This window comes from Neptunomonas japonica DSM 18939, from assembly GCF_000422765.1.
In the GTDB taxonomy this organism is placed as follows: domain Bacteria; phylum Pseudomonadota; class Gammaproteobacteria; order Pseudomonadales; family Balneatricaceae; genus Neptunomonas; species Neptunomonas japonica.
In genome coordinates this window covers 115,343-167,930 of sequence record NZ_AUGR01000015.1, presented here as the reverse complement: position 1 = coordinate 167,930, position 52,588 = coordinate 115,343, and the positions used below count along the sequence as shown (strand labels likewise).

The window sequence follows — 52,588 nt, the reverse complement described above, 5'->3', positions numbered from 1 at the left end:
GTGATATTTTGAGACGGGTCTTTAATATCACAAGTTTTACAGTGCACGCAGTTCTGAGAGTTGATCTGGAAACTGGTTTCACCGGCCTCATCTTCAACCACTTCATAAACGCCGGCTGGGCAATAACGCTGCGCAGGCTCGCCATACAAGGGCAGGTTCTTCGCTAGCGGTACGCTGCTGTCTTTGAGTGCTAAGTGACACGTCTGATTCTCTTCATGGTTGGTATTGGAGAGAAACACTGACGTTAGTTTATCAAAGCTCAACACACCATCGGGTTTAGGGTAATCGATAGATGAGAACTCTTTGGCTGGACGCATTTGTGCATAATCTTCATGATTATCACGCAGTGTAATCGGCAACTTACCACCGAAAATATTTTGATCAATAAAGTTGAACGCACCACCTAGGTAAGGGCCAAACTTATGCATAGCGGGGCCAAAGTTGCGTGAGCGATATAACTCATCGTGCAACCACGAGGCTTTAAACGCGGTATTGAAGCTTTCGAGCTGTTTACCACCCGTGCAGCCTGCTTTGAGGGCTTCAAAGACGCTTTCGGCGGCAATCATGCCGGACTTCATGGCCGTATGGGTACCCTTAATCTTGGCAAAGTTCAAAGTGCCAGCATTACAGCCAATCACAAGACCACCGGGAAAGGTCATCTCGGGTAACGCATTGAAACCGCCTTTGGCAATTGCTCGCGCACCGTAAGAAACGCGCTTACCACCTTCTAAATACTGTTTTAGTACGGGGTGGTGCTTAAGGCGCTGGAATTCATCAAACGGACTCACATAGGGGTTCGCATAGTTAAGATCAACAATTAACCCAGCAACCACTTGGTTGTTTTCAGCATGGTAAAGGAAGAAACCACCGCTGGTGCCGCCTTCTAGCGGCCAGCCTGAGCCATGAAGCACCAGACCGGGTTTATGCTTCGCAGGGTCGATATCCCACAGCTCCTTAATACCGATACCATAATGCTGTGCATCCGCGTCTTTATCCAGACCAAACGTTTGGTACAGCTGTTTGCCCAGATGACCACGACAGCCTTCAGCAAATAAAGTGTATTTAGCATGCAGCTCCATACCGGGCATATAGCCATCTTTCTCAGAGCCGTCTTCAGCAACACCCATATCGCCGGTGGCAATCCCTTTCACGCTGCCATCGTCATTAAACAAGACTTCCGATGCGGCAAACCCTGGGAAGATCTCTACACCTAACTGTTCTGCTTGCTCACCTAACCAGCGTGTCAGATTACCCAAGCTCACAATGTAGTTGCCGTGGTTATGCATGGTTTTGGGAATAAAAGCATTCGGCAGTTTGGTGGCTTTTTCGTTGTCTTTTAACAGATACAGCTCATCGTCTGTAACGGCTGTATTGAGTGGGGCGCCACGCTCTTTCCAATCAGGGAAAAGTTCGTCCAGAGCGCGTGATTCAACGACGGCACCTGACAGGATATGGGCGCCAACTTCAGAGCCTTTTTCAACTACACATACAGTGAGTTCTTGTTCTTGCTCATTTGCCATCTGCATAAAACGACAGGCTGCGGATAATCCAGCGGGCCCAGCGCCTACGATGACAACATCAAATTCCATCGACTCACGTTCTGACATCTTCGCGTTCTCCTCAGAACTGTTCTATATCAAGTGCCATCATAGAAGCACTTCCGGCTTTCATCGTTAACAGGTGCATTGTCACACGCGGTAAAAAGTGTTCACAATAAAAACGTGCGCTCACCTGCTTACTTTCCAAAAATACTTGATCTACATCTGTATCATCGCTTAGTGTCTGTACTTTTCCAACACTACGCAACATGAGCCAAGCAGCACACAGATACCCAAGCGACATCATCAAGTTCACCCCTATCGCTGGGGCCTCCTCTTTATGAGATAGCAGCCAGTCTACCGCATCTCGTACTGACTGTTCAGCTTCAATAGCATTACTAAGATCCTGAGCGAATATTTCCCCAAGCTCTAGCGAAGCTAGCTCACTGCCAATCTCATCCAGCAACGCGAATAATGATTGTCCGTTGTCTGCTAAAATTTTACGACCAACGAGATCCAACCCCTGAATACCGGTAGTGCCTTCATAGATGGGTAAAATACGAGCATCTCTAAAATGCTGAGCAGCGCCGGTTTCTTCAATAAAGCCCATACCACCATGAATCTGCACTCCCAGAGAAGTTAGCTCCTGGGCGAGCTCCGTTATCCAACCTTTTACAATAGGTGTATATAAGTCTAATCGTGCCTGACATATAGCCGCATCACTAACCGAGTTAGCCGCTTTTAATATCTCGAGATTGTCAGCTTGGGATGCAGCAACATAAGTAAGTGCGCGCATGGCTTGCGTACCTGATTTCATTAACATCAGCATACGGCGCACATCAGGATGATTGATAATCGCAAGGCGGCTACCGTCGCGTAACGTTCCTTGTAGGCGTTCTTTCGCATATGCCAGAGCATGCTGGTAAGCCCGCTCTGAAACAGCCAACCCCTGAAGCCCAACACCTTGACGTGCATCATTCATCATAGTGAACATACAGGCTAATCCGGTATGTGGCTCACCTACCAAGTACCCAACCGCACCATCATTATCGCCAAAGCTCATTACGCACGTAGGGCTCGCATGGATACCCAACTTGTGCTCTAGGGAAACCGCTTTAACATCGTTACGCTTACCTAATGAGCCATCAGTGTTAACTAAAAACTTGGGAACAATAAACAAAGAGATACCACGTACCCCTGCAGGAGCATCTGGTAACCTCGCTAATACCAAATGCACCACATTATCGGTCATTTGATGGTCACCCCAGGTAATAAAGATCTTCTGCCCAAAAATCCTATAGTTTCCAGCTTGCGGTACTGCTTTTGCTTTAATTGCTGCCAAATCAGACCCCGCATCAGGCTCGGTCAAATTCATGGTGGCAGTCCACTCACCGCTTATCATTTTTTCGAGATAAGTCTTTTTAAGGGCATCACTTGCATGCTCGCTAACCGCCTCAACTGCCCCCTGTGTCAGCAAAGGACACAAGGAGAACGCCATATTAGATGACTGCCAAACCTCCATCACGGTTGTAGATAATGTTTTAGGTAGTCCCTGACCACCATATGCAGGATCCCCCGCCAATGATGGCCAACCATTATCAACGAACTGCCGATAAGCTGCTTTAAACCCTGCAGCCTCCTGCACGCCGTACTCAGTCATTTGAGCACCTGTTTGGTCCCCTATTTTATTTAATGGTGCCAACACTTCACTAGCTAAACGCGCCGCCTCTTCAAGAATAGCGTCGTTCAAACCCGAATTTAACTCTTCTTGCCCGAGGCGATCACATATCAGAGGAAACTCAACAATATGGTCCAATACAAACTGGGCATCCTGACGGGGAAAGTGGTATTCGCTCATAATGATCACTCCTGCACCCTGCTTAATTTAACCAGAGCTATTATTGTTCTATTAGATTGCAGAAATGATCACGTAGATCAGGGGAAGCGGCAATGACAATTACCGCCTATTACTTTGACAAAATTGGTCATGATAAATATGGGTAATATAAACAAACCTATAGTAGCTAACAAAAACTCTTAGCTATACGTTATTTACAACCTTGTTTACTTCTTATCAAATTGATGACAATAAACGGCACTCTTTCGGTATTCACCCGGAGTCATATGTGTCCACTTCTTAAAAGAGCGAAAAAAAGCAGAAGGTTCATCAAACCCCATTAAGCTCGCCACATCATTGATAGATAACTGTGGTGAGTTCATATAGTTGATAGCGCCCTCTTTACGACAGTCATCCTTAATTCTTTGATAAGAGGTACCTTCCTCTAGTAGTCGCCTGCGTAATGTAGATACAGACATGTGTAATACATGAGCTACCTCATCAGCACTGGGTAAATCCCGACTAAAATCTTTACCAATGATAGCCATTACTTGAGACTTCAAACTCTTATCATCATCCACCATGACATGTAACTGAAACGGTGCCGTTTTCAAAAAACCCTTTAAGGTATCTTCAGTTTGAACAATCGGGTAATCCAGAAAGCGAGCAGGAAAAACCAACGCGTTATCATGTTGATTAAAACGAATCTCTGAACGAAATAAGGTTCGGTAATAATCAGCATCTTCTGGTTCAGGGAAAGTAAAATAGGCGGCCTTTATCTCTAAGCGCGTTCCAATAAGCCAGCTAGTGAAATGCTGCCAAACAGATAATGAGGTGCGAATACTATGCGGAGGCTCTTTTTCTAATAATGTCTGGAACTCCGTATCGTCCAATTCTTGCGTGGGTGCGAATGAAATTTTTGCATACCGCCCTCTACGTAACAAAACCGGCTTAATTCGAGAGCCTCGACATATTTCATAAAAATCACTGCAGCGCCACATAACACGCTCCAATGTTTTGCAATGTAAAATCGCATGACACATCATTCGAAATGTTCCGTTTGGCACTTTACCACCGCTAATCATGCCAAAGGATTCGTCTTGAGTAATCCAGATAATACGTTGATAAAGTTGCCAAAATTTTTGTGCGGGAAACTCAGTCTGATCTTCAATTTCATCAGGGCTAATACCCACATGTTCAAGCAAGCTACTGACTTGATATCCCTGTGATTCAGCATGACCAAGCAGGTGCTTCACATACCCATTTGGCACCGTTATTTTACGCTCCATGATAGCTCCCTGAAAAATATGTCTCTTATTGTTATCGTTTTTGTCACTCTTTTAAGATATTAGAAGCACTGCTACTTTAAGTCATGCCTTCTTTTGTCAGTTAATCTGGCGTGAATTGTTATTGTCGTACTGAGTTACAGTGTAGATGATTCTAGTACAAGCAACACTTGCAAAAATGTCGCTTAAGCTCAATAAGTAAAAGATGTAAAAAAATGGCTATCTCAAATTACTTAGTATTAGCATTTACAGAAAATGCATCCATACTAATATATAAGATTTAGCATATATAAGCCGCTGCTAAAAAAATAACAATGCAAGGTGAACGAAATGGCAATGATTACCACCAGAGTGACAAAAGACCCTCTGCTGAACTCCCGACTACTAAACCGTAAAATACTACCCGCTTTATTAGCAGCTACCCTTGCAGGTCAGGCTTATGGAGTTGAATTCCAACTGGGCGAAGTAGAGGGGCGTTTTGACTCCCAACTTTCGGTTGGTGCTAGCTGGCGTGTCAATGACCCGGATACCGACTTAATATCAGAACCTAACGGTGGTAGAGGTTTGGGTTCGGGAAGTTTTGATGATGGTAATCAAAACTTTAAGCAAGGAGAGACGTTCTCAAAAACCCTCAAAGGTTCACACGAACTTTCATTAAGCTATAAGAATGTAGGGGCTTTTGTACGAGGTAAATATTGGTCAGACTTTGAGCTAGAAGATGGAAGACGCGGTCACGGTCATACTGAAAACGGCTATGCAGCTAATGAGCAGCTTGACGATAATGGTTTCAATGATTTTGCTAAGTTCTCTGGTGCCGAAATTTTAGATGCCTACGTTTACGGATACTTCGACATAGGCAATATGCCACTTGATGTACGCTTAGGGCGCCAAGTAGTTAACTGGGGCGAAAGCACCTTTATTCAAGGTGGTATTAACGTCATCAACCCATTTGATGTAAGCGCATTTCGCCGCCCAGGGTCTGAAATAAAAGAAGGCTTATTACCCGTTAATATGGCATTTGCATCTTTAGGTGTAACCGACAACCTAAGCCTAGAGGCGTTCTACCAAATTAGCTGGGAGCCTACGGTTGAAGATGGCTGCGGTACTTATTTCTCTGCAAACGACTTTGCAGCAGAGGGTTGTAACGGTATTCGTGTAGATCAAGGAGCACTCAATGGCATTGCCGATAGCACATATTACAACGCCCTCACCACAAGGGTTGTAAACCGTAATGCTGATGGTAAACGTGATGCTAAAGATTCAGGGCAGTTCGGGTTTGCATTACGTTATTTAGCTGAAGATCTAAATGATACTGAATTTGGCTTATTCTTTGCCAGATACCACAGCCGCTTGCCCGTTATTAGTGGTGTAAAAACCCCTAATCCTGCTAACCCCTTCGCATCTGAATATTTTGTCGAATACCCAGAAGATATAAAAATGCTGGGCGTAAGTTGGAATACTAACGTTGGTGAACTAGCTTGGTCAGGCGAAATAAGCCACAAGCGTGACGTGCCTATTCAGCTGAATGGCCCCATGCTAGTAGCCTCCATGCTGACCCTAGGCACCCAAGCAGGAAACCCGGCTAATGGTGCCGTTGTACCTGTTTTAGGTGCAGGATTAGGTACTGACATCCAAGGTTACACCGCTTTTGATGTTACACAAGCGCAAACAACCCTCATTAAAACTGTCAACAACGTCATGGGCGCTAGCCGTTTAGCACTGGTTGGGGAACTTGGCTGGACACATATTCATGATTTTGACGAAAGTGCGTCCGCTCTAAAATATGGACGTAGTGGTGTATTTGGTTATACGCCAAGTGATGATGATGGCTTTGTCACACAAGACTCAGTCGGCTATGTAGCCCGTGCATCGTTAAGTTACCCGAATGCCATTTCAGGTGTTAGCCTAACGCCACAAGTAAGTTTTAAGCACGGAATTAGTGGCTACGGCCCGCAACCTGGAGCCGCGTTTAATGAAGGACAGAAGTCTATAAACCTGAGCTTACAAGCCGACTACTTGGAGCGTTACAGAGCGCAGATCTCTTACACTAACTTCTTTGGTGGTGATTACAACGAATTAGCAGATCGCGACTTTATCTCACTAAGCACTTCTGTATCCTTTTAATAAATCAGCGTGACTACGGAGTAACCACATGATATCGCATCCAAAAGCACTGCTGATCACATCAGCACTGGCGCTTTCTATCAGCAGCATTGCGCAAGCTGGCGTTTCTTCTCAAGAAGCGGCACGTCTCGGCCAAGATTTAACACCCATAGGTGCAGAAAAAGCAGGTAATGCTGCTGGCACTATCCCGGCCTGGACAGGCGGACTAAGCACTTCGACTGACCGCTACACCAACCCATACGCTGATGAGAAACCGTTATTTACCATCACAGCAAGCAACGCAAACAAGTATAAAGACTCACTATCACCTGGGCAGCTAGCCATGCTGGCAAAATATCCTAATACATTCAAAATGAATGTGTACCCGACTCACCGCTCAGCAGCACTACCTCAGAGCATTTATAGCAACATCACAAAAAATGCCACCGATGCCGAACTAACTCAGCAAGGTAATGGTATTTCAGGTGCTACTGAAGCGATCCCTTTTCCCATCCCTAGTAACGGTTTGGAGGTAATCTGGAACCACATGACACGCTTTCGTGGAGGTTCTTTAGAACGCACCTTCGTACAGGTTCCTGTCCAGGCAAATGGCGCGTTTACAGCTGTGAAGATCAATGAAAAAATGGCCTGGCCAACATATCTTTCAGAGCCATACGACCCTAAAAGCGATGACAACATCCTCTTTTATTTTGTGCAAAAAGTAGAAGCACCATCACGCTTAACCGGGAATGTATTATTGGTCCATGAGACTATGAACCAAATCACCCAGCCGCGCCAAGCATGGACTTATAATGCAGGACAACGGCGTGTAAGACGTGCGCCGCAAATTGCTTATGATGCACCAGGTACAGCAACGGATGGACAGCGCACCACCGATAACCTAGATATGTTTAACGGTGCACCTGACCGATATGATTGGAATCTAGTGGGTAAGCAAGAGCTGTATATTCCATACAACAGCTTCAAGCTGGCTGATAGAGGTCTGAAATATAACCAGATATTACAGGCCGGACATCTAAACTCTGAATTAACCCGTTATGAGTTACATCGAGTATGGAAAGTTGAAGCTACCTTAAAAGAAGGTGCTCGCCATGTTTACGCAAAACGCACGTTCTACATTGATGAAGATACTTGGCAAGCAGCCATTGTTGATCATTACGATGGCCGCGGTGAACTTTGGCGTGTCGGTGAAGAGCACGAATTCCAATACCGAGATGCTAACGTGCCTTGGACAGTCGCTGAAATGTTGTATGACTTACAATCTGGACGCTACCTTGCAGGAAGCTTAACTAATGAAGAAGGCATTGGTTTTGACTTCACAAAGCGCTTCAAGCACAAAGACTTTACTCCACAAGCTATACGCCGACTCGGTAAATAAGTAACACCTGAGCCCCGATAATATCGGGGCTTTTTATATCTAAATTTTTCTAATTAGTTAAAGCTCATCATGACTTTTGCAGGATAAAGTACGAATGTAGTTCTGGATATTGGTCATATTCAAAATGCCTACAAGTACATCCCAAGCTAACAAACAGTTTTAGAAAGCCATTAATACCTAGTGATGAGTAATAGACTTCTGGCCCCATGAAATCATCTTTGTGATCTCCTTTATCATCTGTACCCCCACAAGAAAATATTAATACTCCGTTTGTGTTAAGACCGGAAATAAGCTTTGTTAGTACCTTTTCTTGTTGCTCAAGCGGTATGTGCCAAATACTATCCCAAGCACTGATAAAATCATATTTGTGAGGCAACTCCCATTGACAAATATCTTCATGATAAAACGTTATTTCAGCGTGTCGTTTGCGGGCCAAATTAATCATTTCTTCAGAAACATCAACACCTTCAGGACTGAAACCCTTACCTATAAGAAGATTAATAAAACGCCCCGTACAACCACAGCCAACATCTAGCGCTTTGCCCATGTTTTTAACAAATGCAATGGCTCGTTCATGTTGTTCAATACCGTTGTTTCTATTGAAACTACTCTCTTCCCACAGGTGAGTGATTTGATTATAAGCTTTACCAATATCTGCTGGTTTCATATTTGACTCTCGAGCCTATTATTTACATCAACTCCGAAATGAGACAGACCACTACCTACCTCTAATAAATTAACTGTAACCATGAACATGAAAGCATCCTTTTCATTAAAGCTTCGGTCCAAAGTATCAGCTAGCCAATTACTCTGACAAACTTGCAGCCAGAACATCTGCCCGAATAATGCTTACCTTTCCTCGCCCAGTAGATATCCAGCCTAATGTACTCATCTCAGCTAAAACTCTGGCAACGACCTCTCTTGTTGATCCCAATCTAGCGGCAATCTCTTGCTGCGTCATCGACACAAGGTTTTCATTTGAAGCTTCATTTAACAGTAAATTTGCTAAGCGCTGCGATAAATTCCAGCCTTGGAGTTGCTCAACTTCTATCATCAATTTAAACACTGCAGTAGAAAGTGCATCAATGGTTAAATTCTGAATAGCAGCTTCTGTTTGAAATAGCTGTTTAAACAACGCGCCATGAACAATGCTGATTTCAGTATCTTCTTCAGCACTTACCCATGCAGGGTACAATAACTGGTTAAAGAGGCAATTAATCGCAAATACACAAGCTTCCCCCGGTTTAATCAGATAAAACGTAGACTCCTTGCCACTTGGTGTATAAGTAAACACTCGCAAGCAACCTTTAGTGACAACATAAGCGCCCGATACCTTATCGCCTTTACAAATAGGTGTAGTATTTTTTTTAACCTTAAGCGTATGAGAAGCTTTATCCAAACGCTCTCGGTTTGCTGGTGATATACCCAAAACATCAGATAAAAGAGGCTGCTCGCTGGGAGAGATCATGAGTTTCAAAACACCGTTCTTATTTAAAATTAAGGCCCACTAAAAATTAAATACGATAATAGACTTTATAGCTCAACCTATATTAAAACGATAGCGTGAGCTTACTCTCCACGTATTTGAGACAATTTTTTACTACTCAGTGATTCTAAGAAAGCAACTATATCACCTATTTGCGCATCACTAAGGTCTGGGTTTTCAAGCACATCTAACGTAGTTCCCGACCAAATAAAAGCACGAGAATGGGACCGCCCAAGCTGCGCCTGAGCCATAATTCTAACAACCTCACTCAGCTCTTTAATCAAGCCATTGTGCAACCAAGGACCGGTCAATGCGACATTGCGAAGTGAAGGCACCCGCCATACTGTATTTTGGTCTTTCGAGGGAGATAATCCATATTTTTTAACCAAACGACTAGAATTAGCCGGAAATATTCTAAACGCTAGTCCTGAATCAAACACACTCGCAGCGCTGAAATTGGGACCAAAATGACAGTGTACACAGCCTGTTTTTGCAAACAATGCCATACCATTGAGTTGTTGTTGGGACAAAGCCGTCTTTTTTCCTCTAACAAAATCATCATAAGGCGAGTCATTTGTTATCAATGTGCGCTCAAAACTCGCAATGGCCTGAGCTATTTTTTCTATTGTAATATCATGCTCTTCAGCAAATGCTCTCTTAAATGCCGCTAAATATTTAGGTTGCTCTTGAACCCTTAAAACAACCTGCTCAAGAGAAGCCATGCCCATCTCTACTGGATTAGTGAAAGGCTGTAATGACTGCTCCTCCAATGACTGAGCTCTACCATCCCAAAACAAACGTCGTTGAAAGGCCGTATTCCAAACGGTTGGCGAGTTCCTGCTGCCCTGCTGCTTATTGATGCCCGTTGCAACAGGCTTCCCATCCGCCCCTGCAAACTCATAAAGTTTATGGCAAGACTCACATGCTAAAGAGCGGTCAGCGGATAAATTTTTATCAAAGAACAGCATTTTTCCTAATCGAACTTTTTCAGCCGTTGTAGGGTTATCAACAGGAGCGGGAGCAACAGAAGGCAATGCAAGCCAGTGATAGTTTTTGTTTTCAACAACCTTTGGCGATAGCGTTAACTCAGGTGTATTACTGTTTGTTCTAACGGGTGCTATAGACGCTTTCAGTGAAAAAAAACCTTCAGGAACCGCATTCAGAAAAGCCGCAACCAAAACTTTAATGCCTAAAAAAAGAACCAAAAAGATTAAACAAATAGTAATAATCCACTTTTTTTCTTTCTCTGGACCTTGCTCAGGTTCTTTTAGGTTTCTTACCTGAAGGTTATTTCTCATTTTAGTAACCTTTAAGCGAGGTTAGCGAAGAACAGATCACCGGGTGTAACCGACTTTACCTCCGTAATATCGTCAAAAGGTAAACCGAGACGATTGTGAGCTCGCTCAACGGCCTCACTATTCTCTGCAAGCGTCAGACAAAATGCTCTTCCTAATTTGAATCCAGCAAAGATCTGTAGCGGTACGACCGCTTCCTCAGCACACACCTCTTTATATTTAGTATAAAAATCAGCAAACTCTTGTGTTGAAATTCCTTCTGGAAAAGTGTTGTTTTTAACATCATGAGTATCCACAAAAAGCTTCATTTTTTTCATCTGAGTTTCCCCTGTAATAATTGGTATTTGAATGCTATTACAGGCGAGCCACCCTCTCTGTAACAAATGCTACAGATAGAAAAATAACCACCTAACTTTTTATTATCAGCTAACATATTAAAGAGCTGATATAGATAATTTTGCATCAATGCAGTAATAGGAAGCTCTCACTTCTTTAGCCTAATCACAGGCTAGAGGTTCAACTAATTCAACTGAGGTTCATTTAGCTTAGATTTTAATGTTTCTGCGGAAGGAACTCGCAAACACATCACTTTAATAGGAAAAACAACATGCCTACACTCACTCTCCAGTACTTCATTCGCACACTCATCGTCACTTTTGCCCTTTTGACAGGATCTCAGGCATTTGCGGCATCAGCCTGTAAGGGACAACCAAACACAGCCTGTAATCAGAATAGTTCGTGTTACTGGGTATCTGGATATAAACGCTCTGATGGAGCTAATGTAAAAAGTCACTGCCGTGCCAAACCAAAATCTTCTTTGAAAGACTCAGCACAAAAAACGACTAAGAAAGCATCATCAAGTGTCGTTAAAAAATCTAAGTCTGATTCGGTAAAAAACAAGGCCGCTTTGCCGAGTAAGAAAGAATCTAAAAACGCAGCAAAAAAGAAGATTAAAAAGTCTGAGAAAAAAGTAGTGAAGAAGTCACCTAAGAAAGATAAGAAAAGCACGACTAAAAAAGACACTAAGAAATCATCTAGCAGCTAATAATCAGCTTCTTTTCTGTATATTCCGAGGGTCAAGCATTAACGACCCTCTTAGCTTTACACTTATCGACATTTTCTATGCATAAACGTTACAAGAAACTGTGGATAACCTCTGAGTATGTTCATCAAGGCGAGGCATTACACCTTCGCAAAAATCTGGTTATTTTTTACACAACTATTAGTTTCGTAATAAATTTGATGGCCTAACTGTTTTCCAATATTTAGCATTCCAATATGGATTATCCAACCTTGATTGGATCACACCTTTACTGGCAGAGGCATGCATAAAGTACTGATTACCTAGGTATATGCCAACATGCCTATCAAAAAGGCCCGTTTTAAATAACACTAAATCGCCGGGACGAGCTGAACTCTGTGGAATCGTCTCCCCAACAACAGCCTGCGCTCTGGTTGTACGAGGCAAATAAAGATCAAATACATCTTTATACGTCATTGCAACAAAAGCGGAACAATCAATACCCCTTCTAGAATTCCCGCCATATTTATAAGGTGTTCCATTCCACCTGGAGTAATGCGCTTGCAACTGGCTTTTAATAGGTGCATATGCTGTTTCTGCCTGCTGGTAACGTTGCCCTGCACACCCTGAAAGAATAGCGAGCACCACTAAGTAACTAAGAGCGGTGCCCTTTCTAAGTAAAGGCTGAATATTTAATTTTAAGAATTGCATCATTTATCACTAACCACTGTGTAATTAATTCAATTACTCTTAAATCTATCTAATACGATTAATATGGAAATTGGCATTCTTGAATACTTCACCCGTTCAGTATAGCTCTACATTAACAGAAGAAACGCTAGATCTCATCGCGATAGCGCTTTCTCAACATGGCTATATCATATTAGAAAATGCCTTACCCTCTAAATTAGTGAATAATTTATTAATTGCTGCTACCGAACAGGCCGCACAATTTAAGCCAGCGGGTGTGGGGCGAGATGACCAGCATCAACTAAATAACATCATAAGAACCGATAGTATTCTCTGGCTCACAACATCAAATCCTGTCGAATCTGCTTATTTGATAGAGATGGAAGCACTTCGTGAAGCCATGAATAAAAGGCTCTTCATGGGGCTCTTTGACTATGAAGCAAGTTTTGCACACTACCCCAGTGGGGCATTTTATAAAAAGCATCTCGATGCCTTTAAAGGACAAACTAATCGAGTATTAACAACTGTTTTTTACCTCAATGAAAACTGGAAAAAAGAGCAAGGTGGCGACTTAGTTATTTATGATACTAAGAATGATCTTTCACTCCAGGTTAAACCTGAAGCCGGCACGTTAGTCGTATTTTTAAGTGATGAATTCCCGCATGAAGTCAAACCAGCAAACAAAGATCGTTATAGTATCGCTGGGTGGTTCAGGGTTAATAACTCTTCGCTAAGCCGAGTTGATCCTGCACACTAAATTAACTGGCACATTTCAATTTGCAGCCTTATTATTAAGTAATAGGTTAATTACTCTTGAGGGTAGCAATATTTCGCTACTGTTCAGGTGGCACACTTACAATGACTCAATTACTGCTGAATAAAACACTGAGGAAATTAAGGCATGGCTAAACTGACTGATATCAAAGGCATTGACGAAGCTTCTGCAGAAAAACTAAAAGCAGCCGGAGCGACTACGCAGGAAAGCTTCCTGACAGCGTGCGGTGAAAAAAAAGGACGTAAAGAAGTAGCCAATACTACTGGAATCGATGAAAAAGAGATTCTTGGTTGGTTAAACCGTGCTGACTTGGCCCGTGTTAAAGGTGTAAGCACCGTATATGCTGACCTTCTAGAGCTTGCTGGTGTTGACACTGTTCCTGAGCTTGCTCAACGTAATGCTGCAAACTTGCATGCAAAAATGGAAGAGTGCAACACTGAGCAAAACTTGGCTGAAAAAATGCCAACCAACGCTCAAGTAGAAGAATGGGTTGCTCAAGCCAAAGAGCTACCACGCGCTATTCACTACTAAGCTAGTATTTAAAGACTACCCTTAAACGACAAGCAAACCTGCTTGTCGTTTTGCTTTTCCTCTCTCCTAGATAACGCATTTCTGCTAAGATGCACTCTGACTATGAATTTTCAGAGAGTAGCACACGGTGTTCACAGACTTTTCCCTTGATACTCGTTTGCTAAAAGCACTCGACGCACTATCTTTTACAAAGCCAACTGACGTCCAAAATGCGACCATGCCAGCAGCCAGCGCTGGTAAAGATGTATTGGTAACAGCTGAAACAGGTAGTGGTAAAACAGCCGCTTTTGCTTTACCCGTGTTACATGCATTACTGGACTCTCCAGCACCGCAAAGCGGTGCGCGCGTACTGATCCTTACACCTACGCGAGAACTAGCTCAGCAGCTAGCTAAACACATCAACGCTTTGGCTCAATTTACTTTTATCAAAACAGATACTGTCTGCGGTGGTGAAACATTTAAGCCTCAAGCTGCCAGACTTAGAAGAAACCCTGAAATATTAGTTGCCACACCTGGGCGTCTAATTGATCACCTCGATAAAAGAACAATCTCTCTGGATGACATCGAGCACTTGATACTTGATGAAGCCGATCGAATGTTAGATATGGGTTTTCAAGAAGATGTTGAGCGTATTTGTAACACGTGCCCTGACACTCGTCAGACAATGCTATTTTCAGCTACGTTAGCACATGCAGGTATGCGTTCAGTTATCACCGCATCCATGAAAGAGCCGGTGTCTATTAAGTTAAATAGTCACCGTGAAGCACACACCAACATTCGCCAACAAATTATTCTTGCCAACGATGTGGCTCTTAAAGATAAACAACTCGTTTGGTTGTTGAAAAACGATTCGTTTGAAAAAGCGATTGTATTTACAAATACAAAAGTTAACGCGACCCGCTTAAATGGATACCTTAGATATAACGATATCCGTGCCGGCGTGATCCATGGTGACTTAACTCAAGAACAACGTACACATGCGATGGGGTTGCTTGCCAGTGGGAAAATCAATGTATTAGTAGCAACAGATGTTGTGGCTAGGGGGATCGATGTTAAAGGGATAGATCTAGTCATCAATGTAGAGATGTCACGTAGTGGTGACGACCACACTCACCGTGTTGGCAGAACAGGACGCGCAGGCGAACAAGGCGTGGCTATTTCTTTGATAGGCCCAACTGAGTGGAACTTGATGTCTAGTATTGAGCGGTACTTAAAGACACAGTTTGAGCGACGAGTAATTAAAGGCCTAGAAGGTAGTTATGCTGGTCCTAAAAAACTAAAAGCATCAGGGAAAGCTGCTGGTAGCAAAAAGAAAAAGCTGGATAAGAAAATAACTAACGGAAAAACAAAAGCAGCGAAAAAGAAATCGACTGCTCGCACAAGCGAACCCAAAAACCGCGTTATTGTGGATGGCTTTGCGCCACTCAAACGAAAATAAGTAGCGCTAGTTTCTAATGATGCACCTATTACCCTACTAGGTAATAGGTGCATCATCTTGGCCATCCATATGCTCATGGCACAACGCAATAATATGATGCAGCGACTGTGGCTTCGACAACCAAAAACCTTGAATATAATCGCACTCGAACTGCTTCAGCACTTCTAGCTGAGCAAGTTCTTCAACACCTTCAGCAATGACGACAATACCTAACGCCCTTCCCATTTTAATAATAACTTCAACGAGTGTTTTATCCTGCTCGTCTATCAATAAATCCTGAATAAAACTCTTATCAATCTTCAAATAATCGACAGGATAGTTACGCAAATAATTAATAGCAGAATATCCCGTACCAAAATCATCAATCGCAAACTGGACACCAATGTCACGCAATGAAGTAATAACGCTCATGCGAGCAGAGTTTTGTTCCATAAACAGTGACTCAGTAATTTCAAATACAAACCGACGACTATCCACTCCATTTTCTTTGAAAATTGCCTTCCACGTGTCATACGCTTTTGTAGAATAAAACTCACTGACAGAACGATTAACAGAAATTTTAATATCAATATCAGCATCTAAAAAGGCTCGCATATCCTTGCAAGCTTGCTGTAAAACCCAATTTCCAATATTTACAATAGACCCTGTTCTCTCTGCAACAGGTATAAAAGAATCAGGCATTACTCTGCCTTTATCGGGATGGTTCCAACGAATAAGCGCTTCACATTTTTCTATTTTATTTGTACTGACATTCAATACCGGCTGGTAGTAAAGCTCAAACTCGTTAGCATTGAGCCCACGTAAAATATCAGCATGCACTAACAAATGCTGCTCTGCCTCTTCGCGCATTCCCTCATTAAAGAAAAAGTGCGCATTTCGTCCCGCACGTTTTGCCGTGTACATAGCTTGGTCAGAGTGCAGTAATAAACCCGTAACATCCTTCCCATCAATAGGGTACATCGCAATACCAATGCTCGCTGTTACCAAAAACGGCCGCCCTCCTATCATAAAGGGCTGTTGAATCTTCTTTTGTAACTTCTCAGCAAGTAAGTCAGCCTGTATCACATCTCTGACATTACGCAATACAAGTACAAATTCATCCCCACCAAGGCGAGCAATAATGTCAGAGTCACGAGCGGAATGCTGTAAACGCATAGCAAAATCAGTCAATAAATGATCACCAGCGCTATGCCCAACACTGTCATTTACTTGCTTGAAGTGGTCTATATCAATAAAAAAGACTGCAAAATCTAGTTTTTCACGACGCATCTCTTTAATCAGGCTCTCCAACCTCTGACTAAAGAAATACCGATTAGGCAAGCCAGTTAATGCATCAAAGTTAGCTCTGTAGTTTGCCGTTGTTATCGCTTGTGCTTTTTGCTGATAAATAAGCACTAACAAAAAGCCAGCCACACCCATCAAGACCGCAAGGAAGCTTGCCCCACCCCACAAAAAATACATTCTTTGCGACGGTGCAGACCAACCATTCTCTGGCAATATAGCCAGTTGCCACTCACCATGTGGCAAGGTTATATTTGTCATTACAGCATCAAGACCAAAAGCACCCTCAGAGCCAAAAAATAATTCTCCTTCCGAACCTGTGCCATCTTTTCCGCGAATGCCCAACATTAATCCGTAATAGTCTTTTCTAATATCAGCTGCATCAAGCAACTTCTGATAATCCAAAACGGCAGAGATGATTCCCCACAAGGTGGGTTCTGTATGCTTATGAAGATAAACAGGCAAGCGTGCTATTAATGCTTCTCCTCCTTGCACCAGTTCAAGAGGGCCAGATAACACCATTTTATTCAACTGGATAGCATCAAGCACAGAACGAACTTGATCTTTATTAGCGGTATAATTTAACCCAATGGCCTGCTCATTACCTTCCAGAGGATAGATAAGTTGAACGGTCAGATCAGGAGCCATCGCAACATGACGAATATGCAAATCATCAGATAAAAGCGCTTCCATTAATTGGTCAAATCTCGACTGACCCATCTCAGGGTTAATCGTGATTTCTGCTTGTAAAGCTTTCAACACGGAAAGATTCGCATTGATTTCGCCTTCCAAGCGAGCACGTATAATTCCTACTTGGCTTGCCGCCCTGAACAACGCTTCACTCTTAAGTCTTTCAGCTTCGCTCTGAATAAATAAAGAGGATACCAACAATACAATCATACTTATCGCAACAGCTGGCCACACAGGACTGCGCACTAGCAGTTGTTTAAGGAAAGCGACGAAATCCATTATTCCTAATCCCTGAAATAATACATAGATACAGTCAAATGAAAATAGCTTTTATTTTTAGGTTTCATTCTATCGTTTCTTTCTTATCAGTCTATAGGTTAGACGGTTGATTAAGTATAGACCACACCGCCCAAACATGACTAAAGTCGCATAATGAAAGCAATATAACAGCAAACTAGCTCATATCCACGACTTTACCGGGGTTCATAAGGTTATCAGGATCTAGTGCATATTTAATTGTTTTCATGATTTCAACACCTGCTGGTAGCTCTTCAGCCAGAAAATCTTTTTTTCCCTGACCAATACCATGCTCCCCAGTACAAGTACCACCAGAACTCAGGGCACGATGAATAAGCCGAGTATGAAACGCATCGATTAGCACCATTTCAGCTTCGTCTTCAGGATCAACTGCAGGTACCACGTGAAAGTTCCCATCTCCCACATGGCCGACAATAGGCATAGGCATACCCATGTTTTTAATATCGGCAATTGTTTCGAGTATGCACTGTGCCAGCTGCGAGATAGGCACACAAACATCTGTTGAAAAAATGCGGGCATTTGGGCGCATTGCTCGAGCCGCATAAGCAAAATCATGCCTTGCCTGCCATAAAGCAGTTCGCTCTTCAGTATTCGATGCCCACTTAAATTCGCTTCCCAGGTTTTCATCGGCTAATTCTTTAACAATCGATGCCTGCTCAACCACCCATGCCTGAGTACCATGAAACTCTAAAAACAGATGAGGCAGAAGTGGGTAATCAGTACCGCTGTATTGGTTAACCGCACTAATAGCCGCAGCATCCAACAACTCTATGCGAGCAATGGGCACGCCCATTTGTATTGTCTCGATTACCGTATTAATGGCGCCTTCTATCGAGCCAAAAGCACAAACAGCGGCAGAAATAGCCTCAGGAATAGCCTGTAAACGCAAGCTTATCTCACAAATAATGCCCAACGTACCTTCCGAACCAATAAACAGACGTGTTAGATCATAGCCCGCAGCGGACTTGCGGGCACGACTGCTAGTTTTTACAATCTTTCCATCAGCCATCACAACCGTTAAGGCTAAGACAGCATCTCGCATTGTTCCATAACGTACAGCATTGGTACCCGAAGCACGCGTTGCAGCCATACCTCCGATAGAAGCATCAGCACCAGGATCAATAGGAAAAAACATACCTTGATCACGCAAGTGCTCATTGAGTTGTTTGCGAGTAACACCGGCCTGTACAGTACAGTCCATATCTTCACTGATAACACTCAAGATTTTGTTCATCAAAGACATGTCGATACTTAGCCCACCATGGCCTGCATTTACCCCTCCCTCCATGGCCGTACCTGTGCCAAAAGGGAGCATCGGCATATGATGACGCATGCAAATACGAGCAATTTCAGAAACTTCAGAAGTGCTTTTAGGAAATGCCACTGCATCGGGAGAAGCTGGAAGGTGGAAAGACTCATCATGAGCATGATGCTGGCGCACACTATTGGACGTTTCTAAACGCTCTCCCAACAATGTTTGTAATTCCTGAATAGCAACCGTAAAAGCCCCTGACATCTTTTCACCTCATAATGAAACTCGTTCAAAGCAGCTTAACAGAGGTAAGATAAGAACCAAAATGACTCTTAATAGAAACAAAAACGCCCATCAAATCTGATAGGCGTTAGTCTTAGCTTTACACAAAGGCTCAGCTATTTTTAGTTAGCCATGCTTCTAGATCATCAGCACTACCGACATGCTCACCATCAATAAAGACTTGAGGCGTCGTTCCTTGGCCCGTTAAAGCATTTAGGCTGGAAAAGCTCACACCATGCTGGCCAAGCTCAATTTCTTCATACTTATAACCTTTTTCCTGCAACGCTTTTTTAGCACGTGTGCAGTGCGAACATCCAGGCTTCGTTAATAAAGTAACGCGCTTAGGTTGCTCAGCATTTGGATTAATGTAATTCAGCATAGTATCGCCGTCAGATACTTCAAACGGGTCACCTGGTAAATCTGGCTCAATGAACATTTTTTCGATTGTGCCATCTTTAACCAACATAGAATAACGCCAGCTGCGCTTACCAAAACCGATGTTACTTTTATCTACTAACATATCCATACCAGCGCTAAATTCGCCGTTTCCATCAGGAATAAAAGTAATATTTTCTGCTTTCTGGTCTTCAGCCCAGCTATTCATAACAAATGTATCATTCACTGATATACAAACAATGTCATCAATGCCGTTCGCTTTGAAAACAGGCGCTAGCTCGTTGTAGCGTGGCAGATGGGTACTTGAACATGTTGGCGTAAAAGCGCCGGGCAATGCGAAAACAATAACATTTTTACCTTTAAACAATTGCTCAGTACTGATGTTTACCCAGTCGTTGCCCACTCGAGCAGGAAAAGTAACATTAGGCACAGCCTGGCCTTCACGGTTATCCAACATCTATAATCTCCTGATTTGCTAATCGCTAATTTGTTGATATCAACTATAGCTATACTGAAGGCATTACAAAAATTAATTTTTTCAAGGCACTCGATAGCTACAGACTATAACCATATATATCATTGAGTTATCAAGAAAACTCCGTGACTCATTTAAATCCAGACTTAATTGCTTGATTACGCTGTTCTTTTCGCAGCTGAGCACGCACTAACACAGCAGCCCTTTCTTTTTCTGTAACCTTCGTCCAATCAAGAATCTCCTGCAACGAACGGCTACACCCCAAACAAATATCTTGCTCATCAAGACAGCACTGTCTTATACAGGGTGATTTCACTTTATCTACATCATTCATAAGGCCAGTATAAAGCATAAAAAAAGGTGCGTATTAGCGCACCTTTTATATAAAGAGTTTAACTCAGCACCTAGTATACACCCTACACAATAGATACTAGCTTACTTAGTAGTTTTTAGTTTCGAGCTTTCAACAAATCACGAATTTCACTCAGCAAAACTTCTTCCTTGGAAGGTTCTGGTTCTGCTTCAGGCTCTTCTGGGGCTTCCTCAACCTTCTTCATAGAATTGATTGTTTTCACAGCAACAAACACAGCACCTGCAACAATCACGAAATCAATAATCGTTTGTACAAATTTACCGTAGTTAATGGCAACAGCCGCTGTTTCACCCACCGCTTCTTGCAGAACAAATGCTAAGTCTGTGAAGTTCACACCACCCATCATTACACCAATAGGAGGCATAACAATATCACCGACAAATGATGAAACGATTTTACCGAAGGCTACGCCTACGATAATACCAACGGCCATATCCATCACATTGCCTTTAACAGCAAACTCTTTAAACTCCTTTAACATACCCACAGCATAGACCTCTTCATCATAGTTTTAGTCATACCATTGTCTTGTGTAGCGATGAATAGAGTATTAACTTACTATTTGAGGGGCTACTTACCCGAATAGCTTCACTGAGCTACTTTTTAAGGCCACCCATCATCCCTTGAATAGCAGCAGGAATGTCTGCCGGCAAAATAACTGTCTTAGCATTATCTGACTTAGCCAGTGCAGCCATTGCATCTACATATTTTTCACCCAGAATATACATTACTGGTAACTCATTACCTTGAATGGCCTCTGTCACGCGTTGAATAGCCACCTGGCTTGCTTTAGCCAATACAACTTGTGCTTCTGCATCACGTTTAGAAGCTTCCAAACGCCCTTCGGCTTCAAGGATAGCGGCTGATTTTTCACCATCTGCACGTGTGACAGTTGCACGTCGCTGGCGCTCAGCTGCTGCCTGCTCTTCCATTGCACTTTGCATTGTATCTGAAGGCGTAATGTCTTGAATTTCAACAGTCTTAAGCGTAATTCCCCAATCAGAAATATCGTCCGAAATAGCGGCTTTGAGTTTTGCTTTAATCTGGTCACGTGAAGAGAGTGCGTCATCCAACCCCATTTCACCAACAATAGAACGCAAAGATGTTTGTACTAGGTTCTGAATAGCTAAACTATAATTTTCAACACCGTACACCGCTTTTTCAGGTGCCACTATATTGATGTAAGCCACAGCATTAGCGATGATCACAGCATTATCTTTAGTGATAACTTCTTGAGAAGGGATATCCATCACGATATCTTTTGTGGTCACTTTATAAGCAACTTGGTCTATATAGGGCATAATTATATTCAAGCCAGGCCCTAACGTAGTATGAAACTTACCCAAACGCTGCACTACATGTTTACTTCCTTGCGGAACTGTTTTAACACCCATCGCTAGAGTCAGTATCACCAAAAACAGCAACACACCCGCAATCATTAATCCATCCATTCTTAAAACTCCTTCCACCATTAATAGTTAACGTTTACCGACCAGCAATGTATTACCGGATAACTCTGTTATAAATACTCGGTCTCCCAAAACAACATCTGTACTGCAAATAAACTCCCATTCATCATCACCTAATACCGGTGTAGTAAATCGCACAACACCGCGTGAATGCTCAGTAGGAACTTTTATAACCTGACCAACTTCACCTGCGACTGCTTCACGTGCAATGCCAGCTTTAGTACGGTCAGTCATTTTAGGCCTCAACAACTTAAACCATAACAATGCAAATACAGAAGATGCCACGGCCCAACTAAATAATTGCCAACTAACGGCAATATCTGGATTCACGCCTAACAGCCCTGCGACTACTATACCGCCCAGACCAAACCAGAAAATTGTAAAGCTCGGAATAAACATTTCCGCCGCCATTAACAACATCCCAAACACCAACCAATGCCAGTAAAGTAGAGTCACCTCCATTGCGCAAAAACTCCTATTTTTTCTAATATAAGTAAGCAAATAAAATGCCTAGAAACACCATATCTCTTATTCAGCGTACCACTAATACTAGACTATAGTGGATGTTCATAAGTTCCTAGCGAAGTATTCGTTTTATCTTCGCTAATGTAAGCGGGCTCGTATCCTGTTTCGCCCGCTTAAAGAAAGACCATAGCAACTGCCTGTCGCTATGGCTTAGCTACCCCCCACTATCTTGCAGTAAGCAACATTGGCCAGCGTGCTCAGCACAACCGGTTTGTTCAATAGACGTATTCTGGACCTGTTTTTTATCAGATGATGCAGCGATTTCTTCTTTTCGCAAAGCAACAATAGTATTGCCTTTGCGACATACACCTACATCAATCAGTAAGCGCTCGTCTAAGTGCTCCATCGATTGATAGGTATATTGTGCATCTAAACGCTTTTGCAGAGTTTTGTATCCGTCTACCAATAAGCTTAATAATGTCATGATTTATCTCCTCAGTTAAAAACTGCCAGAGATATCTTCGAGGGGAGGTAGTAGGGGAATCACTATCGGCCGCGAAGATATCCGCGGCCAAAAAATTTAGAACAGAGCCAACGGACAAGCGAAAATTCGCTTCCAATGAATATTGGAGACGGGAATTCGTACGACCGGGCACATCTTGATTAGGTTCATCAGATCCTGTTCTGTCAGAATAAAAAATTACTACTTGATCACATTTTAACCACCAAAAGGTGGCCGTCTATTAAAGCAGCCTTGCAAATGATGTCAACCCTTATCAACTGATGTCGCTCAATTTAAGCATTTCCTGTAAACTCGGCGCTCATCATTAGCTTCTTATCTTGCGTTTCTACCCGGACGACTCATGCCCGCTTTCTCTGAATTAAATCTTTGCCCTGAATTACTTTTCACGCTGGATGAACTAGGACACCACACTCCTACTCCCATTCAAGCACAAGCCATTCCTGCAATCCTTCAAGGGCATGATGTAATGGCTGAAGCTCAAACAGGGACAGGTAAAACGGCCAGCTTTGCTGTCCCCATGATCGAAAAATTCGGTAGCGCACCACAAGGGACCGAATACCACCACATCAAGGGATTAATCCTCACGCCTACCCGTGAACTTGCCATGCAAGTCGGTGACCATACACTGGCATACGGGCGTGCACTGGGGGTTCGCGTTATCTCCATCTATGGCGGTGTGCGTTTTGATAATCAGATTCGCAAGATGAAACGCGGCACAGATATTTTGGTAGCAACACCTGGTCGATTATTGGATATGCTAGAGCAAAAGAAGTTTTCACTCGAACAACTCGAAGTGCTTGTTCTGGACGAAGCGGATCGCATGCTTGATTTAGGGTTTATCCATGATATTCAGAAACTCCTCAAGTTCATTCCAAAAAATAAACAAACACTGCTATTTTCTGCCACTTTTAACAGCAATATAGAAGCACTGGCAGAATCATTACTGCGTGAGCCAAAACGCATCAGTGTTTCCACAAGGAACTCAACCACCAGCCAAGTTAAACAAGTGGCTTATGCAGTGGACAACCAAGATAAATCTGAGATCTTGAGTTACTTAATTAAGGGAGGTAAATGGACGCAAACCTTGGTTTTCACGCGTACTAAAAAACGTGCAGACCTAGTCACTGAGTTCCTACAAGCTGAAGAGGTCAGCTCCTTAGCCATTCATGGCGATAAATTACAGCGCGAGCGTACGCATGCACTAAAAGCCTTTGCTACGGGCGAGATACGCGTACTGGTCGCAACCGACGTTGCGGCACGTGGTATTGATATTGAATCACTCCCTCGTGTTGTAAACTATGACTTGCCTAATCAACCAGAAGCTTATGTTCACCGTATCGGCCGTACTGGGCGTGCTGGCCTTTCGGGGCAAGCGATCTCTTTAGTTGCACCAGACGAAAGATGCTACCTCGCTGAAATAGAGACGTTAATTAATAAAAGAATACCGCTACAACCCGTCCCTTTTATCGAAAACGGCAAGATAATTGAAGGCAAACCACTGCAACCGAAGTCTTCAAAAAATAAAGGACAGCAAAAAAGAAATAGTAAACCTAAGCATCAATATCAGGCTCCCGAGGCTGAAAAACCAACAACACCCGCGTTACGACGCTCACTTTTTAAAAAGTAACCACTCACTCAATATCAATTTAGGGATAGATCGTTAATGGGACTGTGGATTCCTTTTACTATTTTCGCTGCTTTTATGCAGTCCTGGCGTAATGCTTTTCAAAACAAGCTCAGTAAAGAGGTCAGCACTGCGGGAGTCACGCTGGCGCGTTTTCTATATGCCAGCCCATTAGCTGCACTGTATCTCTGGACACTTTACCAAATAGAGTCTGCTGCCCTTCCAACATTCAGTACTAATTTTTTGATCACTGTGGTGTTGGCATCTGTTTCGCAAATTATTGCGACGGCGCTGATGGTAAAACTATTTCGCCTCAGAAATTATGCCATTGGTGTTGGCTTAGCAAAAAGTGAAGCAGTGATCGCCGCCACACTAGGCGCTTTATTCTTTGCAGCCCCCTTGTCTTGGCTTGCATGGAGTGGCGTCATCATTGGCGCGATAGCCATTTGGTTAATGAGCAATACGGGGTCATTAAAAGAACTCTCCTTAAAAACGGTCTCATTAGGGCTAGGCAGCGGATTGGCCTTTGCTTTAACCACGTTATGGGTCAGGGAAGCCAGCTTGATGCTAGGTTTACCGTTCCCCTACAGCGCCGCTTGGGTTTTGCTCTGCGTCATATCAACACAAACCGCAATCCTCATCGTATGGTTACTACTGAAAGAACCAAGCACACTCAATGCTTTATGGCGGCGCCCTAAGCTCACACTAACCATCAGCTTTTTCAGCTGCCTAGGCTCACTCGGTTGGTTTACCGCCATGAGTTTAGAAACAGTTGCATTGGTTAAAACCCTCGGCCAAATTGAAGTCTTATTTACCCTCTTCATTTCGGCCCGCTGGTTTAAAGAAAAACTTAGCCAAAGGGATCTATTAGGATTAGCGTTAATTGTCTTAGGTGCAGCTTGTGTGATTCTTGCTTAGGCTTGAGGACTTTTACGTTTCACATACAGTACTTTTTTAACTCTACTCACAACATTTCCATCTAGATCACAGATAGCTATATCAAACTTGGGGCGATACGCTGCCCCACCTGCTGCTTTGCTTTTAATGCCCTCCAACTGCGCATCCGATAAACTTAAGTGAGCTTCGACTGTACCCCTAGCAGGTTTAACATACTCAATTTCTGCTGCCTGATCCCACACGATATATTCTTTACCCAAGCGGTTCATCAGCATAAGCATCATTTGAGGGTCGACCATGGCATATAAGCTTCCACCAAAATGAGTGCCCATAATATTACGGTTATACCAACGTAATTTCATACGTACATGCATCTCGCGCCACTCAGGGTCAATGTGCATAATACGAATGCCAGCACCTAGGTAAGGGCCATAAATATTCAGTGCAAATTTCAACGCACGTGGTGACCACTTCATGTACTACTTCCCTATTTACTTACCTTAAGATTTATCAGCAGGTATTAGAACAACCTTGCCTGATGGCCGCTCACGCATTCTAGCAACATATGCCAATAATGATGAGTCACTAGCAAACAGTGAATTAGCATGAGGCAAAGACGCCAGATAATCTAACATAGGCGTTAGCAACGCATCTGCAATGCTGTATTGCGTTCCACAAATAAATGCCTGATCAGCTAATTGCTTTTCTAATTGCACTAGCATACTCATCACACTTGGTTGAGCGTCGGCGACCTTATCCAAACGAATAGAGCCGTTATCTCCCTTAGGAAAAGCAAATTCAAGTAAATACTGTCGAACTAACGCTTGATCCACATACCATGAAATAGCTTGCGACCATTGATCCACTAATGCTCGCTGATAAGTATCTGTTGGTTGAAGCACAGGTCCATCAAAGGCCACATCAATGTACCGGCAGATAGGTGCCGTTTCAAAAATCTGATTTTCACCATGCACTAACACGGGAATTTTACCAAAAGGATGCAGTGCCAGATGGCTGCTCTCTTTAAACTGAATATCATTGCCATCAATCTGCATACCTATTTGGTAAGTGATGCCTTTTTCTTCGCAACAAAGCATAACGGTGCGAACCATCGTACTGTACTGCGGACCCAGAATTTGTACTTGAGTGCTCATTTCATATCCTCGTTAATAATTGATATGCCATCAATGTAAAACTATTCACAATATGTTCAAGAACATATTTTATTAATCATGCATACTGTTTAAAAAACAAGAGGCGACAAACCATGGCCTGGAATAATGAACATAAGCAGAAAACCCGAGAAAAAATTCTCACCAGTGCCGCCAAGTTATTCGCACAAAATGGCTTTGATCATATCGGCATTAATGACGTCATGAAGGATGCAGGGCTAACACGTGGAGCTTTCTATGCGCATTTCAGCTCTAAAGCTGAACTCTATGCCGAATCTATTATCACAGCGGCTATGACTACAGGCCGAAAAACTGACCCACTCAATCCTGATGCACCCTCGTTCGATGGACTGCTCAAAACCTATCTGAGCATGGAACACAGACAAGGGGATCTTTTTCGCTGCCCTTTAGCATTTTTGACAACCGATATAACCCAGCGGGATGATCAAGTGCGTGATGCTTATACTCGAGTCTTTAAAGGCTTCGTTAACAACCTAGACAAGCACTCGGTACAGCAAAACGGAACTACAGACACAACACGCAGCATGCAGCAGGCCGTCATGATGATTGGTGGCTTAGCCATTGCCCGAGCAATCAATGATGATGAATTAGCAAAAGAGCTGCTGTCATCTTGCCATGCAGCATTGGCAACACCCACTCTTTAGAAAAGTTATGAACACATGCATACCCAACAGCCTATTTGCTGCGTAGCAACACATTACTGATAGACATATTAGTCTTGCAACATAAGCACAATCACCTATACTCTAAACAATAAATGCTGCGCTGCAATATATGTTTTTTTGCAGACAAATAACGAATCAATCAATATAGATTGATAAGGAATTATTCTATGCTGTATCACCTACATCACACACTAAACCAGTCTGTTCAGCCGCTACACCTTTTAGCACAAGCGTGGAAAAAGCAGCTCAAGTTATCTTGGATGCAGCCTTTTTTAGAAGGTTCAATGACACGCACGATGCTAGCACAGCTGGAATTGGTCATTCGATGCACCGACAACTATGAAAAGCCTGAGTTTGGTTTAACACAGACAACCATCAACGGAGAGAAGGTCCGCATCAGAGAAGAAGTGCCCCATGCGCTTCCTTTTTGCGACCTCTTACATTTTCGCCGTACCGGCAAATACAACCACCCTAAAGTATTACTCGTAGCGCCTATGTCTGGCCATTACGCAACCTTGTTGCGTGGCACTGTTGAGCATTTCATTCCCGACCACGAAGTTTATATTACGGATTGGCAAAATGCGCGAGATGTACCTTTTAATGAAGGTAGTTTTACCTTTGATGATTATGTCCGCTACTTAATCGAATTCCTTGAGTTTTTAGGCCCAGATACTCACGTGATTGCTGTTTGCCAACCGAGCGTACCGACTATCGTTGCTGCAACTATTATGGCAGAGCGCAATAACCCGAATATTCCTTGCTCGCTAACACTAATGGGCGGCCCTATCGATACACGTGTAAACCCAACCGAAGTTAATGATTACGCATCAGGTAAAGATTTCGAATGGTTTGAAAATAACGTTATCAATACAGTCCCTGCTGATTTCGCAGGTGCAGGTCAAAAGGTTTACCCTGGCTTTATCCAGCTTTCAGGCTTTATGAGCATGAACTGGAATAGCCATATCAAAAAGCACTTTAAGTTTTTTGATGATCTGGTTAAAGGTGATGGCGATAGTGCTGAAGCACATCGTGATTTCTATAACGAATACTTAGCTGTTATGGACTTACCCGCTGATTTCTACCTAGAAACCATTCAAAAAGTATTCCTTGAGCACCGCTTACCACGTGGTGAAATGCTTTTTGAAGGCAACCTAATTGATACTTTGGCCGTTAACAAAACAGCTTTGTTAACTGTGGAAGGCGAAAACGACGACATCACCGGAAAAGGCCAAACAAAGGCCGCTCATGACATATTGAGTAACATACCAGATAGCATGCGAGAGCATTACGTACAGCCGGAAGTTGGCCATTACGGTATATTTAACGGTCGTCGCTTCCGTGAAGAGGTTGGCCCTAAAATTAAGGCATTTATTCAGGCACAAGCACAGACTCAAAAACAACCTGAAGCAGAGCCAAAAGCTCAACCCAAGGCACAGGCTCCAGAGTCACCTAAAGCACAGCCAAAAGCTCAACCTAAGGCACAGGCTCCAGAGTCACCTAAAGCGCAGCCAAAAGCTCAACCTAAGGCTCAGGCCCCAGAGTCATCTAAAGCACAGCCAAAAGCTCAACTTAATGCGCAATCTAAAGTTCCGGCTCAAGCAAAAGCCAAACCGCAGCTAAATAAAGTGTCTAACGCAGTGCTTGAAGCGATAAAGAATAAGCAATAAGTTAGTTAGCCAGACCAAAAAAACCGATCGTTATGATCGGTTTTTTTTCGACTGACACGACTTATCTCAAATAAAGAACGCTTGATATTGTTTAGGGGTTATTGCCATTCGCTGTTTAAAATGTCGCTGAAAGTGGCTTTGATCAGCAAACCCCAGGACACCCGAAATTTCAACCAAACTATGCCCTTCTTGTAGCAACAGCTTAGCCTTTTTTATACGCGCATCTAACTGAAAAGCATGCGGCGCCTGACCATACACCTGTTTAAAACTACGAATTAAGTGAAAACGACTAATACCCGCTTGCTCTGAGAATTCATCCAGCGTCAGGTTTTCACCTAGTTGATCTTGAATAAGCTCCTGCACCCGCCTCACAGAAACACTGTCTGACTTAACACTACTAGACTGCTTCACTGCCAAACTAGCACCAAGGTATTCTAATAACAAAGACTCAGCCTGCAGCTGGTTGTCACTGGATAACAAACAATTAAAAAGCTGATCAAAAGCAGCAAAACAATGTGCATTGCTATTATATGGCGTTCGAAAAGGAAGGTAGTCTGCCTCTTGGTCGCACTCCAAGTCTTGCTGTAAGCGCTTAACCCATAGCGGATCAACAAATAACATGCGATACGACCACCCCCCTTCCAACGCATTACAAGAGTGCGCATCTGAAGGGTTAATCGTTACTGTGTCACCTGTGCCGATGCAGTACTTACTCTTTTGGTTATGGTAGGTTGCGACTCCTCGATCAATCACGCCAAAAGAATATTCGTCGTGGGAATGCGTGGCATAACACGCTGTTGAAGACTGAGCACGACGCAATTCAATTCCGGGAAGCAGTCTGCTTTTTTCAAAAAGCACAGTACTATCTACACTCTCGCTTTGGCTCCTGTATTGCGCCGTTTTTTGATCCACTAAAGCCACCTTCTCAACTCTGTAAAAACATCGTCACCACAGTACTGCTCAACAGTACTCCCATTAACCGATTAAACATAACCTGATGCCTATCATCAGATAAATATTTCCCTATAAAGTGCCCCAAAACCGCCCAAGTTCCAACACCAAGCAAACACATTGCAAACGACACCAAGCAAAAAACCAGTAAATAGAAAAAAGCAGGATGCTGTGCTGATACGAACAAGCTGACACCCGACATGGATACTAACCAAGCCTTAGGATTTAACCCCTGCGCTAATACTCCTTCAATAAAGCGTGGCGGGATTGTTTGGCTCGCTACGTCAATATCGACAGGACTCGCCATCGCAATTTTAAACGACATATATAAAAGAAATGCCCCTCCTATGTACTGCAAAATATCCGTTATTTGCGGGAATCTCAGCAATACTTCATTCAAGCCAACACCGACAAGAAACACAATCAACGCATAAGCTAGCGTCGCACCGAGCACATGCGGTAGCGCCTTAACAAAGCCAAAATTAGCACCCGCGCCGGTGGCTATAATATTCACAGGGCCTGGAGATATAGCACCTACCAGAGCAAAAACGATCATAGACAATACAACAGCTGCCATTACTACACTCTCTTTCGTCAATCCAAAAGCAAAGACTAGCCATTATCACAACATACTTATTGAACGTTCTTGCTGTATTAATAAATCACATGGCCCTAGTTACGCCTCCTTAAGCTGAGGACGACCCACAAACGCTGGCACCAAAAAATAACGGCTTATTTCAAACGGCATCATGGTAGCTACAAGCTTGTAAGGTTTTAACTCGGCTAATGAGTAATACAATTGATCTAATGTCGCCTGTTTTTGAAAGCGCTGATACAACTCATCAACTTCTTGGTTTAAGCGTGTAATACTCTGTGTGCTCAATAGACGACTCGTGGAATAAAACACGCCCTCACCTTCTTTGGCACTTATCGCTTGCTGAATAAAACCTTGGTTAACCTTTACTAGTGTTTGGTGTAATGGACCACCCAACCGCCACTTAATAGGGCGGCTCACTCTTAAGTGAACTTGGTCATTCTTACCCAAGCGAATCAGCTCTAATTTTTCTAACTCACGCAGGTATAAATAAGCATCACTAGAAGATAACTGGTTCTTTTGTGTGATAGTTTCTACATCAAACTGACTAACCAGCAACATAAAGAATGAAGTCAACCCAGGATCATCTGCCAAAGCTTGTTCCGTTTCGATTGATAGCTGGGTGGGGTCCGTTGTTCTTTTGGCATCCAGCTCTACTAACTCATTAATGCTTAAGCCAACTAAATCACAAATCTCAATAAGACGACTCACCTTACAATCTTGTTCTTGAAACATCCGCTTAACGGTTGGCTCAGATAAATTCATCATCTCGGCCAGTTCACGATAATGAATCCCCTGCGCTTTCAGTACCCGCTTCAGCACTGCAAATAAACCCGAACGTTGCTTTTGCCCTTCCATCAAACTATCCCAAATTTCGAAAAAAGAATCATATTTTAATACCTGATAAGTAATAAATTGATAATAAAGATCAAATAGTTATTCTCACCCCAACATAACACGAGGATAAATAAATGCACACTTTACTTAAATCAACACTCATTACTTCTCTTTTGATTAGCAGCCCACTTTTATTTAGCGGTTCACTATGGGCACATGACACGCTTACACAACGCTGGAGCATTGATAACCTAGATCAACCAGAGTCGGTGGTGGCTGATACCCGCAGTGATTTTCTGTATATCTCTAACATTAATGGCGCTCCCACTGAACTTAACGGCCAAGGTTATATCAGCAAGGTAACAGCACAAGGAGAGTTGCTTGAGCAACACTGGGTAACAGGACTCAATGCCCCAAAGGGGATGGCTATTGTGGGTAAGTACTTGTTCGTTGCTGATATGCAAACCGTACACATGATCGATATTGAGCAAGGAAATGTGATAAAACAGTTCACCGCACCCAAGGCAAAAATGCTGAATGACATTACGGCATCTGCGGATGGAGTTTTATATATCTCTGACTTTCTAGGCGGCGAAATTTACCAGCTGCATGATAACCAGTTAACCGCTTGGTTTAGTAACGAGCAAATCCCCTACCCTAACGGCTTACTATGGCACCAAAACCAGCTATTAATCGGTAACTGGGGGAAAGCTATTAATCCGGATTTCACAACGCAAACACCAGGCTCCCTGTATCAGCTTGACCCAAGCACATTGAAATTATCTAGCGTCGCATCGGGTACTGAACTGGGTAACTTAGACGGCATTGTGGCTATCAACAACAGCTTGTATATCAGTGACTGGATTTCTGGAGAGTTGTTCGAGCTAAACGGCAAAGAACGAAAACTAGCCCTCACACTCCCTAAAGGCTTAGCTGACATTGGCGCAACTGCAACATCACTCTATACACCGCTGATGATGAATAATCAGGTCATTGCGTGGGAGGTTAAGGATCAACTATAAAATACTAATATTGGTTTAAAAAACTCAACTCTCTTGTTTACAACCCTGCGGCTGTACGATTAATCTTCGATTTCATTGATGTTTTTCGTACACAACAGGGAATCAAACCATGAGCCAGATCCACTTGCACAGTATTCACCAGCACCCCGTAAAATCCTGCGCTCCCATCGAGCTCAGCCGTGGCTGGATTGATGAATTGGGCTTAAGTGGAGACCGCCGTTACATGGTTGCTGATGAAAATGGTCTGTTCATGACAGCGCGCAAGTACCCTAAACTCACCCAATTAATGGCAACGCCGTTTAATGGTGGTTTAATCCTCGCCGCCCATGGCGCACCAACTCTGGCATTGCATGAAGCTGATTATCCGAATGATTACCGAAAAACAGAAGTCTGGAAACAGGCATTACAAGCTCAGCACTGTGGTTTTGAAGCTCAACAATGGATAAGCGCATTTTTAGATGCTCCTTGCCAGCTGTTATTTTTTGGTGAGAAAACAGAGCGGCCTATTAAAGACTTCACAGAGCAACAAGTCAGCTTTGCCGATGGCTACCCTCTGTTATTAACCAGCACGGCATCACTGGACTGGCTACAAGAACGCTGCCCTGACTTTATCGCCATGCAGCAGTTTAGGCCTAACTTGGTCGCCCATGGTAACCTGCCTTTTGCTGAGGATAACTGGCAAGAGATTCAAATTGGTGAGGTACGCTTTACTGTTCATTCACCTTGTGAGCGCTGTAAGCTCACGACCTTGCCACCTAACTCTATAGAGTTTAACTCACACCAAGAACCACTACGCACAATGCTCAAATACCGTCGTGCGCACAAAGGCGGTGCGTTGTTTGGGCAGAACTTGATTGCACAGAACCGTGGTGTGATTGCAGCAGGTATGCCCATAGAAGTTATTAAACAAGCACCTGCTGACCTTATCCGCGATATTGAATGAAACACACCAACCTGACATTAGACCTGCGCAGCTATAGTCATGAGGCTAAATCCCACCAGCACGACTACCACCAGCTGGTGCTTCCTATCGCTGGGCACCTTGCCATGAATATCGGCAACCAAGAAGGCCATGCATCCCCCCAGCAAGCTGCTGTCATTAGTGCTGGGCAAAACCATGAGTTTGCGGCTTCTGACTTAAACAGCTTTGTGGTTGCAGATGTGCCAGCCGCGCTTGCCCCTGAGCTTGAGAAACTCCCCGCCTTTATTCCTCTTGATGGGGCGCTGGCACATTACGTCGCGTTTCTGCACCAAAATCTATTGCTCAAACAACCACAGAGTACAAGTAGCGAACGCCAGATGCTCTTGCTGCTCATTCAACTATTACAGGAACGCTTTGGCACAGCAGTACAAGTAGACCACCGTATTGCAGCAGCGATAAGCTACCTTGATCACCGTTTTAACGAGACTATATCTGCGGCAACACTAGCAGCCGTAGCTAATCTTAGCCAACGCCAACTCAATGAACTGTTTCGTCGCCAGCTCGGAATGACACCGCAGCAATACTTAATTGAGAAGCGCATGCAGCAAGCATGGCAGCTACTAGAAACAACCGCATTGAGCATTCAACAAGTGGCCGATAGTGTCGGGTACAGCAACCTATCAGCATTTAGCGACCGATTTAAAAAGCACTTTGGGCACTCTCCCAGTCACTTTCGCCAGAGCAATAAATAGTTTACCTGTATTAATAAAGAGCTCAGCGGTACTAATGAAGAACTCAGCCAGATCGACAAAGCATTCAGCGGTATGAACAAAGACGCTCCTCTGCTCTGCTCATACACTAATAACCCTCATACATTTAGTTATTGGTGAAACATGTCCCCCGTACTTTCTAAAGTGCCCTCTCAAGCGCTATCTCAAGTGCAACGCGCCACCTACATAGGCTGCATATCTATTGTTCTATGGGGGGCACTGGCATTATTTACTCGCCTTACGGAGGGAGCAATACCCCCTTTCCAAATGATGGCGATGACCTTCACTATCGCTTTTGCCTTGATGAGTTTACGGTGGTGGTACCAAGGGCACCTAGGTTTGCGACATCTTCGACAACCCAAACTAGCGTGGTTATTAGGCGTAGGTGGCTACTTTGGTTATCACTTTTGTTACTTCGTTGCGATGACAAAAGCCCCTGCGGTTGAAGTCAGCTTGTTGGCTTATCTCTGGCCACTCTTAATTGTACTATTCGCTGCTCTGTTGCCAGGTGAGCACTTTAAACTGAAATACTTGATCGGGGCACTGCTTGCTTTATGCGGCTGCGCGATACTGATCGGCAAAGGAGGTATTGAGTTTCAGAGCGAATACCTCACAGGCTACTTATTAGCGCTCGCCTGCGCTTTTATCTGGTCGGGTTACTCTGTTGCTAGCCGCTTAGTCAGCGCCGTCCCTACCGATGCCGTTGGCTGGTTTTGTGCTGCGACTGCAATATTGGCACTGTTATGCCATCTTGCTTGGGAGACAACCGTCTGGCCAAGTACTGGTACGCAATGGATGGGAATACTAGGGCTTGGCCTTGGCCCAGTAGGCATCGCCTTTTTTACATGGGACTACGGCGTAAAACACGGCAACTTAGCGCTACTCGGCATACTCGCTTATGCGGCACCACTAATCTCCGTGTTGTTATTAATAGCCGCTGGAGAAGCGTCACTAAGCTGGTCATTACTCTTAGCGTGTAGCGCTATTGTAAGCGGCTCTTTAATAGCAGGAATCAACTGGAAAAACCGAACATCTCTTCGCTTGAAATAAATAAACGCTTTGTTCAACGGCTCGCTTTAGCACATTCAGTGAAGGCCGATTTTGGCTAAAACGAGGTTTGAGCAACTTGTTAGAAGTTACTTTACGCACCATTTTTCAACGGAGATAATATAAGTTGTAAAGCGTCGGCCTAAAAGCTCTGTTTTTTTAACTTTAGTCGCTTTTCTTTTTAGAAATTTGTATTCAGGGCGAGTTTCTAGCAGGTGAAATATTATTTCTTTATGGCCCATCTCTTTAGCCCATAGCATCATTTTTTGAAATACGGGTATACCAAAACCCCAAAATTCTTTGGCAATAACAATCGCTATTTCAAAACCATTGTCATCTGGCTGAATCCCACACCAACCAGCTAATACATCACCTATGTAAATTGCTCGAATACGACAACCAGGTAGCGACTCTATTTTAACCTTATCTTCCATCCATTCCCTAATACTCTTGGAATAAAAATACGGATGATCAATTAGGTGCTTTCTCAGCGATTTATCATTCACTACCGTCAAAAAGTCTTCTGGATTTACGTGACTGAAACCCACAAATTTAATTTCACTCATATCTAGATACTTTTAACGCCTTTATAACGGGCAGCCTGTGGCGAAGCCACGCTTTGGCTGTCCAGTCAGTTTACTCGCGTTCGCTAATATACTTGTTATATTTTTTGAGCAAGATTGTCTTCCGTGCTTGAAATTAGTTTTTTGAATTCTGGATTACTAACAATGTCTTTGATTAAAACCTGAACAGCAGGAGATAATTCTTGTGCTACTTGCTGGCATGCTTTATCTGCTACCCAATTAGTAGAGAATTCATGCTTCGATACGATCTGGATAGATTCGTCTTTACTAGATGATGCAGTTAATTCAAAAGACCAGTTTCCGTTACCAATATTTGAACTAAAATCTATTTTTGTAAAGTGCCCTTTTAATTCAATTGGGGCACTATCTGAATAAACTCCCGCTAATTTTAGCTCAGATACAAAAGCTTTATGAATGTAATCTTCAAAAGTTTCTTTGTTTGGTGTTACGACAGAGCCAGCTCCACGACATGCGATGCCGCTAGTTGATTTTGAGGCTGTAAAATCACTCACGGATACTTCTACTGAGCCAAGCTTTTTAATTGTTTCTACGTTTTCAAAGGATGCACCGTAATTTGACGCTGTAAATGAGCAGCCTGATAAGTACACGATGGAAATAGCTGCCATAGTTAATTTTAGTTTTTTATTCATTTTAGTTCCTTTAGTTTAGAATTGGTTGAAAATTTAACAGCTTATTCAAGAGCCTATGGCTTACTGTCACTTTGGCACCCTATTTGGGTTTCAACAAAAAGACACGTATGCATTAATTTATTGTAATTCAAAGAGATAGGATGATTTAGACTAGTGTGGTTTTATGAGGAAGAGCCAATCCTTTGCCCGATACATTCAATCCCTATTCTTGGAGCATAGTTCGTTAATTAGAAACGATCAATAACTTAGTAAGTTCGCTTTTTATTTACTTTTGTGATGTTTAACTTTAAGTTACGTAACTAGTTACGTAACTTTCATTAAATAAGCACCACAACCAATCATACAACGTCTGAATAGAGCCTTTTATGCCTGCACCTTCTACCGACTTAATGAAAACCTTTGGCAGCTTATCTTTGGGGAGCCGCTTAAAAAGACTATCTGATCGGCTGATTCAGGATGTTGTCGAGATTTATCAAACCCAGGGCATTCAGCTTAACCCCACTTTTTTTCCCTTGTTTAATTTGCTCCATCAACAGGGTGCGCAAGCCGTCACCGAGGCGGCGGATCAGTTAGGCGTTAGCCATCCTGCTATCAGTAAAATTGCACGTAATATGCTTAGCGAAGGTTGGATTAGTAAAACACCCGACCCAAAAGATGAGCGGCGCCAACTATTAACACTAACACCGCAAAGTGATGCACTGGTTGCCGAGATCGCGCCTATTTGGCATGAGATAAAGCACTACTTAGATCAGCTAATAGCAGCGCAGCAACACCCATTATTGGCATCATTGGATGATTTCGAACAACGCATACAGCAGCAAGGGTTTGTTCAACCTGTGCTGGCTAACTTACAGCATCGTATTAGCGAGTCCGACATAGAGATTATCGGTTGGGACGCCTCATTAAGAGAGCATTTTTGCCAGCTTAACCTCCAATGGCTCGAGGAGTTTTTCAATGGAGAGCTCACTGATCATGATGAGCGCGCCTTATTTACCCCGGAAAGTTACTACCTAGCAAAAGGTGGTTACATCTGGTTTGCCCGTTGTAACCAAGAGATTGTTGGCTGTGTTGCTTTAGCAAACCAAAGTAACGGCCTATTTGAAATATCTAAAATGGGCGTAGGCCCAAACATGCAAGGCTTCGGTATCGGTCGCAAACTGCTGCTAACTGCCTTAAATAAAGCGCGAGAGGTTGATGCTAATGAGGTTTACCTAGAGAGCTCGACAAAGCTTAACCGCGCTATTCGCCTCTACCGCAACCTTGGTTTTCACGAAGTGCCGCATCCAAATGGGCAGTCGATATACCCACGCTCCGATATCTACATGACGTTAACCCTATGATGAATGACAAACAATCATGACGAACACAACACCCTCAGATTCAGCGCTTCCTTCATCAAGAGAGCAGCACCGCCATGAGTTTATTGGCGGCGCAAAAGCGACCTTCCCTTTAATTGTGGGAGCCATACCCTTCGGGATTATTTTTGGAACACTGGCAGAGCCCAGCGGGCTTTCGATTATTGGCGCCCTTGCCATGTCGATTATTGTGTTTGCAGGCGCCAGCCAATTCATCGTATTGGGCTTGCTCGCAGCAGGCGCGGCACTACCTGTTATTATTGCGACAACCTTCGTCGTTAACCTACGCCACATTCTTTACGCCGCCAATCTCGTACCCAAGGTTCGCCACCTGCCGCAACGTTGGCGCGTATTAATGGCATTTGGGCTCACCGATGAGACTTTTGCAGCGGTGAGTAACCGCTATCTACAACAAGATGATATCCGTGATGCTCATTGGTTCTACCTAGGCTCTTTTTGCGCCATGTACGGTAATTGGGTGCTATGTACGGCGATAGGTGTCGCATTAGGAGAACTCTTCCCTGACATGACCCAATGGGGATTAGATTTTGCCATGTCGGTGACCTTTATTGGCATGGTTGTTCCTTATCTTAAAAGCAAACCCATGTGGGCTTGCGTTATTGTTGCCGCCACCATGGCAATCGCAACAGCCACAATGCCACACAAGCTAGGGCTGTTAGTCGCCGCTATAGCAGGTATTGCTGTGGGTTTATCTTTTCACATGATGTTGAAACGACAAAATACACAACCTATCGAAAACAAGGAGCCGTCATGAATGAAGCGCTGTTAATTCTAGGCATGTTCATTGTCACGTTTGGCGTGCGCTATATTCTGTTTGCAGTTGCGGGACGCGTGCACTTTCCTGCGTGGCTCAGCACTGGCCTTGGATTTGTCCCCCCTGCTGTATTAACAGCCATCATCGTACCGGCCGTGTTGATTCCACAAGGACAGCTATGGATAAGTCCCAGTAATCCTTGGTTATTAGCGTCACTGGTCGCTGTCATCACCGCATTTATCCGTAAAGACTTGTTAACAACCATTGTTGTCGGGATGCTTGCTTTTAGCTTATTTCGTTTCGGTTTTGGGCTTTAATCGCATAACAAAGCCCCAAAACAGCGACCATAAATACCGCTATATTTGTGCAACGCCACAGTTATTTAAACTATATAATCGAATAATAGTAACATTTATTTTCAATAATAATTAAAAAAACATGAAAATATCTCCTCAATCAAATGCTAATCTGAATAAAGATTGATCAACAATAATAAAGCGACTGCTTCTGGTCACTATTCAGATAATTGGAGATTCGACATGCTTATCGGCGTCCCTAAAGAGATCAAAAACCATGAATACCGTATTGGCATGACGCCAGCGGGAGTTCGCGAATTAGTAGCAGCAGGACATCAAGTCATTGTGCAACGTGATGGCGGAACCGCTATTGGCTTAACCAATGAGCGATATGAAGCCGCTGGTGCAACTCTCATCGATACTGCTGAAGAGATCTTCGCTACAGCAGATATGATCGTCAAAGTTAAAGAGCCACAGCCCAACGAATGTAAAATGCTGCGCTCTGGCCAGATCTTGTTCACCTACCTACACCTTGCACCAGATCCAGAGCAAACAAAGCTACTCGTTGATTCCGACGCTGTTGCCATTGCTTATGAAACAGTAACTGATAACCATGGTGGTTTACCTCTACTTGCGCCAATGAGCGAAGTAGCAGGACGTATGGCTATCCAAGCCGGTGCTCACTCATTAGAAAAGGCGCAAGGCGGATTAGGCACCTTACTGGGTGGTGTTCCTGGTGTTGCTCCAGCTAAAGTTGTTGTAATTGGTGGTGGTGTAGTCGGCATTAACGCTGCACGCATGGCGATGGGCTTAGGAGCAGACGTTACCATTTTGGACCGATCTCTACCTCGCCTTAAGCAGTTAGACGAAGTGTATGGCCCACAGCTAAAAACGCTTTACTCAAATGTTGAGTCTATCGAAGATGAGGTCGTTGCTGCAGATTTGGTCGTCGGCGCGGTACTTATACCCGGCGCTGCTGCACCAAAACTCGTTACACGTGAGCATTTGAAAAAAATGAAAACAGGTGCTGTGGTAGTCGATGTTGCTATTGACCAGGGCGGTTGCTTTGAAACATCTCGTGCAACGACTCACCAAGAGCCAACCTATACGGTAGAAGATGTTGTGCATTACTGTGTTGCTAACATGCCAGGCGGTGTTGCTCGTACCTCTACTTTTGCCTTAACTAACGCCACACTGCCGTTTGTTCAAGCGCTAGCCAACAAAGGCTATAAGCAAGCACTAAAAGATGATGTGCATTTGCTAAATGGCTTAAACGTACACCGCGGCAATATCACCTATAAAGCGGTTGCTGATGTGTTGGGTTATGCATACCAAGCACCTGCGGATGCTGTTAGCTAAATAGCGATTATCACAGGCTTGTTATTGTAGGTCTGACATTAATCACTATCAAAAAAGGGCAACTGGTTATACCAGTTGCCCTTCTTATTATCACGAACGAAGATGTATTAGTTCAAACGTTCAAACACAGTAGCCACACCTTGTCCCATACCAATACACATGGTCGCCAAGCCTAACGTACCATCCTTCTGGTCTAATACATTAAGCAAGGTCGTTGAGATACGCGTACCCGAGCAACCCAAAGGATGCCCCAGAGCAATAGCACCACCGTTAAGGTTAACGTTGTCTTCCATACGACCCAGCAGCTTCAAACCTTTTAAGACTGACAAACCTTGTGCAGCAAAGGCCTCATTCAGTTCGATGTAGTCGATATCACCCATCTTTAAGCCAGCACGCTTCAAAGCTTTTTGCGTAGCAGGTACTGGACCATATCCCATAATAGAAGGGTCACAGCCAGCCACGGCCATTGAACGAATCACAGCGCGTGGTTTTAGCCCTAGTGCTTGCGCCTTTTCAGCAGACATCACCAACATACCGGATGCGCCATCAGAAAATGCGGATGAAGTACCGGCTGTTACCGTGCCGACTTTAGGCACAAAGACAGGCTTCAAACCTTGTAAGACTTCAAAGGTCGTTTCTGGACGAATAACTTCATCCTGCTCTAGTAAACTCTTAAAGCCATTTTCATCATGGCCTTCGATAGGGATGATTTCGTTATCAAAACGGCCTGTTTCACGTGCTTCATGTGCTAAGCGGTGTGAACGTGCGCCAAACTGATCCTGCAATTCGCGTGAGATGCCATTCATCTTACCGAGCATTTCAGCGGTAACACCCATCATCATGGCCGCTTTAGCGACATGCTTAGACATCTCTGAATTGATATCAATACCATGCAGAATATCTAGGTGACCCATATGCTCCACACCACCGACGATGAAAGTGTCACCATTACCGGTCATGATAGATTGCGCCGCATTATGTAACGCCGACATAGAGGATCCACATAAGCGGTTAATAGTTTGCCCACCCACTGTATGCGGCAAACCGGCTAACACCAGCGCATTACGAGCAATGTTAAAGCCCTGCTCTTTGGTTTGGTTAACACAGCCCCAGACTACATCCTCTATATCCGCCGGATTAAGATTAGGATTACGCGCCAATAAGCCATTCATAACAGCAGCAGATAATGCTTCAGCACGAACATTGCGAAAAGAACCACCTTTAGACTTACCCATTGGGGTACGGATGCCATCTACGATCACTACGTCATTTGGTTTCAGACTCATGATTATTTCTCCCCGCCGAAATAGGTTTCGCCAGCGGCGGCCATCTGTTTCATACGCTCAGTTGGCTGGTACAAGCCGCCAAGATGTTTATATTGCTCAGCAAGTTCACAGAACTCCGCTAATCCCATCTGATCTAGGTAGTACAAAGCACCACCACGGAACGGTGGAAAACCAATACCGTAGACCAAGCCCATATCAGCTTCGGCTGGCGAAGCCACTATGCCATCTTCTAAACAACGCACTGTTTCTATACACAGCGGAATCATCATACGTGCAATAATCTCTTCATCTGAGAAATCACGCGAATCACCCAAAACCCCCTCCAATAACGTGAAGACCTCTTCATCAGCAAGTTTCTTAGGCTTGCCTCTACGGTCCATCTCATATTGGTAGAAACCTTTACTGTTTTTCTGACCAAAACGTTCTAGTTTAAACATCCGATCAATCGCATTCTCACCTTCGTGCTGCATACGATCAGGGAAACCTTCAGCCATAACAGCGTCGGCATGATAAGCCGTATCAATACCCACAACATCTAGCAGGTAAGCAGGCCCCATTGGCCAGCCAAAACCTTCCATGACTTTATCGATTTTACGAAAATCAGCGCCATCATTGAGTAAGGCAGAAAAACCACCAAAGTAAGGAAATAGAATTCGGTTAACCAAAAATCCTGGGCAGTCATTCACTACGATCGGCGTTTTACCCATCGCTTTAGCGTACGAGACAGTACGTGCAATGGCGGCTTCGCTACTCTTTTCACCACGGATAACTTCTACCAAAGGCATGAGCGCAACGGGGTTAAAGAAATGCATTCCACAGAAATTTTCCGGGCGTTTAAGAGACTTAGCTAGTTCGGTAATAGAAATGGTCGACGTATTAGAAGTTAGAATTGCATCTTCAGGCATGTGCCCCTCGACTTCCGCCAATACAGATCTTTTAACATTGATATTTTCAACAACAGCTTCAACTACCAGATCAACACGGTTGAAATCGCCGTAACTTAAGGTAGGTGTTATGCGGTTGATCGTTTTCGCCATTTTTGCAGCGTCTAAACGACCACGTTTAAGCTGTTTACCTAACAACTTATTCGCTTCATCTAAACCAAGCTGCAGTGCACCTTGGTTGATATCTTTCATCAAGATAGGCGTGCCTTTCACCGCCGACTGATAAGCAACACCGCCACCCATTATACCAGCACCTAATACAGCGGCCTGCTTCACCGGGGAACCCTGCGCTTCATATTTTTTGCTGACTTTTTTAACGTATTGGTCTTTCATAAACAGACCAACCAAGGCCGGAGTCACCGCATTTTTTGCTAACTTAACAAAATTTTTGGCTTCAACTTCCATGGCTTGTTCGCGCTTCATCGTGCACGATTTCTGAATCGTCTTCAGCACCTGCATCGGCGCTGGATAATGCGGCCCAGCTTTTGCGCCAATCAAGCCTTTAGCGGTTTCAAATGCCATCATCTGTTCGATAGTATTCAATTTAACCGGTGATTTTTTCTCGTCACGGCGCGCCTGATAATCAAACTTACCGGCGATGCACCGTTTAACAAGATCAATAGCAGCAACTCGTACTTGATCCGTTGCAACAACTGCATCTACAGCACCATCTTTCAGGGCTGCTGCAGGACGTTTCTCAACTCCCGCACATATCCACTCATTGGCATTATCAATACCAATAAGGCGAGGCAAACGCACAGTGCCACCCCAACCAGGGTAGATACCCAATTTAACTTCAGGCAGACCTACTTTAGCTTTATCACCCATCACACGGTAATCAGTCGCCAAGGACAATTCAAAACCACCCCCTAAAGCAATACCATTAATCGCTGTAACGGTAGGGAAGGGTAAATCTTCAATCTCACTGAACAGACCTTGTAAGCGAACCAGGTTCGCTATGATGGTCTCTTCGTCATGATCAAACATCTGCTTAAATTCGGTAATATCAGCGCCAACTATAAAGCTGTCTTTCGCGCTGGTAAAAATAACGCCTGTTACGCCGTCGGTTTGCTGTAGCTGGGTTACCGCTTCTCTTAGCTCTTGCATAGCCAATTGGCTGAGGGTGTTTACGGCTTCATTTTTGAGGTCAAATACCACCTCATGAATACCCTCTTCAACTGCTTGCAAGCGAATCGCTTGACCTTCCATTAACATGGGATGACTCCATACGTCAGGTTATATACTGTTATTTTGTGACTTATGTCGCTTAGTAAGTTTAGTCTAGCTATTAGTGATTTTGTTACAATGACAGTTTCAATCAGCATCACTGACTTTACACTTCATATTGCTTGCAAGTGCCGCCATACCAATGGATTACTCTCATACATAAGTAACAATTTAATTCAAAACATTGTTACTCACCCAACTATAAAGCACATTCCACTTCTGTCTGAATAATTAAGTTATCCCAGAATACTGTGGATAACTCGCTTTATAAGCATGGGGTAATCAATTACCTCCCTGATACACGCCCTCTAAAACAACAATGTACAAAAATTGACCAGCATCAATTGCTTGAACTCTTTGTGTAAAAACCTAATGTTGCAACTGTCGTTTTTTAACGACGTCACCTATATTTAGCCCACTTCTAGATTTAGCTAAATTCTGGACAATACTTTAGGAATATCCACATGCATCTAACACTTAAACACCGATTTTTTGTGTTAATCATCTGTACCATTGTTGCATTCGCATCAATGTTTTTCGTCCAAAGCTGGATGTCATCTTCTAGTGACGCTAGCTGGAATAAACTTCAGCAGCAAGCGCAGGCAAGGCAAACACTGCTTTTACAAATCAGGCAGCAGGTAGGCTATGGCGCGTTGATTCATAATTTTAAAAACTATGTATTACGCGGCACACCCAAATATTACTCTCGTGTTGTCAGTAACTACGACGCCATTAACGCACTCATCAACCAATACAGGTCAGTGCCTGAGCTCAATAACATAGAAACAAGCGCATTGAATAATATAGCAATGACGCTCAAGCAATACCGCCAAGCGGCTAACCAAGTACAAGGGTTATTTGCTAATAAGGCGACCATCAAAGAAGTCGACAGCACGGTCAAAATATCAGACTCTCCTGCTATCAATGGTTTTACAACCCTTGAAGAGCAGTACCAGCTGATTATCACCAAAACAACCGATGAGTTTGAAGCAGTACAAGAAAACAGTACGCTATATATGGTTATCGTTATCTTATTGGCACTATGCGGCGGATTAATACTCGTATTCTGGCTTAACCGCTTTATTGTTAGTCGACTCTCCGAGCTACACCACGCTATTCACGGGCTAGCCACGGGTGAAACAAATCTCAATAAGCGTCTCGACGTAAAAGGGAATGACGAGTTTGCAAAATTAGCAGAAGAGCTCAACACCTTCATGAGCCATATGGCGACACTGATAGAAGACATTCGCGGCGTATCCAACGACTTAGAAGATGGTCTTAGTCATATTAATAAAAATGCTCAAGGTAACGCAGCCAGAACAGACCAGCAGAAAAATGAAACGGAGTTATTAGCAACGGCAGTGGAGGAGCTTGCAAATACCGCACATGCTGTTGCCGATAACACCTCTGATGCAGTGACCGCTGTAGAGCATGCTCAAACCGAATTTACCAATGGCGCCCAAGCACTTTCAAGCTCAGCCAGCAGCATGCAGAAACTTGCCAGCGAAGTTGAACAAGGCTCAAACGTCATATCCAAGCTCAAAAGCCAATCAGATCGTATTGGTGAGATTATCAGTGTTATTGGTGATATAGCAGAACAAACCAACCTGCTAGCACTGAATGCAGCCATTGAAGCGGCGCGTGCAGGTGACCAAGGACGCGGCTTTGCTGTTGTTGCTGATGAGGTACGCACATTGGCAGGTAGAACCCAGCAAAGCACTATAGAAATACGTGAGATGATAGAAGAACTGCAAACAGGTTCAGAAGAAGCCGTAAGCGTTATGTCATCCAGCAAAGAGCGCAGTAATGAATCTGTCAGCTTAATATCTGAAGCTGAAAACGCCCTTAAACTAATCGCTGACGAGATGGACACTATTTCCAGATTGAATCTACAGATTGCTGAAGCATCAACCCAGCAGTCAGCAGTCACAAACGAAACAAGTGAGAATATTCAACGTATCTTTAATCTTTCAGAAGAGACATCTTGTGCTGTGAAAGAAAACCAAAACGCGATTAGCTCCCTCGAAAGCAAGAGTGAAGCTCTCAACGGGCTGGTATCACGCTTTAATCTTTAAGGCAGTAAGGCAGACAAAAAAAGGGCTGCAATCGCAGCCCTTTTTTAGATTCTATTATCGGTTACTACCGCTTACAGCGCAGCTTCCAACTCAGGAACCACATCAAACAGATCAGCAACTAAGCCATAATCAGCTACCTGGAAAATAGGCGCTTCTTCATCTTTGTTGATCGCAACAATAATTTTTGAGTCTTTCATACCAGCCAAATGCTGAATCGCACCAGAGATACCAACAGCAATGTACAGGTCTGGAGCTACCATTTTACCGGTTTGACCAACCTGCATATCGTTAGGTACAAAGCCAGCATCAACCGCAGCACGCGATGCACCAACAGCCGCACCTAGCTTATCTGCAAGCTTGTATAGCAACTCAAAGTTTTCGCCATTACCCATACCACGACCACCTGATACAACGACCGAAGCAGCAGTAAGTTCAGGGCGATCAGATTTAGCCAGTTCAGCACTCACGTAGCGTGAGTTATCTGATGCAATCACTTCACCGATAGTATCGATTGTCGCGCTACCACCGTCAGCAGCAACAGGATCAAATGCTGTACCACGCACAGTAGCCACTTTGAAAGCATCTGCAGACTTAACGGTAGCAATAGCATTACCCGCATAAATTGGACGCTGGAAAGTATCAGCACTCACAACGGCTGAAATATCAGATAGCTGATTAACATCGAGTAATGCAGCCACACGGGGTAAAATGTTTTTACCATCTGATGTAGAAGATGCAAAGATGTGTGTATAACCTTCAGCGATAGACACCATCAATTTACTGGTGTTCTCTGCTAAGTGGTTCTCATAAGCAGCATTATCTGCAACACGTACACTGCGTACACCTGCTACTTTAGATGCTTGCTCAGCAACAGCCTGACAGCCACTTCCAGCGACCAGAATATCAATGTCTCCACCGACTTTAACAGCAGCTGCAACTGTGTTTAACGTTGCCGGTTTCAGCTCCTGGTTATCATGTTCTGCAAGAACTAGAATACTCATGACAATACCTTCGCTTCATTCTTCAGTTTATCGACCAGCTCAGCAACAGAGCCCACTATAATGCCTGCTTTACGTTCAGCAGGTGGTTCAACCGAAACCAATGTAATATTACTACCAACGGCAACACCCAAGTCAGCAGGCGTTTTAACATCCAGTGGTTTTTTCTTGGCTTTCATGATGTTTGGCAATGAAGCGTAACGCGGCTCATTCAAACGTAGATCGGTAGTAACAATGGCTGGCAAGTCCAGCTCAAGAGTCTGCAAACCGCCATCGATTTCACGCTTAACACTTACCTTGTCGCCATCAACAACGACTTCAGAAGCAAAGGTTGCCTGTGGGCGATCCAGCAAGGCTGCTAGCATCTGTCCAGTCTGATTGTTATCAGAGTCAATTGCTTGTTTACCAAGAATAACCAAACCAGGCTGCTCTTCTTCAACAATTTTAGCCATCAACTTAGCAACACTTAAAGAATCTGGAGCAGTATCAGTCTCTACGTGAATACCACGGTCAGCACCGAGTGCTAACGCTGTACGAATCTGTTCTTGGCACTGTTTAGCACCAATAGAGATAACAACAACTTCAGTGGCAACACCTTTCTCTTTTAGACGAACTGCTTCTTCAACTGCAATTTCACAGAACGGGTTCATAGCCATTTTTACATTAGCTAGATCCACATCCGTTTTATCCGCTTTAACACGTACTTTGACGTTATAATCAATGACGCGCTTTACAGCGACAAGTATCTTCATACAAGCCTCGCTTTTGTTGTTCTTTTGATGGTCTGAACGCCAGACCGTACGGTATTAATAACAATAATTCTAAACCGCCAAGCCACAATAACTAAAAACACTTGTTTTACTGACGACTAGAACTATTCTCGCAAATCACCCCGTAAATACAAGGGAAACCACCTAGTCTTTTAGCAGTTATTTATATTACCTTAACGTAAACGTAAAGCAAGTTCCTATAACTCTCTTTGAAAACATCTTTAGTGCTACCTAACTATCAAGCTATCTAGGCTCACATAGCTAGCTAAAGTTTGGCTGACGCTTTTCAATAAAGGCACTGAATGCCTCTTTAGCTTCCGCTGAAGCCAAGCGCTCTTTAAACTGCTCAACCTCATCCACCAGCACTGTTTGTAGCGTTGCTTGTTGATGACTTTTCATCATGTTTTTACTGAGTTTAACTGCCTGAGGCGCCATATTTGCCAATTGAGCAGCAGCGGCTTTAGCTTCACTCAAAGGGTGATCTAGCGCACTGTTAACCAACCCAAGTTCAGCAGCACGAACACCACTAACACGGCTCCCTAAAACCAATAATTCAAATGCAAGTCTGTGCCCCAGCTGTTGTGGCAATAATAAGCTTGTACCACCTTCCGGCACTAAACCTAAACGAGCAAACGGTAACTGAAAACGCGCATCTTTAGTACAATAAACCAGATCGCAATGCAAAAGCATAGAGGTGCCAATACCTACAGCATCACCCGCCACTGCGGCAATCACAGGTTTACTAAAGGTCGATATCGTCTGCAAAAACTTAAGGGGTAATGCCGCTTTATCTGAGCCAACCGAAGCGGCCATAAAGTCTAAAATATCATTACCCGAGGTAAAGCAATCAGCGCTACCTGATATCAGTACACATCGAATGACATCATCCTCTGCAGCAAGCAGCAGTCCATCTATCAACGCCTGATACATATCTAATGTCAGTGCATTTTTCTTATCAGGGCGATTAATCTGCAAAACCAATACAGCACCGTCTTGCTGTTGCAACACATGCTCAACCTTACTCATACTTTTGCCTCCTTATATTTTCAATGCGTATTCGCGGCTTCGCTGAGCGTAATCCACGGTCGCATCGATATACTCTTCATGCAGTGCTACCAGTAACTCTGCCACACTAGGCACATTATTAATCGAGCCTACCCCCTGCCCTGCTGACCAGATGCTTTTCCAGGCAGTCGCACCCTCTTTAGGGGCAGTCAACTCTTCTCCAAGGTTAAGTTCTTTGCTGCCAGCCTCGCTCACCGCATCATCAGTTTTCAATGCCTTGCCAGTCTCAGGATTTAGCCCAGCGGACTGTAAACTTGGCTTTAAAAAGTTAGCGGGGATGCCTGATATTTCGGGCGTATAAACAATATCTTTCGCGTTACTATCAACAATCATCTGCTTATATTCTGTCACCGCTAAGCTCTCTTTTGTGTTGATAAAACGCGTGCCCATATAAGCTAAGTCGGCACCAAGAGTTTGTGCAGTGGCAATATCTCTACCCGTTGATAAGCAACCCGATAAGATAACGCTGCCTTGATAGAAGGTGCGAATTTCATTCACAAAAGCAAAGGGACTGAGTACTCCAGCATGACCACCAGCACCGGCACAAACAGCGATCAAACCATCGACACCTGCTTGGGCAGCTTTTTCTGCGTGGCGAATCGTCGCCACATCATGAAATACCAAACCACCATAAGAATGGACCGCTTCAACAACATCAGGAACAGCGCCCAAAGAGGTGATAATCAGCGGTACCTGATGTCGCTTACAAATATCCAAATCAGCCTGTAAGCGCGGGTTACTTTTATGCACTATTAGATTAACGCCAAATGGCGCCGCATGTTTACCTGTTTGTGCTGTATACGCCTCAAGAGCTGTTGTTATTTCGATCAACCAAGATTCAAACTCCTCACTGGTTCGTCGGTTTAAAGCGGGAAAAGTACCGACAACACCCGCTTTACATGCCTCTATTACGAGATCAGGCCCTGATACCAAAAACATCGGCGCACAAATCAGAGGCAAGGATAAACGCCCCTGCAAGAAAGTAGGAAGGCTCATGAATTTTCTCCCAAAAATTAGGCTATATAGGGTTCTTCATTATAGTGGTCAGGTAAATAACGCTTAACAACATCACTATCTTGTGCCCATGTTCGGCACGTATTCAACATTACTTTGGCTCCTGCATCCATCACATCGTCTTCCATACTCGGCCATAAGCTTTGGATTGCGGTTGTCGCTAGAATGGGTAGTAGCTCATGTAAGTGCGTACACCCTTTTGCTCCACCAACCATCTCTTTAGCTTTACGGTGCCAACCAGGGCCTATGCGAGTACCTTCCAACTGCTTAAAAGCCCCAGCTGCTCCAGGGCACATTTTGAACGGTGATTGATCAATTACCGCTTCTACATGGTGAATGAATAAAGAACGGTCTAACGTAAAGCGAATCGCCATATCATGAAACGCTTCGCCTGCAGAAACAAAACCACCACGTTCGGGATTTTCGACTGTTTCTGCTTTTACATCACTCATTTTAGCCTCAACATCCCACAGACCATCTTCTCGCTCGTAACCATTACAAACAATGGCACGGCGGTGTGCATGTTTACGGCGTACCGGTTTTGTTAAAGGCATAATGCTCCCTCAGGCAACATTAGTCTGTGCAGTGCTGTCGTCATCTTTAAGCATTCGGCGCAACACTTTACCAACATTAGATTTTGGCAGGTCTTCTACAAACACTATCGATTTAGGCACCTTGTAGTTAGTTAAATTATCTTTGCACCACTTCAGCACTTCTTTCTCGGTTAGTGCTATATTTTTTCTAACTACAAACAATTTTGGCACTTCGCCGCTACGCTCATCTTTAACACCGATTGCCGCACATTCAAGCACACCGGGATGCGACGTTACGACATCCTCTATTTCGTTCGGATAAACATTAAATCCGGAAACAATAATCATATCCTTAGCACGATCAACAATACGTAACCGGCCATCTTCTTCCTGAATAGCAACATCACCCGTAATAAGATAGCCATCGTCGGTAAAACACGCTTGCGTCTCGCGCTCTCTTTGCCAATAACCTTTCATTACTTGAGGGCCTTTCACGCAGAGTTCACCCGCTATACCCACGCCAGCTTCAGCACCTTTGGCGTCAATGATACGTACATCTGTTTCTTTTAAAGGCCAGCCGATTGTGCCAATACTCACTTTACCCGGCGGATTTATAGCAACGGCAGGCGACGTTTCGGTTAACCCGTAACCTTCCATTATGTCGCAGCCAGTAACGCTCTGCCATTGATCTGCAGCGGCCTTAGTCAGTGCCATACCACCAGAAATAGTCACTTTAAGATGGCTAAAATCCAGTGCTTTAAAGTCGTTATTGTTGCACAGAGCAACAAATAAAGTATTCAATCCCATGAAGCTAGTCAGGTTCCAACGCTTCATCTCTTTAACAAACCCTGGAATATCTCTTGGGTTAGCAATCAATACGCTATGACCACCCGCCTCCATAACAATTTGAGAGAGTGTAAAAGCATAAATATGGTACAGCGGTAAAGGCGCGATAGACGTATCAGACCAGCTGCTATCAGCTTGGCTAATCAACTCGCGGCCCTGCAACATATTAGATACTAGGTTGGCGTGTGTTAACACCGCTCCCTTAGATACACCTGTAGTCCCACCAGTGTATTGAAGAACAGCAATATCTTCTGTTTGTACCCTAATTACCTTCGGCTTTTTCCCAATACGGCTTAATAAAGCAACCCGTAAAGAGGTCTCCATCGGCAGGTTATAGTCAGGCTCCATTTTTTTGATGTACTTAATCGCTTTATTTAATAACGTACGCTTAATAAAGCCATGCAAGTCACCTACTTGGGTAACAAACACATGCTTGATTTGTGTTTTATCAATAATTTTTTCAGCGTTGTGTGCCATGCTGGCATGGATTACCAGCGCTTTAGCACCCGAATCATTAAACTGATGCTCTAGTTCACGTGGCGTATATAGAGGGTTGGTATTAACCACGACTAAACCCGCACGTAATGCACCAAACAATACAATAGGATATTGAATAAGATTAGGCAGCTGAATGGCGAGCCGGTCACCTGGTTTAAGGTCGGTTTCTTCTTGGAGATAAACAGCAAAAGCATCCGCTAATGTATCCATCTCTGCATACGTGAGCGTTCGTCCAAAGCTAGTAAAAGCAGGACGCTCGGCGTAACGCTGACACACACTGGCCACCACATCGAGTACGGTGTTGTAACCTTGCGGATTTAACTCAGCAGGAATCCAAGTCCCTCGTGTATTATCCATTAGTTGCCCCTAATATTATTGTTATTGGTAGGCGGAATCACGTCCGATCACCACTGTATTTTCACAAATAGAGTTAATTTTCTTAGCATTTCCCTAGCAGGCTATGCAATCTCTCCATAGCCTCGCCCAACTTTACATTTTATGCCACCGGAAAAAGGGCTGTCAGGCGTGTTGCGAGCATAATATCGCCATCGGCACGAATGCGCCCCGTCATAAACGCCTGCATTCCATCAGTTTCACCAGAAATAACTTCCTGTAACGTCTGCGTATCCATAGACAATGTTACAGAAGGCTCGTCATGCTCACCCTGGGCAACAACGCAGCTATCATTAGCAATTGTCACATGGTACGGCTCCCCATCATCAATCTGGTACTGAAAGACGACATCCATCCCTGCTGCTGCCCCACTATTAAAACGGCTCTTCATCTCGTCAAAAACTTTATTCAGGTCAGACATGCTTATTCCCTCTGCTGGGTTGTTCATAGCAGCATCGCTACTGGTTTGACTGCTCCTTGTTGGAGCACTTATTTTACTTTTTTTATAACGCTTAGCATTAAAATTTAACAGTTGTTGAGCTAACCAACGGCCGGCTCTGTATTTCAAAATCCACACAACGGTTACTCTCTTCTGATTCAACGATTTTTAGAGCTCCTACTTAAAAAATAAAATGCTCTTCATCCATTGCCATCAAACTCTCAGCACCTGATTGCATAATCTCGGCATGAGAGCGCGTACGAGGTAACAAGCGCGCATAATAGAAGCGAGCAGTGGTCAATTTTGCTTTATAGAAAGCTTCTTCTTCCGTACCTTGCTCAAGTACTTGCTGTGCTTTATAAGCCATA

Annotated in this window: 52 protein-coding genes (1 of these 52 only partly in view); 19 read left to right on the top strand and 33 right to left on the bottom strand. The window is 43.8% G+C overall.

Annotated elements, in window-relative coordinates; all coding sequences use genetic code 11:
* The 3 genes from G511_RS0111130 to G511_RS0111120 all read right to left on the bottom strand — a co-directional run.
* A partial coding sequence (locus G511_RS0111130) for an electron transfer flavoprotein-ubiquinone oxidoreductase (RefSeq protein WP_036551876.1) occupies positions 1–1,607 on the bottom strand: 1,607 nt, incomplete at its 3' end.
* 13 nt (positions 1,608–1,620) lie between these two features.
* Positions 1,621–3,396: an acyl-CoA dehydrogenase family protein gene (locus G511_RS0111125; RefSeq protein ID WP_028469678.1), complete on the bottom strand. Its 1,776-nt coding sequence runs from the start codon at positions 3,394–3,396 to the stop codon at positions 1,621–1,623.
* Between the two features lie 206 nt (positions 3,397–3,602).
* Positions 3,603–4,664, bottom strand: coding sequence for an AraC family transcriptional regulator (locus G511_RS0111120; RefSeq protein ID WP_036551874.1), 1,062 nt, complete (start codon positions 4,662–4,664; stop codon positions 3,603–3,605).
* A 327-nt stretch (positions 4,665–4,991) separates the two neighbouring features.
* Here G511_RS0111120 and G511_RS0111115 point away from each other — a divergent pair, with 327 nt between their 5' ends.
* Positions 4,992–6,785: a DUF1302 domain-containing protein gene (locus G511_RS0111115; protein ID WP_245573958.1), complete on the top strand. Its 1,794-nt coding sequence runs from the start codon at positions 4,992–4,994 to the stop codon at positions 6,783–6,785.
* A 28-nt stretch (positions 6,786–6,813) separates the two neighbouring features.
* Positions 6,814–8,163, top strand: coding sequence for a DUF1329 domain-containing protein (locus G511_RS0111110; protein WP_028469675.1), 1,350 nt, complete (start codon positions 6,814–6,816; stop codon positions 8,161–8,163).
* A 67-nt stretch (positions 8,164–8,230) separates the two neighbouring features.
* On the opposite strand, the gene G511_RS0111105 is transcribed toward G511_RS0111110, so the two are convergent.
* The 4 genes from G511_RS0111105 to G511_RS0111085 form a co-directional block, all read right to left on the bottom strand.
* A complete protein-coding gene (locus G511_RS0111105) occupies positions 8,231–8,830 on the bottom strand; it encodes a class I SAM-dependent DNA methyltransferase (RefSeq protein WP_028469674.1) in 600 nt (199 codons plus the stop codon).
* A gap of 138 nt (positions 8,831–8,968) precedes the next feature.
* Entirely contained in the window at positions 8,969–9,631 is a 663-nt protein-coding gene (locus G511_RS0111095; RefSeq protein ID WP_051221914.1) for a Crp/Fnr family transcriptional regulator, read from the bottom strand.
* Between the two features lie 101 nt (positions 9,632–9,732).
* Positions 9,733–10,947 (bottom strand): cytochrome-c peroxidase, encoded by a 1,215-nt coding sequence (locus G511_RS22660; protein ID WP_051221912.1) that lies wholly within the window; start codon positions 10,945–10,947, stop codon positions 9,733–9,735.
* 11 nt (positions 10,948–10,958) lie between these two features.
* Positions 10,959–11,261: a nickel-binding protein gene (locus tag G511_RS0111085; RefSeq protein ID WP_028469672.1), complete on the bottom strand. Its 303-nt coding sequence runs from the start codon at positions 11,259–11,261 to the stop codon at positions 10,959–10,961.
* Between the two features lie 290 nt (positions 11,262–11,551).
* Between G511_RS0111085 and G511_RS23865 the strand changes: the two genes are divergently transcribed.
* Positions 11,552–11,989 (top strand): hypothetical protein, encoded by a 438-nt coding sequence (locus tag G511_RS23865; protein ID WP_051221910.1) that lies wholly within the window; start codon positions 11,552–11,554, stop codon positions 11,987–11,989.
* A gap of 177 nt (positions 11,990–12,166) precedes the next feature.
* Here the strand turns inward: G511_RS23865 and G511_RS0111075 are convergent, their stop codons facing one another.
* Positions 12,167–12,679: an NlpC/P60 family protein gene (locus G511_RS0111075; protein WP_156905200.1), complete on the bottom strand. Its 513-nt coding sequence runs from the start codon at positions 12,677–12,679 to the stop codon at positions 12,167–12,169.
* A gap of 76 nt (positions 12,680–12,755) precedes the next feature.
* Between G511_RS0111075 and G511_RS0111070 the strand changes: the two genes are divergently transcribed.
* From G511_RS0111070 to G511_RS0111060, 3 genes are all read left to right on the top strand, one after another.
* Complete coding sequence (locus G511_RS0111070) at positions 12,756–13,412, top strand: 2OG-Fe(II) oxygenase (RefSeq protein ID WP_028469670.1); 657 nt, start codon at positions 12,756–12,758, stop codon at positions 13,410–13,412.
* Between the two features lie 144 nt (positions 13,413–13,556).
* Entirely contained in the window at positions 13,557–13,961 is a 405-nt protein-coding gene (locus tag G511_RS0111065) for a DUF4332 domain-containing protein (RefSeq protein WP_028469669.1), read from the top strand.
* 127 nt (positions 13,962–14,088) lie between these two features.
* Complete coding sequence (locus G511_RS0111060; RefSeq protein WP_028469668.1) at positions 14,089–15,399, top strand: DEAD/DEAH box helicase; 1,311 nt, start codon at positions 14,089–14,091, stop codon at positions 15,397–15,399.
* Positions 15,400–15,435: 36 nt separating this feature from the next.
* Here the strand turns inward: G511_RS0111060 and G511_RS22650 are convergent, their stop codons facing one another.
* From G511_RS22650 to G511_RS0111020, 8 genes are all read right to left on the bottom strand, one after another.
* Positions 15,436–17,649 carry a putative bifunctional diguanylate cyclase/phosphodiesterase gene (locus G511_RS22650; protein WP_051221908.1) on the bottom strand — a complete coding sequence of 738 codons (2,214 nt, stop codon included), beginning with the start codon at positions 17,647–17,649 and terminating at the stop codon, positions 15,436–15,438.
* Between the two features lie 175 nt (positions 17,650–17,824).
* The gene (locus tag G511_RS0111050; RefSeq protein ID WP_028469667.1) at positions 17,825–19,204 is read right to left on the bottom strand and encodes an FAD-binding oxidoreductase; all 1,380 of its coding nucleotides are present in this window, start codon (positions 19,202–19,204) and stop codon (positions 17,825–17,827) included.
* 130 nt (positions 19,205–19,334) lie between these two features.
* Positions 19,335–20,075: a glutathione peroxidase gene (locus G511_RS0111045; RefSeq protein ID WP_028469666.1), complete on the bottom strand. Its 741-nt coding sequence runs from the start codon at positions 20,073–20,075 to the stop codon at positions 19,335–19,337.
* A 148-nt stretch (positions 20,076–20,223) separates the two neighbouring features.
* On the bottom strand, positions 20,224–20,409 hold the full coding sequence (locus tag G511_RS0111040; protein ID WP_245573956.1) for a DUF1289 domain-containing protein: 186 nt from the start codon (positions 20,407–20,409) through the stop codon (positions 20,224–20,226).
* 133 nt (positions 20,410–20,542) lie between these two features.
* Positions 20,543–20,947, bottom strand: a complete 405-nt coding sequence (gene mscL / locus G511_RS0111035) for a large-conductance mechanosensitive channel protein MscL (RefSeq protein ID WP_211224899.1) — start codon at positions 20,945–20,947, stop codon at positions 20,543–20,545.
* A 115-nt stretch (positions 20,948–21,062) separates the two neighbouring features.
* Complete coding sequence (locus G511_RS0111030) at positions 21,063–21,917, bottom strand: SPFH domain-containing protein (protein ID WP_028469663.1); 855 nt, start codon at positions 21,915–21,917, stop codon at positions 21,063–21,065.
* 27 nt (positions 21,918–21,944) lie between these two features.
* On the bottom strand, positions 21,945–22,397 hold the full coding sequence (locus G511_RS0111025) for an NfeD family protein (protein ID WP_028469662.1): 453 nt from the start codon (positions 22,395–22,397) through the stop codon (positions 21,945–21,947).
* 217 nt (positions 22,398–22,614) lie between these two features.
* The gene (locus tag G511_RS0111020; protein ID WP_028469661.1) at positions 22,615–22,884 is read right to left on the bottom strand and encodes a hypothetical protein; all 270 of its coding nucleotides are present in this window, start codon (positions 22,882–22,884) and stop codon (positions 22,615–22,617) included.
* A gap of 379 nt (positions 22,885–23,263) precedes the next feature.
* On the opposite strand from G511_RS0111020, the gene G511_RS0111015 reads away from it, so the two are divergent.
* A complete protein-coding gene (locus tag G511_RS0111015) occupies positions 23,264–24,550 on the top strand; it encodes a DEAD/DEAH box helicase (RefSeq protein WP_028469660.1) in 1,287 nt (428 codons plus the stop codon).
* 36 nt (positions 24,551–24,586) lie between these two features.
* Positions 24,587–25,465 (top strand): DMT family transporter, encoded by an 879-nt coding sequence (locus G511_RS0111010; protein WP_028469659.1) that lies wholly within the window; start codon positions 24,587–24,589, stop codon positions 25,463–25,465.
* Here G511_RS0111010 and G511_RS0111005 read toward each other — a convergent pair.
* Complete coding sequence (locus G511_RS0111005) at positions 25,462–25,920, bottom strand: DUF4442 domain-containing protein (RefSeq protein WP_028469658.1); 459 nt, start codon at positions 25,918–25,920, stop codon at positions 25,462–25,464. The two genes, G511_RS0111010 and G511_RS0111005, sit on opposite strands and share 4 nt — an antisense overlap.
* A 24-nt stretch (positions 25,921–25,944) precedes the next feature.
* On the bottom strand, positions 25,945–26,598 hold the full coding sequence (locus G511_RS0111000) for a glutathione S-transferase family protein (protein ID WP_028469657.1): 654 nt from the start codon (positions 26,596–26,598) through the stop codon (positions 25,945–25,947).
* A gap of 113 nt (positions 26,599–26,711) precedes the next feature.
* Between G511_RS0111000 and G511_RS0110995 the strand changes: the two genes are divergently transcribed.
* Together G511_RS0110995 and G511_RS22645 are read left to right on the top strand one after the other, a co-directional pair.
* Entirely contained in the window at positions 26,712–27,281 is a 570-nt protein-coding gene (locus G511_RS0110995; RefSeq protein WP_028469656.1) for a TetR/AcrR family transcriptional regulator, read from the top strand.
* Between the two features lie 188 nt (positions 27,282–27,469).
* Entirely contained in the window at positions 27,470–28,969 is a 1,500-nt protein-coding gene (locus G511_RS22645) for a polyhydroxyalkanoate depolymerase (protein ID WP_084629084.1), read from the top strand.
* A 66-nt stretch (positions 28,970–29,035) separates the two neighbouring features.
* Here G511_RS22645 and G511_RS0110985 read toward each other — a convergent pair whose 3' ends face one another.
* The 3 genes from G511_RS0110985 to G511_RS0110975 all read right to left on the bottom strand — a co-directional run bounded on the left by G511_RS0110985 (position 29,036) and on the right by G511_RS0110975 (position 31,373).
* Entirely contained in the window at positions 29,036–29,881 is an 846-nt protein-coding gene (locus G511_RS0110985) for an AraC family transcriptional regulator (protein ID WP_084629083.1), read from the bottom strand.
* Positions 29,882–29,894: 13 nt separating this feature from the next.
* Positions 29,895–30,497: a LysE family translocator gene (locus G511_RS0110980; RefSeq protein WP_028469654.1), complete on the bottom strand. Its 603-nt coding sequence runs from the start codon at positions 30,495–30,497 to the stop codon at positions 29,895–29,897.
* Positions 30,498–30,596: 99 nt separating this feature from the next.
* On the bottom strand, positions 30,597–31,373 hold the full coding sequence (locus G511_RS0110975) for a helix-turn-helix domain-containing protein (protein WP_028469653.1): 777 nt from the start codon (positions 31,371–31,373) through the stop codon (positions 30,597–30,599).
* A gap of 113 nt (positions 31,374–31,486) precedes the next feature.
* Between G511_RS0110975 and G511_RS23860 the strand changes: the two genes are divergently transcribed.
* From G511_RS23860 to yddG, 4 genes are all read left to right on the top strand, one after another.
* Positions 31,487–32,374 carry an NHL repeat-containing protein gene (locus G511_RS23860; protein WP_051221904.1) on the top strand — a complete coding sequence of 296 codons (888 nt, stop codon included), beginning with the start codon at positions 31,487–31,489 and terminating at the stop codon, positions 32,372–32,374.
* 109 nt (positions 32,375–32,483) lie between these two features.
* On the top strand, positions 32,484–33,317 hold the full coding sequence (locus G511_RS22635; protein WP_051221902.1) for an MOSC domain-containing protein: 834 nt from the start codon (positions 32,484–32,486) through the stop codon (positions 33,315–33,317).
* Positions 33,314–34,048 (top strand): AraC family transcriptional regulator, encoded by a 735-nt coding sequence (locus tag G511_RS0110960; protein ID WP_028469652.1) that lies wholly within the window; start codon positions 33,314–33,316, stop codon positions 34,046–34,048. Before G511_RS22635 ends, G511_RS0110960 begins: the two co-directional genes overlap by 4 nt.
* A 141-nt stretch (positions 34,049–34,189) precedes the next feature.
* Entirely contained in the window at positions 34,190–35,116 is a 927-nt protein-coding gene (gene yddG, locus G511_RS0110955) for an aromatic amino acid exporter YddG (protein WP_051221900.1), read from the top strand.
* 86 nt (positions 35,117–35,202) lie between these two features.
* Here the strand turns inward: yddG and G511_RS0110950 are convergent, their stop codons facing one another.
* Positions 35,203–35,679, bottom strand: coding sequence for a GNAT family N-acetyltransferase (locus tag G511_RS0110950; protein ID WP_028469650.1), 477 nt, complete (start codon positions 35,677–35,679; stop codon positions 35,203–35,205).
* A gap of 95 nt (positions 35,680–35,774) precedes the next feature.
* Positions 35,775–36,347, bottom strand: coding sequence for a hypothetical protein (locus tag G511_RS0110945; RefSeq protein ID WP_028469649.1), 573 nt, complete (start codon positions 36,345–36,347; stop codon positions 35,775–35,777).
* Positions 36,348–36,712: 365 nt separating this feature from the next.
* On the opposite strand from G511_RS0110945, the gene G511_RS0110940 reads away from it, so the two are divergent.
* The 4 genes from G511_RS0110940 (at position 36,713) to ald (ending at position 40,132) form a co-directional block, all read left to right on the top strand.
* Positions 36,713–37,687 carry a bifunctional helix-turn-helix transcriptional regulator/GNAT family N-acetyltransferase gene (locus G511_RS0110940; RefSeq protein WP_245573953.1) on the top strand — a complete coding sequence of 325 codons (975 nt, stop codon included), beginning with the start codon at positions 36,713–36,715 and terminating at the stop codon, positions 37,685–37,687.
* A gap of 16 nt (positions 37,688–37,703) precedes the next feature.
* Complete coding sequence (locus tag G511_RS22630; RefSeq protein ID WP_051221898.1) at positions 37,704–38,477, top strand: AzlC family ABC transporter permease; 774 nt, start codon at positions 37,704–37,706, stop codon at positions 38,475–38,477.
* The gene (locus G511_RS0110930; RefSeq protein WP_028469647.1) at positions 38,474–38,794 is read left to right on the top strand and encodes an AzlD domain-containing protein; all 321 of its coding nucleotides are present in this window, start codon (positions 38,474–38,476) and stop codon (positions 38,792–38,794) included. The genes G511_RS22630 and G511_RS0110930 overlap by 4 nt, the downstream gene beginning before the upstream one ends.
* Before the next feature lie 222 nt (positions 38,795–39,016).
* Positions 39,017–40,132 (top strand): alanine dehydrogenase, encoded by a 1,116-nt coding sequence (ald, locus tag G511_RS0110925; RefSeq protein WP_028469646.1) that lies wholly within the window; start codon positions 39,017–39,019, stop codon positions 40,130–40,132.
* Between the two features lie 107 nt (positions 40,133–40,239).
* Here the strand turns inward: ald and fadA are convergent, their stop codons facing one another.
* Both fadA and fadB read right to left on the bottom strand, forming a co-directional pair.
* A complete protein-coding gene (gene fadA / locus G511_RS0110920) occupies positions 40,240–41,418 on the bottom strand; it encodes an acetyl-CoA C-acyltransferase FadA (protein WP_028469645.1) in 1,179 nt (392 codons plus the stop codon).
* A gap of 2 nt (positions 41,419–41,420) precedes the next feature.
* Complete coding sequence (fadB, locus tag G511_RS0110915; protein WP_028469644.1) at positions 41,421–43,577, bottom strand: fatty acid oxidation complex subunit alpha FadB; 2,157 nt, start codon at positions 43,575–43,577, stop codon at positions 41,421–41,423.
* Positions 43,578–44,053: 476 nt separating this feature from the next.
* On the opposite strand from fadB, the gene G511_RS22625 reads away from it, so the two are divergent.
* Positions 44,054–45,664: a methyl-accepting chemotaxis protein gene (locus G511_RS22625; RefSeq protein WP_051221897.1), complete on the top strand. Its 1,611-nt coding sequence runs from the start codon at positions 44,054–44,056 to the stop codon at positions 45,662–45,664.
* 71 nt (positions 45,665–45,735) lie between these two features.
* On the opposite strand, the gene G511_RS0110905 is transcribed toward G511_RS22625, so the two are convergent.
* The 8 genes from G511_RS0110905 to G511_RS0110870 all read right to left on the bottom strand — a co-directional run.
* A complete protein-coding gene (locus G511_RS0110905) occupies positions 45,736–46,665 on the bottom strand; it encodes an electron transfer flavoprotein subunit alpha/FixB family protein (RefSeq protein ID WP_028469643.1) in 930 nt (309 codons plus the stop codon).
* Complete coding sequence (locus G511_RS0110900; protein ID WP_028469642.1) at positions 46,662–47,414, bottom strand: electron transfer flavoprotein subunit beta/FixA family protein; 753 nt, start codon at positions 47,412–47,414, stop codon at positions 46,662–46,664. Before G511_RS0110900 ends, G511_RS0110905 begins: the two co-directional genes overlap by 4 nt.
* A 279-nt stretch (positions 47,415–47,693) precedes the next feature.
* Positions 47,694–48,458 carry an enoyl-CoA hydratase-related protein gene (locus G511_RS0110895; protein ID WP_028469641.1) on the bottom strand — a complete coding sequence of 255 codons (765 nt, stop codon included), beginning with the start codon at positions 48,456–48,458 and terminating at the stop codon, positions 47,694–47,696.
* Positions 48,459–48,470: 12 nt separating this feature from the next.
* The gene (locus G511_RS0110890; RefSeq protein ID WP_028469640.1) at positions 48,471–49,493 is read right to left on the bottom strand and encodes an NAD(P)H-dependent flavin oxidoreductase; all 1,023 of its coding nucleotides are present in this window, start codon (positions 49,491–49,493) and stop codon (positions 48,471–48,473) included.
* A gap of 17 nt (positions 49,494–49,510) precedes the next feature.
* On the bottom strand, positions 49,511–50,065 hold the full coding sequence (locus G511_RS0110885; protein ID WP_028469639.1) for a DUF2889 domain-containing protein: 555 nt from the start codon (positions 50,063–50,065) through the stop codon (positions 49,511–49,513).
* A 9-nt stretch (positions 50,066–50,074) separates the two neighbouring features.
* Positions 50,075–51,745 carry an AMP-binding protein gene (locus tag G511_RS0110880; protein WP_028469638.1) on the bottom strand — a complete coding sequence of 557 codons (1,671 nt, stop codon included), beginning with the start codon at positions 51,743–51,745 and terminating at the stop codon, positions 50,075–50,077.
* Positions 51,746–51,884: 139 nt separating this feature from the next.
* Positions 51,885–52,202, bottom strand: coding sequence for an SCP2 sterol-binding domain-containing protein (locus tag G511_RS0110875; protein WP_028469637.1), 318 nt, complete (start codon positions 52,200–52,202; stop codon positions 51,885–51,887).
* A gap of 199 nt (positions 52,203–52,401) precedes the next feature.
* Positions 52,402–52,588: the final stretch of an acyl-CoA dehydrogenase C-terminal domain-containing protein gene (locus G511_RS0110870; protein ID WP_028469636.1), read on the bottom strand. The gene runs 1,607 nt beyond the window's last position; only the last 187 of its 1,794 coding nucleotides appear in the window; its start codon lies off the right edge, out of view — the gene reads right to left on this strand; its stop codon occupies positions 52,402–52,404.

What these genes read in the sequence shown, in the direction of transcription:
- G511_RS0111125 (WP_028469678.1), bottom strand. Translation starts at nt 3,396, where the DNA reads ATGAGCGAATACCACTTTCCCCGTCAGGATGCCCAGTTTGTATTGGAC.
- G511_RS0111120 (WP_036551874.1), bottom strand. Translation starts at nt 4,664, where the DNA reads ATGGAGCGTAAAATAACGGTGCCAAATGGGTATGTGAAGCACCTGCTT.
- G511_RS0111115 (WP_245573958.1), top strand. Translation starts at nt 4,992, where the DNA reads ATGGCAATGATTACCACCAGAGTGACAAAAGACCCTCTGCTGAACTCC.
- G511_RS0111110 (WP_028469675.1), top strand. Translation starts at nt 6,814, where the DNA reads ATGATATCGCATCCAAAAGCACTGCTGATCACATCAGCACTGGCGCTT.
- G511_RS0111105 (WP_028469674.1), bottom strand. Translation starts at nt 8,830, where the DNA reads ATGAAACCAGCAGATATTGGTAAAGCTTATAATCAAATCACTCACCTG.
- G511_RS0111095 (WP_051221914.1), bottom strand. Translation starts at nt 9,631, where the DNA reads ATGATCTCTCCCAGCGAGCAGCCTCTTTTATCTGATGTTTTGGGTATA.
- G511_RS22660 (WP_051221912.1), bottom strand. Translation starts at nt 10,947, where the DNA reads ATGAGAAATAACCTTCAGGTAAGAAACCTAAAAGAACCTGAGCAAGGT.
- G511_RS0111085 (WP_028469672.1), bottom strand. Translation starts at nt 11,261, where the DNA reads ATGAAAAAAATGAAGCTTTTTGTGGATACTCATGATGTTAAAAACAAC.
- G511_RS23865 (WP_051221910.1), top strand. Translation starts at nt 11,552, where the DNA reads ATGCCTACACTCACTCTCCAGTACTTCATTCGCACACTCATCGTCACT.
- G511_RS0111075 (WP_156905200.1), bottom strand. Translation starts at nt 12,679, where the DNA reads ATGATGCAATTCTTAAAATTAAATATTCAGCCTTTACTTAGAAAGGGC.
- G511_RS0111065 (WP_028469669.1), top strand. Translation starts at nt 13,557, where the DNA reads ATGGCTAAACTGACTGATATCAAAGGCATTGACGAAGCTTCTGCAGAA.
- G511_RS22650 (WP_051221908.1), bottom strand. Translation starts at nt 17,649, where the DNA reads ATGGATTTCGTCGCTTTCCTTAAACAACTGCTAGTGCGCAGTCCTGTG.
- G511_RS0111050 (WP_028469667.1), bottom strand. Translation starts at nt 19,204, where the DNA reads ATGTCAGGGGCTTTTACGGTTGCTATTCAGGAATTACAAACATTGTTG.
- G511_RS0111045 (WP_028469666.1), bottom strand. Translation starts at nt 20,075, where the DNA reads ATGTTGGATAACCGTGAAGGCCAGGCTGTGCCTAATGTTACTTTTCCT.
- mscL (WP_211224899.1), bottom strand. Translation starts at nt 20,947, where the DNA reads ATGTTAAAGGAGTTTAAAGAGTTTGCTGTTAAAGGCAATGTGATGGAT.
- G511_RS0111030 (WP_028469663.1), bottom strand. Translation starts at nt 21,917, where the DNA reads ATGGATGGATTAATGATTGCGGGTGTGTTGCTGTTTTTGGTGATACTG.
- G511_RS0111025 (WP_028469662.1), bottom strand. Translation starts at nt 22,397, where the DNA reads ATGGAGGTGACTCTACTTTACTGGCATTGGTTGGTGTTTGGGATGTTG.
- G511_RS0111020 (WP_028469661.1), bottom strand. Translation starts at nt 22,884, where the DNA reads ATGACATTATTAAGCTTATTGGTAGACGGATACAAAACTCTGCAAAAG.
- G511_RS0111015 (WP_028469660.1), top strand. Translation starts at nt 23,264, where the DNA reads ATGCCCGCTTTCTCTGAATTAAATCTTTGCCCTGAATTACTTTTCACG.
- G511_RS0111010 (WP_028469659.1), top strand. Translation starts at nt 24,587, where the DNA reads ATGGGACTGTGGATTCCTTTTACTATTTTCGCTGCTTTTATGCAGTCC.
- G511_RS0111005 (WP_028469658.1), bottom strand. Translation starts at nt 25,920, where the DNA reads ATGAAGTGGTCACCACGTGCGTTGAAATTTGCACTGAATATTTATGGC.
- G511_RS0111000 (WP_028469657.1), bottom strand. Translation starts at nt 26,598, where the DNA reads ATGAGCACTCAAGTACAAATTCTGGGTCCGCAGTACAGTACGATGGTT.
- G511_RS0110995 (WP_028469656.1), top strand. Translation starts at nt 26,712, where the DNA reads ATGGCCTGGAATAATGAACATAAGCAGAAAACCCGAGAAAAAATTCTC.
- G511_RS22645 (WP_084629084.1), top strand. Translation starts at nt 27,470, where the DNA reads ATGCTGTATCACCTACATCACACACTAAACCAGTCTGTTCAGCCGCTA.
- G511_RS0110980 (WP_028469654.1), bottom strand. Translation starts at nt 30,497, where the DNA reads ATGGCAGCTGTTGTATTGTCTATGATCGTTTTTGCTCTGGTAGGTGCT.
- G511_RS0110975 (WP_028469653.1), bottom strand. Translation starts at nt 31,373, where the DNA reads ATGGAAGGGCAAAAGCAACGTTCGGGTTTATTTGCAGTGCTGAAGCGG.
- G511_RS23860 (WP_051221904.1), top strand. Translation starts at nt 31,487, where the DNA reads ATGCACACTTTACTTAAATCAACACTCATTACTTCTCTTTTGATTAGC.
- G511_RS22635 (WP_051221902.1), top strand. Translation starts at nt 32,484, where the DNA reads ATGAGCCAGATCCACTTGCACAGTATTCACCAGCACCCCGTAAAATCC.
- G511_RS0110960 (WP_028469652.1), top strand. Translation starts at nt 33,314, where the DNA reads ATGAAACACACCAACCTGACATTAGACCTGCGCAGCTATAGTCATGAG.
- yddG (WP_051221900.1), top strand. Translation starts at nt 34,190, where the DNA reads ATGTCCCCCGTACTTTCTAAAGTGCCCTCTCAAGCGCTATCTCAAGTG.
- G511_RS0110950 (WP_028469650.1), bottom strand. Translation starts at nt 35,679, where the DNA reads ATGAGTGAAATTAAATTTGTGGGTTTCAGTCACGTAAATCCAGAAGAC.
- G511_RS0110945 (WP_028469649.1), bottom strand. Translation starts at nt 36,347, where the DNA reads ATGAATAAAAAACTAAAATTAACTATGGCAGCTATTTCCATCGTGTAC.
- G511_RS0110940 (WP_245573953.1), top strand. Translation starts at nt 36,713, where the DNA reads ATGCCTGCACCTTCTACCGACTTAATGAAAACCTTTGGCAGCTTATCT.
- G511_RS22630 (WP_051221898.1), top strand. Translation starts at nt 37,704, where the DNA reads ATGACGAACACAACACCCTCAGATTCAGCGCTTCCTTCATCAAGAGAG.
- G511_RS0110930 (WP_028469647.1), top strand. Translation starts at nt 38,474, where the DNA reads ATGAATGAAGCGCTGTTAATTCTAGGCATGTTCATTGTCACGTTTGGC.
- ald (WP_028469646.1), top strand. Translation starts at nt 39,017, where the DNA reads ATGCTTATCGGCGTCCCTAAAGAGATCAAAAACCATGAATACCGTATT.
- fadA (WP_028469645.1), bottom strand. Translation starts at nt 41,418, where the DNA reads ATGAGTCTGAAACCAAATGACGTAGTGATCGTAGATGGCATCCGTACC.
- fadB (WP_028469644.1), bottom strand. Translation starts at nt 43,577, where the DNA reads ATGTTAATGGAAGGTCAAGCGATTCGCTTGCAAGCAGTTGAAGAGGGT.
- G511_RS22625 (WP_051221897.1), top strand. Translation starts at nt 44,054, where the DNA reads ATGCATCTAACACTTAAACACCGATTTTTTGTGTTAATCATCTGTACC.
- G511_RS0110905 (WP_028469643.1), bottom strand. Translation starts at nt 46,665, where the DNA reads ATGAGTATTCTAGTTCTTGCAGAACATGATAACCAGGAGCTGAAACCG.
- G511_RS0110900 (WP_028469642.1), bottom strand. Translation starts at nt 47,414, where the DNA reads ATGAAGATACTTGTCGCTGTAAAGCGCGTCATTGATTATAACGTCAAA.
- G511_RS0110895 (WP_028469641.1), bottom strand. Translation starts at nt 48,458, where the DNA reads ATGAGTAAGGTTGAGCATGTGTTGCAACAGCAAGACGGTGCTGTATTG.
- G511_RS0110890 (WP_028469640.1), bottom strand. Translation starts at nt 49,493, where the DNA reads ATGAGCCTTCCTACTTTCTTGCAGGGGCGTTTATCCTTGCCTCTGATT.
- G511_RS0110885 (WP_028469639.1), bottom strand. Translation starts at nt 50,065, where the DNA reads ATGCCTTTAACAAAACCGGTACGCCGTAAACATGCACACCGCCGTGCC.
- G511_RS0110880 (WP_028469638.1), bottom strand. Translation starts at nt 51,745, where the DNA reads ATGGATAATACACGAGGGACTTGGATTCCTGCTGAGTTAAATCCGCAA.
- G511_RS0110875 (WP_028469637.1), bottom strand. Translation starts at nt 52,202, where the DNA reads ATGTCTGACCTGAATAAAGTTTTTGACGAGATGAAGAGCCGTTTTAAT.